General features: G+C 50.0%; 42 protein-coding genes and 1 tRNA gene. 25 read left to right on the top strand and 18 right to left on the bottom strand.

The window, feature by feature from the left end; all coding sequences use genetic code 11:
• The first annotated feature begins 23 nt into the window (after positions 1 to 23).
• Together rpoD and AB4875_RS15665 are read left to right on the top strand one after the other, a co-directional pair.
• A complete protein-coding gene (gene rpoD, locus AB4875_RS15660) occupies positions 24 to 1811 on the top strand; it encodes an RNA polymerase sigma factor RpoD (RefSeq protein ID WP_368376992.1) in 1788 nt (595 codons plus the stop codon).
• An 86-nt stretch (positions 1812 to 1897) separates the two neighbouring features.
• Entirely contained in the window at positions 1898 to 2446 is a 549-nt protein-coding gene (locus tag AB4875_RS15665; RefSeq protein ID WP_368376993.1) for a hypothetical protein, read from the top strand.
• Positions 2447 to 2459: 13 nt separating this feature from the next.
• On the opposite strand, the gene AB4875_RS15670 is transcribed toward AB4875_RS15665, so the two are convergent.
• The 3 genes from AB4875_RS15670 to AB4875_RS15680 are packed head-to-tail and all read right to left on the bottom strand — an operon-like array spanning position 2460 to position 6919.
• Positions 2460 to 4658, bottom strand: a complete 2199-nt coding sequence (locus AB4875_RS15670; protein WP_368376994.1) for an ATP-binding protein — start codon at positions 4656 to 4658, stop codon at positions 2460 to 2462.
• Positions 4655 to 5029, bottom strand: a complete 375-nt coding sequence (locus tag AB4875_RS15675) for a response regulator (RefSeq protein ID WP_368376995.1) — start codon at positions 5027 to 5029, stop codon at positions 4655 to 4657. The genes AB4875_RS15670 and AB4875_RS15675 overlap by 4 nt, the downstream gene beginning before the upstream one ends.
• A gap of 15 nt (positions 5030 to 5044) precedes the next feature.
• The gene (locus AB4875_RS15680) at positions 5045 to 6919 is read right to left on the bottom strand and encodes an adenylate/guanylate cyclase domain-containing protein (RefSeq protein WP_368376996.1); all 1875 of its coding nucleotides are present in this window, start codon (positions 6917 to 6919) and stop codon (positions 5045 to 5047) included.
• A 327-nt stretch (positions 6920 to 7246) separates the two neighbouring features.
• Between AB4875_RS15680 and AB4875_RS15685 the strand changes: the two genes are divergently transcribed.
• From AB4875_RS15685 to hflX, 3 genes are all read left to right on the top strand, one after another.
• Positions 7247 to 7323 (top strand) — tRNA-Ile (locus tag AB4875_RS15685).
• A gap of 598 nt (positions 7324 to 7921) precedes the next feature.
• Complete coding sequence (locus tag AB4875_RS15690; protein WP_368376997.1) at positions 7922 to 9613, top strand: AMP-binding protein; 1692 nt, start codon at positions 7922 to 7924, stop codon at positions 9611 to 9613.
• Positions 9614 to 10095: 482 nt separating this feature from the next.
• Positions 10096 to 11400 (top strand): GTPase HflX, encoded by a 1305-nt coding sequence (gene hflX / locus AB4875_RS15695; RefSeq protein WP_368376998.1) that lies wholly within the window; start codon positions 10096 to 10098, stop codon positions 11398 to 11400.
• A 139-nt stretch (positions 11401 to 11539) separates the two neighbouring features.
• On the opposite strand, the gene AB4875_RS15700 is transcribed toward hflX, so the two are convergent.
• The 3 genes from AB4875_RS15700 to AB4875_RS15710 all read right to left on the bottom strand — a co-directional run bounded on the left by AB4875_RS15700 (position 11540) and on the right by AB4875_RS15710 (position 13514).
• Positions 11540 to 12169: a class I SAM-dependent methyltransferase gene (locus tag AB4875_RS15700; protein ID WP_368376999.1), complete on the bottom strand. Its 630-nt coding sequence runs from the start codon at positions 12167 to 12169 to the stop codon at positions 11540 to 11542.
• A 5-nt stretch (positions 12170 to 12174) separates the two neighbouring features.
• Positions 12175 to 12345, bottom strand: coding sequence for a hypothetical protein (locus AB4875_RS15705; RefSeq protein ID WP_368377000.1), 171 nt, complete (start codon positions 12343 to 12345; stop codon positions 12175 to 12177).
• 242 nt (positions 12346 to 12587) lie between these two features.
• Positions 12588 to 13514, bottom strand: a complete 927-nt coding sequence (locus tag AB4875_RS15710; RefSeq protein ID WP_368377001.1) for a LysR family transcriptional regulator — start codon at positions 13512 to 13514, stop codon at positions 12588 to 12590.
• A 202-nt stretch (positions 13515 to 13716) separates the two neighbouring features.
• On the opposite strand from AB4875_RS15710, the gene AB4875_RS15715 reads away from it, so the two are divergent.
• The 5 genes from AB4875_RS15715 (at position 13717) to AB4875_RS15735 (ending at position 21008) form a co-directional block, all read left to right on the top strand.
• The gene (locus AB4875_RS15715) at positions 13717 to 15159 is read left to right on the top strand and encodes an NADP-dependent isocitrate dehydrogenase (protein ID WP_368377002.1); all 1443 of its coding nucleotides are present in this window, start codon (positions 13717 to 13719) and stop codon (positions 15157 to 15159) included.
• A 581-nt stretch (positions 15160 to 15740) separates the two neighbouring features.
• On the top strand, positions 15741 to 16316 hold the full coding sequence (locus AB4875_RS15720; protein WP_368377003.1) for an HD domain-containing protein: 576 nt from the start codon (positions 15741 to 15743) through the stop codon (positions 16314 to 16316).
• Positions 16317 to 16436: 120 nt separating this feature from the next.
• Complete coding sequence (locus AB4875_RS15725) at positions 16437 to 19052, top strand: flavin-containing monooxygenase (protein WP_368377004.1); 2616 nt, start codon at positions 16437 to 16439, stop codon at positions 19050 to 19052.
• 151 nt (positions 19053 to 19203) lie between these two features.
• Positions 19204 to 19626, top strand: coding sequence for a PaaI family thioesterase (locus AB4875_RS15730; protein ID WP_368377005.1), 423 nt, complete (start codon positions 19204 to 19206; stop codon positions 19624 to 19626).
• A gap of 152 nt (positions 19627 to 19778) precedes the next feature.
• On the top strand, positions 19779 to 21008 hold the full coding sequence (locus AB4875_RS15735) for an NAD(P)/FAD-dependent oxidoreductase (protein WP_368377006.1): 1230 nt from the start codon (positions 19779 to 19781) through the stop codon (positions 21006 to 21008).
• 8 nt (positions 21009 to 21016) lie between these two features.
• Here AB4875_RS15735 and AB4875_RS15740 read toward each other — a convergent pair whose 3' ends face one another.
• From AB4875_RS15740 to gabT, 7 genes are all read right to left on the bottom strand, one after another.
• Entirely contained in the window at positions 21017 to 21811 is a 795-nt protein-coding gene (locus AB4875_RS15740) for a 1-acyl-sn-glycerol-3-phosphate acyltransferase (RefSeq protein WP_368377007.1), read from the bottom strand.
• 320 nt (positions 21812 to 22131) lie between these two features.
• Positions 22132 to 24096: a pyrroloquinoline quinone-dependent dehydrogenase gene (locus tag AB4875_RS15745; RefSeq protein ID WP_368377008.1), complete on the bottom strand. Its 1965-nt coding sequence runs from the start codon at positions 24094 to 24096 to the stop codon at positions 22132 to 22134.
• Positions 24093 to 25862, bottom strand: coding sequence for a Vgb family protein (locus AB4875_RS15750; protein ID WP_368377009.1), 1770 nt, complete (start codon positions 25860 to 25862; stop codon positions 24093 to 24095). The genes AB4875_RS15745 and AB4875_RS15750 overlap by 4 nt, the downstream gene beginning before the upstream one ends.
• Before the next feature lie 19 nt (positions 25863 to 25881).
• Complete coding sequence (locus AB4875_RS15755; RefSeq protein ID WP_368377010.1) at positions 25882 to 26985, bottom strand: TonB-dependent receptor; 1104 nt, start codon at positions 26983 to 26985, stop codon at positions 25882 to 25884.
• On the bottom strand, positions 26954 to 28192 hold the full coding sequence (locus AB4875_RS15760; RefSeq protein ID WP_368377011.1) for a TonB-dependent receptor: 1239 nt from the start codon (positions 28190 to 28192) through the stop codon (positions 26954 to 26956). Before AB4875_RS15760 ends, AB4875_RS15755 begins: the two co-directional genes overlap by 32 nt.
• Before the next feature lie 62 nt (positions 28193 to 28254).
• On the bottom strand, positions 28255 to 30207 hold the full coding sequence (locus AB4875_RS15765) for an outer membrane protein assembly factor BamB family protein (protein WP_368377012.1): 1953 nt from the start codon (positions 30205 to 30207) through the stop codon (positions 28255 to 28257).
• 244 nt (positions 30208 to 30451) lie between these two features.
• Entirely contained in the window at positions 30452 to 31729 is a 1278-nt protein-coding gene (gene gabT, locus AB4875_RS15770) for a 4-aminobutyrate--2-oxoglutarate transaminase (protein WP_368377013.1), read from the bottom strand.
• Positions 31730 to 32328: 599 nt separating this feature from the next.
• Between gabT and AB4875_RS15775 the strand changes: the two genes are divergently transcribed.
• Positions 32329 to 33240 carry a histone deacetylase family protein gene (locus AB4875_RS15775; protein ID WP_368377014.1) on the top strand — a complete coding sequence of 304 codons (912 nt, stop codon included), beginning with the start codon at positions 32329 to 32331 and terminating at the stop codon, positions 33238 to 33240.
• Between the two features lie 275 nt (positions 33241 to 33515).
• Here the strand turns inward: AB4875_RS15775 and AB4875_RS15780 are convergent, their stop codons facing one another.
• The 4 genes from AB4875_RS15780 to AB4875_RS15795 all read right to left on the bottom strand — a co-directional run bounded on the left by AB4875_RS15780 (position 33516) and on the right by AB4875_RS15795 (position 39450).
• Positions 33516 to 35306, bottom strand: coding sequence for a metallophosphoesterase family protein (locus AB4875_RS15780; protein ID WP_368377015.1), 1791 nt, complete (start codon positions 35304 to 35306; stop codon positions 33516 to 33518).
• A gap of 134 nt (positions 35307 to 35440) precedes the next feature.
• Complete coding sequence (locus tag AB4875_RS15785; protein ID WP_368377016.1) at positions 35441 to 37930, bottom strand: TonB-dependent receptor; 2490 nt, start codon at positions 37928 to 37930, stop codon at positions 35441 to 35443.
• A 75-nt stretch (positions 37931 to 38005) separates the two neighbouring features.
• The gene (locus AB4875_RS15790) at positions 38006 to 38689 is read right to left on the bottom strand and encodes a sterol desaturase family protein (RefSeq protein ID WP_368377017.1); all 684 of its coding nucleotides are present in this window, start codon (positions 38687 to 38689) and stop codon (positions 38006 to 38008) included.
• A 14-nt stretch (positions 38690 to 38703) separates the two neighbouring features.
• On the bottom strand, positions 38704 to 39450 hold the full coding sequence (locus tag AB4875_RS15795; protein ID WP_368377018.1) for a FadR/GntR family transcriptional regulator: 747 nt from the start codon (positions 39448 to 39450) through the stop codon (positions 38704 to 38706).
• 279 nt (positions 39451 to 39729) lie between these two features.
• Between AB4875_RS15795 and AB4875_RS15800 the strand changes: the two genes are divergently transcribed.
• From AB4875_RS15800 to AB4875_RS15815, 4 genes are all read left to right on the top strand, one after another.
• Positions 39730 to 40584, top strand: coding sequence for a phytanoyl-CoA dioxygenase family protein (locus tag AB4875_RS15800; RefSeq protein ID WP_368377019.1), 855 nt, complete (start codon positions 39730 to 39732; stop codon positions 40582 to 40584).
• Positions 40585 to 40594: 10 nt separating this feature from the next.
• Complete coding sequence (locus AB4875_RS15805) at positions 40595 to 41437, top strand: FkbM family methyltransferase (RefSeq protein WP_368377020.1); 843 nt, start codon at positions 40595 to 40597, stop codon at positions 41435 to 41437.
• Positions 41438 to 41953: 516 nt separating this feature from the next.
• Positions 41954 to 43954, top strand: a complete 2001-nt coding sequence (locus AB4875_RS15810) for a sensor histidine kinase (RefSeq protein WP_368377021.1) — start codon at positions 41954 to 41956, stop codon at positions 43952 to 43954.
• Positions 43955 to 44318: 364 nt separating this feature from the next.
• Positions 44319 to 44813, top strand: a complete 495-nt coding sequence (locus AB4875_RS15815; RefSeq protein WP_368377022.1) for an AAA family ATPase — start codon at positions 44319 to 44321, stop codon at positions 44811 to 44813.
• Between the two features lie 284 nt (positions 44814 to 45097).
• Here AB4875_RS15815 and AB4875_RS15820 read toward each other — a convergent pair whose 3' ends face one another.
• Complete coding sequence (locus AB4875_RS15820) at positions 45098 to 46426, bottom strand: MFS transporter (protein ID WP_368377023.1); 1329 nt, start codon at positions 46424 to 46426, stop codon at positions 45098 to 45100.
• Between the two features lie 146 nt (positions 46427 to 46572).
• On the opposite strand from AB4875_RS15820, the gene cyoA reads away from it, so the two are divergent.
• From cyoA to AB4875_RS15870, 10 genes are all read left to right on the top strand, one after another.
• Positions 46573 to 47535, top strand: coding sequence for a ubiquinol oxidase subunit II (cyoA, locus tag AB4875_RS15825; RefSeq protein WP_368377024.1), 963 nt, complete (start codon positions 46573 to 46575; stop codon positions 47533 to 47535).
• A gap of 77 nt (positions 47536 to 47612) precedes the next feature.
• Complete coding sequence (cyoB, locus tag AB4875_RS15830) at positions 47613 to 49619, top strand: cytochrome o ubiquinol oxidase subunit I (RefSeq protein WP_368377025.1); 2007 nt, start codon at positions 47613 to 47615, stop codon at positions 49617 to 49619.
• Between the two features lies 1 nt (position 49620).
• Entirely contained in the window at positions 49621 to 50250 is a 630-nt protein-coding gene (cyoC, locus tag AB4875_RS15835; protein ID WP_368377026.1) for a cytochrome o ubiquinol oxidase subunit III, read from the top strand.
• Positions 50247 to 50615 carry a cytochrome o ubiquinol oxidase subunit IV gene (cyoD, locus tag AB4875_RS15840; RefSeq protein ID WP_368377027.1) on the top strand — a complete coding sequence of 123 codons (369 nt, stop codon included), beginning with the start codon at positions 50247 to 50249 and terminating at the stop codon, positions 50613 to 50615. The genes cyoC and cyoD overlap by 4 nt, the downstream gene beginning before the upstream one ends.
• A 34-nt stretch (positions 50616 to 50649) precedes the next feature.
• Positions 50650 to 51390 carry an SURF1 family protein gene (locus AB4875_RS15845; RefSeq protein ID WP_368377028.1) on the top strand — a complete coding sequence of 247 codons (741 nt, stop codon included), beginning with the start codon at positions 50650 to 50652 and terminating at the stop codon, positions 51388 to 51390.
• Between the two features lie 76 nt (positions 51391 to 51466).
• The gene (locus AB4875_RS15850; RefSeq protein ID WP_368377029.1) at positions 51467 to 52771 is read left to right on the top strand and encodes an ATP-binding protein; all 1305 of its coding nucleotides are present in this window, start codon (positions 51467 to 51469) and stop codon (positions 52769 to 52771) included.
• Positions 52772 to 52775: 4 nt separating this feature from the next.
• Positions 52776 to 53327: a response regulator transcription factor gene (locus tag AB4875_RS15855; RefSeq protein WP_368377030.1), complete on the top strand. Its 552-nt coding sequence runs from the start codon at positions 52776 to 52778 to the stop codon at positions 53325 to 53327.
• Positions 53328 to 53485: 158 nt separating this feature from the next.
• Complete coding sequence (locus tag AB4875_RS15860) at positions 53486 to 54634, top strand: PAS domain S-box protein (protein ID WP_368377031.1); 1149 nt, start codon at positions 53486 to 53488, stop codon at positions 54632 to 54634.
• Positions 54627 to 55031: a response regulator gene (locus AB4875_RS15865; protein WP_368377032.1), complete on the top strand. Its 405-nt coding sequence runs from the start codon at positions 54627 to 54629 to the stop codon at positions 55029 to 55031. The genes AB4875_RS15860 and AB4875_RS15865 overlap by 8 nt, the downstream gene beginning before the upstream one ends.
• Positions 55015 to 55398 (top strand): Hpt domain-containing protein, encoded by a 384-nt coding sequence (locus AB4875_RS15870; RefSeq protein ID WP_368377033.1) that lies wholly within the window; start codon positions 55015 to 55017, stop codon positions 55396 to 55398. The genes AB4875_RS15865 and AB4875_RS15870 overlap by 17 nt, the downstream gene beginning before the upstream one ends.
• Positions 55399 to 56241: the final 843 nt, after the last annotated feature.

The following is a 56241-nucleotide window of genomic DNA, read 5'->3' on the forward strand; positions in this document are numbered from 1 at the left end:
TACCTAACGAGTAATTTGAAAGAATGAGTGACTCAAAGCATCAATCGCGCCTCAAGCAACTCATTGCCAAAGGCAAGGAACAGGGTTACCTAACGTACTCTGAGGTCAACGACCATTTACCGGAAGATATATCTGATCCGGATCAGGTCGAAGAAATCATCCAAATGATCAATGATATGGGCATTCAGGTGTTTGAACACGCACCTGATGAAGACACATTGATCATGGCCGGCAGCGACTCTCCAGATGACATCGCTGCGGCCGAAGCGGCTGCCGCCCTCGCCGCCGTAGAAACCGAAACCGGCCGCACCACCGACCCCGTGCGTATGTATATGCGCGAAATGGGTACGGTTGAGCTATTAACCCGCGAAGGCGAAATCGTCATTGCGAAGCGGATAGAAGAAGGCATCCGCGAAGTAATGGCCGCACTGGCTTACTACCCAGGCGTTGTTGCTGGCGTATTGGCTCAATACGACCGAGTTGTTGCTGAAGAGCGCCGCCTAGGCGATATCATGAGCGGCTATTTAGACCCTGCCGACAATGTACCGTCGCCACAGGCCCAAGCCGCCGCTGCCGCAGAAGCCAGCGATGATGATGACGATGCTGTGTCTGGCCCAGATCCAGAAGAAGCCCGCATCCGCTTTACCGCCCTGCAGAAGCAATCTAACAAAGTTGAGAAGTCTATTGCTGAACACGGTCGCTACAGCAAGCAAACGGCTAAAGAATTAAACGCCTTGGGCGAGCTATTCAAATTCTTCAAGCTCACGCCAAGCATGTACGACCCATTGATTGAAGAAGTTCGCACCACCCTAAGCTCTATTCGCTCTATGGAACGCGAAGTAATGACAATCTGTGTCAAGAAAGTTGGCATTGATCGCAAGGAATTTATTCGCAGCTTCCAAGGTAATGAAGCGAACCTGAAATGGGGCGACGAGCTACTCAAAAAGCACCCTAGGCTAGCCGACTTCAGCGATGTCATTCGTCGTCTTCAAAACAAGATTGCCTATATCGAAGAACGCCAAGACCTAACGATTTCTGATATTAAAGAAATCAACCGTCGCGTTTCTATCGGTGAAGCCCGCGCCCGTCGCGCCAAGAAAGAAATGGTCGAGGCCAACCTGCGTTTGGTTATCTCGATTGCGAAAAAATATACCAACCGCGGCCTGCAGTTCCTCGATCTAATCCAGGAAGGCAATATCGGTCTCATGAAAGCGGTAGACAAGTTTGAATACCGTCGCGGCTACAAGTTCTCCACCTACGCAACCTGGTGGATACGTCAGGCAATTACCCGCTCTATTGCTGACCAAGCGCGCACTATTCGTATTCCGGTACACATGATTGAAACGATTAATAAACTCAATCGTATCTCTCGGCAAATGCTTCAGGAAATGGGTCGCGAACCCACCCCTGAAGAACTTGGCGAGCGCATGGAAATGCCTGAAGACAAAGTGCGTAAAGTACTTAAAATCGCAAAAGAGCCTATCTCGATGGAAACACCCATCGGCGACGATGAAGATTCACATTTGGGTGACTTTATTGAAGATGGCACCATCTCTTCACCGATTGAGTCTGCCACTGGCGAAGGTTTGCGTGAAGCCACTAAAGACGTACTTTCCGGCCTTACCGCACGCGAAGCAAAAGTATTGCGGATGCGTTTTGGTATCGATATGAACACCGACCACACCCTTGAAGAGGTTGGTAAACAGTTTGACGTTACCCGCGAGCGTATTCGTCAGATCGAAGCCAAGGCATTGCGCAAATTGCGTCATCCAACACGCTCAGATCATCTGCGCAGCTTCCTGGACGAGTAGAGCACAGCAGAGACAAACCGAGCTTGCCACCGGCCTTTTAGGCCGGTGGCAAGCTCGGCTCACAATATTTAGACGGAAATTTTACGATGCTAGCGAACACTGCACGCCAGCTATGCAACGCACGTTTTGTTATTGTTTTACTGGGCCTAATCGCCGGCTGCCAATCTCCACCACCTCCGCAGCATCCAAATCCTACTGCACAAGCAATCTTAACTACCCAAGCCAAAACCATCAGTGTTTCGCATGCACAGCAATTACTGCACTCTCAGCAATTCGAAGCAGCTGAAATTGATTTCAAAGCCATACTCAAAACCAGCAGCGATCGCAATGTCATTCAGCAAGCCCTGGCTGGACTTACGCTGACCTATCTACACCCAGATAGCCCGCTCCTAGATATCACCTTGGCAACCGCCACTATGGACCGCCTCTACCAGCAGATGATGCGCTGGCCACAAAGCCAGCCCAACCTAGATCTACTGTTCTTCAGCGTGAAACTCTACCTAGAGCAAAGACTGACCTTAAACCGAGAGGTTGCCCTACGAGAAAAGGCCGAGGCCAAGCAACAGCAACTTTTAAACGAAGCGCTTACCCTGCAACGGACTATTGAAAAACTACGCCAATTAACACTGCAGTAGCGCCCGCCAATACTCAGACACTGCGCTCAAGATAGGCGCCCAACAAACCCCGCAAATTGGCAATATCTTCCTCTGATTGAGCCATCAACACCGGCACTGTACGCCAATGTTCGGTGCGTAAATGCGCCACCAAACGGCCGACCTGACCACTATCGCTATGGGGGCCCATTACAATTAATTGCCACGGCAGCTCGGTTAGTAACTCAGCGACCCGCGTTAAATCACCACTATGATAAGTGTTCCAATGTTCGGCACCGGGAAGCCGCTCAATAACTTGAGCCAGGGTATCGCCCTCCTCGATAAGCAGCATATTGCCCACCGCCGTTGCCGGCAGTAAATCTCGCACTACCGCAGTCAGCTCATCACTTGCCACCGGCTTCACTAAATAGCCGCTGGCACCCAGCAACAAGCCCAGATCATGCTCATTCAACATCGACAACATCAGCACCGGCACACTTCCCAGCACCGCATCACCGCGCAAGCTGTGCAACACCTGCCAGCCATCTAAACCCGGCATCATCACATCTAGCACCACCAAATCAGGCCGATGCTCTCTAGCCATGACCAAGCCTTCCGCGCCCGACGACGCGGTGCGAACTCGGTAACCTTCGCGACTCAAGACTCGGTGACTTAAATCTAAGGCCGCCAAGTCATCATCAATCACTAAAATATCGCCGCTGGCATTTTTCTTCAAAGCCGCCAAACTGCCATCACCAGCACCCAGCGGCAGCGTGAGCCTAAATGAAGACCCCGCACCCAGCTCACTGCTGGCAGTAATATTGCCGCCCATAAGCTCTGCAAATTTCCGTGAGATCGTTAATCCCAAACCCGAGCCACCATACTGTTTGGTGGTCGACAGATCGGCCTGAACAAAGGCGTCAAACACACGCCCCAGCTGATCTTCACTCATACCTATGCCAGTGTCTTTCACCTCTGCAACTAGATAATCACCGTCCTCTTCGGTCTGCTCAGACACCGTAAGATAAATATCCCCAGACCGCGTAAATTTGGCCGCATTACTTAGCAGATTCAATAAAATCTGTCGCAGACGAGTGACATCAGTACGAATACGGGCATTCTGCAATTCAAAGTGGCAGTGCAGAGTATTGCCATTTTTTGCCATTAAGGGCGCGACGGTCCCCTCTACGTCACCCAGCACCGTCTCTATAGCAACATCTTCCCAAAACACCGCCATATGCCCGGATTCAATTTTAGAAATATCCAAGACATCATTAATCAAGGTCAGCAGATGCTTGCCCGCCAATTGAATTTTCTCAAGATCCGGCTGTAAATCGCCTACTGAGAGCTGCTCTTCTTCGGCAATTTCCTCCAATAACATTTCTGAATACCCAATAATGGCATTCATTGGGGTACGCAACTCGTGGCTCATATTCGCCAGAAAGCCGCTCTTCGCCTGATTGGCCGCATCCGCTCGTCGACTGGCTTCACGCACCCGACCCATCGCTTGGCGCAGACTGGATGCCATATCATTAAAGGAGTTCGCCAGCTGACCAAATTCATCGTGGCCCATGTCGGCAATGCTGTAATCAAAATTACCACGGCTCCATTCAGAGGTACCCTTTTGCAACTGTCGAATCGCACGTCGGGTATACCGGGTCATGTAATACCCAAGTACAAAGGTGGTAATTAGCGCTAATAAGAACACCCCCAATGCGACCTTGTTAGTCATGCTAACAACCTCGCGGAGTCTCACGTTTATTTCATCTGAACGCGTTAGCAAATACCATTCGTTGGCACTAATACGCGAACTTAAAGCTTCGTACTCTCGCTGTAATTCTTCGCCACGCGGCCCATCATTAGATTGCAGAAAATCACGCCAATGCTGCAGCAATAGCGCCGCCTCTAGCGGCTCGTAACGCCCCGCCTCCAAATACTCTTGTAGGTCGCCATTCAACTCCTGCTCCAGCGCCACCAAAGCATCAATGCCGCGCAACAACTCCTTGCGCTCCTGCCCCGTGATACCACTTTGCGAGCCCGAATCCGCCAAGGCATCAACCACCAGTATTTTCCGCTGGGAGCTATACATGCGTTGACTAAAATCATTCAACTCAGATTGAGTGCGAATAACATGTTGCAGTAGCCACACATTGCGCCGCCTAGTGTCATTCCCCCACACCTGAATCAATACACTGCCGAGTGACAGCACCAGAATGGCGACAAACGAGAAAGTTAAGCGACGGGTAAAACTCATTCAGGAGTACCAAGCAGATGTTCAATTTTCCCTAATAACCTCGGCAAATCGACCGGCTTAGTATCGTAATCATCGCAACCCGCCAAGAGCGCCCGCTGACGATCATCAGCCATGGCATGTGCGGTTAAAGCGATAATAGGAATCGTCTGCAGTACATCATGGCTCTTCATTTCTCTTGCAACCTGCCAGCCATCCTTAACCGGCAAACTCATATCTAATAGCATCAAATCAGGTTTAGCCTGCAGCAAGCACATGTCGATCCCCTGCTGACCATCCACCGCCAGCAATACGTCGTAGCCTTTACGCATTAAGCGCCGGCTCAACATATCGCGGTTCATTTCATTGTCTTCGACCAGCAATATTGTTGGCATTACAGCACCCATACCTTATTGACTAAATGCACTTTTCAGCACCTGCTCTAGCTCTGAACTTGTCGATGTTAGGGTCAAAATATACTGGTACTCTAGGTCTGGGCTCTGCGCCGTAATTTTTGCATAGCAAGCCACATCAAAGCCGTCGATACTCACATCCGCCAACATCGGCAGTGCCTCGCTGCTAGTAATTCGCAATTGCTCGCCGGCGCGCGCATGTAGCTCTACTGAGTACTGCTTAGACGCCGTTTGCTTACCTGCCATTAAGGTGAGATTTAAATGCATTTTAGTACTGCACAACTGCCACTGATCCGCGCTAGGCGTCAGCAGTAAATCGTAGGGAATCCCCACCCCTAAAATCTCTATCAGCTCTAAGGCATCACCCATGCCTTTTAGCGATACCGGCACACTGTCGCCAGACAGTATCTCAATAGAGGCTGCCGCCACTGTGGCCGGTGCTGCCAATATCTGGCCGCCTACCGTGCAAGACTCAATACGGCCAGCAAGATTAACATTGTGTCCAACCACGCCGTACTTAGAGCGCAGGTCTGAGCCCACATTCCCAGCGACGACATCGCCGGTATTCAAACCAATACCCATGGAAATTTCTGGTAGGCCATCAGCTAGATTACGAGCGTTAACGTCTTTTATGGCAAGCTGCATCGCCACCGCGCAGGCCAAAGCGCGATCACAATCATCTTTATCACTTAGCGGGGCGCCAAAAATCACTAGAATACCGTCGCCCACAAACTCATCGACGGTCCCTCTAAAGCGCTGAATAACCTCAGTCATCTCACCAAAATAATTATTCAACAACTTCACGCACTGCTGGGGACCTAACTGCTGACTCAATGCTGAAAACCCGCGGATATCTGCCATTAAAATGGTGACCTGGCGCAGCTCGCCACCCAGTTCCAAACCGTCGCTATCATCTAAAAGGCGCTGAACAATTTCATCTGACAAATAGCGGCCAAATATCTTGCGAATAAAGCGCTGACTTTTTTCTAACTCCGCAAGATACTCACGCTCCCGGTCTCGCCAGCCCTTAGCCTCTAACAAGGCGCTGATTCTGGCTCGCAACAAGGTCCCATTTACCGGCTTGAGCAAGTAGTCGCTGGCGCCAGCATCAATACACCTTACAGCGCCCTCCTCATCCTGCATTCCACTCACAACCACCACAGGTATACGGCGCAAAGCCTCGTCACCGCGAATAACCTGCAGAACCTCATAACCGTTCATATCCGGCATCACCAGATCAAGCAAGACTAAATCTGGCTCGGCGCTGCGCATAATCTCTAAACAGCGCTCGCCGCTCGCGGCTTCTATCACCATATAATTTTGACGCTGTAACTGATGTGCCAATAAATCACGGCTACTGTCATTGTCATCTACCACCAAAATACTAGCGGCCATATGCTCTTGATCATCGCGGATAATACCGCGCTTAAAGCTTTTGAAAATCTCTGCTATCGGGTCTGAAGCCGCCTTGTCATCATCACTTAAATCAAAGTGTTCCAAACGGCCCTGAAACAACCTCGATTGGTGGCGAATTTGGCGAATATAGTCGCAGGCTTGCTCATCGTCACAATCCTCAAGCAAGATATCGCCAAAACCATCCACCAGCCCGATAGCATTGCGCAAATCATGTCGCAATCGGGACAACTCGGTTTGAGAGTCTGCTGACAACGTGGAGACAGAGCCCAACATCTCGATCATCGTCGATGCCGCCTTAGCGATTTTCTTTACATCGGCTGTTAATTCAGCCGAATGTGAAATCACCGCCAACTCTAGCAATGCCTCAGTAAAGGCAAATACCGAGGCGAGTGGCGCCTGCAAGGACTGACGTTGATCATCCAAATACGCTTTAAAAATACGATCGCGATTACTCAAGCACGGCCTCCAACATTAAAAATGACAGCCCAGATTATTGCACTTCAACGGCAAAATAGCATACGCACAGCGATTTCTGTTAACACAGCGAGTCCAAGCACTGGCCAACCCCGCCACTGCACTCTATAATGCGCGCACGTTTTAAGGTGCGTAGATCTTCTACCGATCCCTCGCCCACAGCAATCTTATCCAGTTGCAAGAAGCACCCAACTAAATAAGAGAGCTGAAAACAGGGTAATCACTAAAAAGAACAAACACGCGCAGCGTGTGAAAGGCTGATTTATCAGCAACACGCTAGCGGTACATTGCGGCAGCGTTTAAAAATAAGGGCCTTTAGCTCAGTTGGTTAGAGCATCCGACTCATAATCGGCAGGTCCCCAGTTCAAGTCTGGGAAGGCCCACCATTTTTACTTTATTTTCAAAAGAGCGTGCTCTTGAAAGCATAGATTGGCCGGAATGGCCACGCTATGATTACAGCGAAACCACAGCTTGATCACGCACGGCCAGCCCACCTAAAACATATTCCCTTTAGAGGCGCTCCTGGCGGTTGCGGCCACTCATCACCCATTAAACTTCTGCTTACTTTGATCCAGCACTTCCAGGTGACGATAACGCCGCGAAAGTCCCATTTTCAATCATGCGTTTACTGCAACATAATTGGGTCAATCTGTTTTACAAATATTTAACTCCAATGAATATAAATCAATCGCAATTCAACACCAGTCTATCGCTCAGTAATTGCATGCCGAGTTTTCACTAAGCCCAGCATTCAACCCTGTTTGTGCCGCAGGTTATTGTAAAAATAACCATTCGGTAGATATTCGCCTTTAGCTCATAGCTATGACCGTTGTAAACAGGCGCTTTGAAAGCGGTATTGGCAATACCCCATCAAAGAACAGTCTGATAAAGTACCTATCCAATAATTGTATCTGTCGGCTCTACTTATTCAGTAGGTAGACATCACTTAAACAGGATCTGCTACGCAGAAGGTAAGGAGAAAACATGGCTCTTACTAACACATCCACCGGCCTTGATGGCCTATATCATTGGGAAAAAAACCTTCCTAACAAGGTATACCTGACCCAACCCTATGATGGCGGACAGACCATTGACTACACTTGGGCAGAAGTTGGTAAGGAAGCACGCCGCATGGCGACTTATCTCAAATCCCTCAACTACCCTGCCGGCAGCAACATCGCGCTGATATCCAAAAATTGCGCGCACTGGATTATTGCGGATCTGGCCATCTGGCTTGCAGGCCATGTCAGCGTGCCGCTCTACCCCACCTTGAATTCTGAAACGGTAAAATACATCCTCGATCATAGTGAAGCCAAACTGCTGTTTATCGGCAAGTTGGACGACTGGGATATGATGAAGGCCGGTATTCCAGCCGATATACCCAAGATCAACCTCCCGCTTTCACCCGCTCAGGAAGAACTGCCCGCAGATTGCATGAAATGGTATGACGCCATCCAGGGCGTTGAGCCCATGAGCGAAAACCCTGTACGCGGCCAAGACGAGATGGCAACCATCGTCTACACCTCGGGTAGTACCGGCCTCCCCAAAGGGGTGATGACCAGTTTCGGCGCCATTGCTGCGTCGGCCAGCTTCCTTGCCAACATAACTGACGTGAGTCCTGAATCCCGGGTTATCTCTTACCTGCCACTCGCACACGTATATGAGCGTGTGGCGATTGAGGCCAATACGCTACGTTACGGCTCACATGTATTCTTTGCAGAAGAGCTGAACACCTTTCCGGCCGACCTGCGCCGAGCACGTCCCACCTTCTTCCATTCCGTGCCTCGCCTCTGGGTAAAATTCCAGCTGGGCGTTATGGCTAAGATTGGCGAGAAAAAGTTTAACCGCCTTATGAAGCTGCCTATTATTCGCGGGATCATCAAGAAAAAGATTCTTACCCAGCTTGGGCTTGAGAACGTAAAGATTGCCGCAACAGGATCAGCACCTCTGCCTCCAAACGTCATCGCCTGGTATCGCAACCTTGGTCTTGAACTGCTTGAAGGCTATGGCATGACCGAAAACTTCGCCTATTCACATTGTTCACTGCCTGGCCGCAGTCGTGTCGGCTATGTAGGTCATTCGCAGGAAGGCGTGACCACCGAAATCGCCGATAACGGCGAGATTCTGATAAAGAGTCCCGCTAATATGATGGGCTACTATAAGAATCCTGAAAAAACCGCCGAAGACCTTACCGAAGATGGCTTCTTAAAAACCGGAGACATGGGCGAGCTTGATGAAGATGGTCGTCTGAAAATTACCGGTCGTGTAAAGGAGCTGTTCAAAACCAGCAAGGGTAAATACGTTGCTCCTGTGCCAATCGAGAACAAGCTTTGCGCCCACCGCAATATCGAAGTGGTCTGTATAGCCGGTGCCAACCAAACGCAACCCTATGGACTGGTGCTGCTCTCTGAAGATGATCTTGCCGCCCGCGCTAAAGGTAATCTTGATGAAGCAGCCCTAACCGAGGAATTCACCAAGCTACTTACGGAAGTAAATGCCACCCTCGACCCACATGAGCATGTGAAATTCCTCCTTGTCGTCAAGGATACTTGGTCTATCGAAAATGGCTTCCTGACCCCAACCATGAAGATCAAGCGCAATATTATTGAAGACCACTACGCACCCAATATCGACGCGTGGTACGGCGCTAAGAAAAAGGTCATCTGGGAAAGTTAACTTTAGAGATACCTAAAAAGTGATCTCGCCCGGATTTAAGGGACATCAAAAGCTACGCCAATAAAGGTTTCCTATATGGAGTACACATATAGGAAACCTCGCAATCAAACTTACACCCTGCAAGACGATCTCGCCGCCAGCTCAGTCTGAACTGGCGCATGAGATCAGCGTCACCCCTTATGAAAAACCTTTCAAGTGCGCATCACCGCTATACCCAGTAGCGAGACCTTGTCGGTGACCCTCTTCAAATCTCTATTAGGACGCTAACGCTAAACCTGCGCCGACTATAGCTTTATAGGCCCTCTTTAAGGCCAGTGGCTATCTGGAGCCACCATTATCAGAGCAACTCGGCCTGTTATGGCGTGGACGCAAAAGCGCGTGTTCCGCCTATACTTAAGAAGTCGCTCACGCTTATGTGTACACTCCCCCGCTTGCGACGCTATTTTTAAGGTCCGCGCCCCCACGCCACGAGAAGTAAACCAATGCTAAACCCCGAAAAACCAAGCCTGCCGCGCGCGCTAATCGTTGCCGTGCAATTAGACAATGTTAGCGACGTTGAATTTGAGTCTTCATTGGCTGAATTGGGTGATCTGGCAAAGACCTTAGGACTGCAGGTGGTGGGTAAATTTACCCAAAAGCGTTCGTCTTTCGACTCCACGGCGTATATGGGTGTGGGTAAGCGTGAGGAAATACGCCAATTCTTGGAAGACCAGCAAGATGGTGAGGTGGAGTATATTCTTGTCGACCATGAAATCTCGCCATCGCAGGCACTCAACCTAGAAAATGAGGTTGCTTGTGAGGTGATGGATCGCACGGTGGTCATACTCGAGATTTTTCATCGCAATGCCCGCTCACACGCCGCGCGGGTGCAGGTGGAGATTGCGCGCTTGACCTATATGGCACCGCGCCTGCGTGAGGCGGCCAAGCGCGCCGGCCCACTTGGCAGGCAGCGCAGTGGCACCGGCGGTCGCGGCACCGGGCAGTCGCGCAGCCAAATGGATAGTCGCAAGGTTCGCGACCGGATTGCCGAGCTCCAAAAAGAGATTGATGCCATGGAAGCGAGACGCGACACCCAGCGGTCTCGGCGTCAAGAACAATCAGGGCTAGAGCAGGTGGCGCTGGTTGGTTATACCAACGCCGGCAAATCTACCTTGATGCGCGCATTGACCGGCAGTGACGAGTTAGTGGCCAACCAATTATTTGCTACCCTAGACACCAAGGTACGCACCTTGTACCCAGAAAGTGTACCGCGGGTATTAGTGAGCGACACCGTTGGTTTTATCAAGAATTTACCCCACGGCTTGGTTGCCTCATTCAAGTCAACTTTGGACGAAGCCCTTAGCGCATCACTGCTGCTGCATATTATTGACGCCGGCGACCCCGGCTTTGAGATGCAAATTGAAGTGACCGACAAAGTATTGGCCGAAATTGGCGCCGATAGCGTGCCGCGCATTCGGGTGTTTAATAAAATTGACTATCTGCAAGATGAAGCCGCACAAGCACAGCGCAGCGAAGAGCTGCAAGCCAAGTATCCCGGCTGCATTGTTCTTAGCGCGCACCGCAAGGACGATATAACAGCGCTGCATCAGGCCGTTGTGCATGTTTTCCAACAGCAGCTAATTGAATCGGAAATCTTTTTACCCTGGTCGGCTCAGGAATTACGCGGCGAAATCTTTGCCTCTAGCGAAGTACTTGAAGAGCGCGCCGACAGCGATGGTGCTTTTTTCCGCTTCCGCGCTGCACCTGATGTGGTCGCAAGACTATCTGAGCTTGCCGCAGACGCCTAATGAAGTCGCACCACTGCCGCCAGAACCAAGCCTTAATTCAAGTTGAGCTGGGGCTTCTAGTGGTATTTGGTCAGCTATTTTATCGCCGTATATCTTCCCACTTAAAAGCGTAAGCCCCGCCAGAAGATCTGGAGCTTACTCAACCCTTTTTAGACACTATCGCTAGCCAAGGTTGCTGCTCTCTAGGCAGTCCTTTGGGCCGGTAGTAATGAGACAGCAGCTCAAAACCCGCATCTTGCAAATACCTGCTCGCGACATCAAGTTCCATAAAGTGGCCATATCGCTCGCCAGACCAGCCTTCATCCCTACCCCGCGGATTAGAGCTAAACAAGATACCACCAACTCTCAAGCTTGCATGTAATTCAGCAAGGACACGAGGCAGTTCCTGACTGGGTATATGGAACAGCGATGCATTGGCAAATACGGCGTCAAAAGCCAGTGGCGGTAAATCTAGGGATAGGAAGTCCTGACAGAGAATTTCACAGCCACTGTGCTGTCTGGCCATATCACAGAACTGTGCGCTGCCATCTAGCCCCACGGGACGATGGCCTAGGGATTTAAAATAGCCAACATCACGACCGGGGCCGCAGCCAAAATCCAAAACATCCAGACGCTCATCCGGTTCAAACTGGGATAACAAAGCACGGTAATTTTGCGACACATCGTGATCTTTAGTGCCCTCCCAAAACGATTGGGCCCTGGTATCGTAATGACCCACAGTAGTCTTTTCGATATGCTCAAGCTGCTCAGTAGACAATTGATTTGGCATTAGACTTAGTCTTTCTTTTCAATGGTGATTGAGAGATTCTTCGTGGAACCGGCATACCATTTTTGCACATATAGCGAGCCGACTATCGGTGCCTGGCCATCAACTGGAACTTCCTTATAACGCACGCTGTTTTTGGTTTCTTTTTCAAACTCAAAATTGACGGTAATAGACGACATAAAAATTCCTGCAAAACGAAGTGGGTATATGGAGACCGCTATTGTGGGGGCTCAGCAGCGGCTTAACAACAAGGTCCTCACAGTGCGCGGGACAGCACAGCATGCAAAGCTAAGCAGGCACATTTAAGTTTTGAGTACGCTAAAGTCGAGAAGCCCTAATTGGGTCAGCGCTATTGGCCAGCAGCTCACACGATATCCATGAGCTGGCAGAAGAGGCAAAGCTTAGGTTTTGTACCAAGCCATCATTTGGCTATTTGTGAAGACAGACCTTTTGTCACATGTTCGCGAAAAGCCATCGCTGCATTTGAAACGTGCTTTCCTTTGGGTAATACCCAATACCAGCTATTGGGTATTGGGAAGTCTTTTACTGGTAGCTCGATAAGATTACCCAGAGCCATATGACTTAGGGCATGCTGACTAATAATGGAGATACCCAAACCCGCCATCACCGATTCTTTTATCGCTTCGTTGCTAGCAATGGTAATTGGGCTTTGCATTTCCATCCCATTTTGTCTGAAAAAAGCTTCAATGGCATATCGGGTGCCCGAGCCTTTTTCGCGCATCAGTAAACGCTCACCATGGAGCTCACTCCATAAGATAGATTGTTTATCTTTTAGGCGGTGATCTTGCTTTGCTATTACCACTAGAGGGTTTTTGGTTATGAAATCAGTGGTGATATCTAACTCTCTCGGCGGGTTACTAAATACATACAAGTCATCTAGATTCTGCTTTAAGCGCTGAATGATTTCGGCGCGATTACCTACTTGAAATTCAGGCTCAATATTAGGATATGCCTGGCAAAACTCCCCAAGTAAATTTGGAATCAGATACTTAGCCGTCGTCACAACGCTAATTTTTAAACGCCCTACAGATAAGCCGGCCCTTGCTGCCAGAGCCATCTCCAAGTTATCCATAACATCAAACATAGAGCGTGTTGCGTCAAGCACCTCACGACCGGTATCGGTTAAATAGAGTTTTTTGGAGACCAGTTCGAATAATTGACAATCCAATGCCTGAGCTAACTTTGCGATTTGCGTCGACACGGTTGGCTGAGCGAGATGCAATGCCTGCGCCGCCAAGGTAACACTGGAGTATTCGGCCACCGCCATAAAAATCTCAAGCTGGCGAAAGGTAGTTTGCCTCGTATGTAAACGACGGGTCCAAGTCATATATCTACTAAAGCCTATGCATAAAAACAATGTAATCTATTATTAACTATGGAATATATCATTACAATCTTATCTGACTTAACTAAGCCCTTAAGTGCTAGCCATCGCTAGGCTCGGCTCGCCTTCAGGATCTTAGCTCAGTGCGCAAGGCCGCATTAGATGACTACATGCTCTTGCTACAAACATTAATGATGGAGTTTTTATGACGCACCCTATTGTTCCTATCACAGTCGCTTTTGGTGACGGTATTGGCCCTGAGATTATGGAAGCAACCCTGAAGGTCTTAGACGCCGCCGGGGCGAAAATCGCACCTGAAGCTATAGAAATAGGCGAAAAAGTCTATTTGAGCGGACAAACAAACGGCATTCAAGCGAGCTCGTGGGAGTCGCTGAGGAGAACTAAGGTTTTCCTAAAAGCGCCCATCACCACCCCGCAAGGTGGCGGCTATAAAAGCCTAAACGTCAGCATGCGCAAAGCGCTGGGTCTATACGCCAATATTCGCCCATGCATCTCCTACGCGCCCTTTGTAAAAACCAAGCACCCGATTATGGATTTGGTGATAGTGCGAGAAAACGAAGAAGATTTGTATGCCGGTATTGAACATAGACAGACTGAGGACGTTTATCAGTGCCTAAAGCTCATTACGCGACCTGGTTGTGAGCGCATTGTCCGCTATGCCTTCGAATACGCAAAGCAGCAAAACCGTAAGCGAGTAACCTGCTTTGTTAAAGACAATATCATGAAGCTGACCGACGGCCTGTTTCATCAAATCTTTAACGATATCGCCGCAGAGTACCCCGACATTCAGCATGACAGCATGATTGTCGACATTGGCGCTGCCAGAATCGCCGATACGCCAGAGGATTTCGATGTTCTCGTTATGCCAAATCTCTATGGTGACATCATTTCTGACATCGCAGCTCAAATTGCAGGGTCAGTAGGCATGGCTGGTTCAGCAAATATTGGCGACCAATGTGCCATGTTTGAGGCAATTCATGGCTCAGCGCCTGATATTTCCGGAAAAAATATCGCCAACCCGTCGGCCTTATTGCACGGCGCCATTCAGATGCTGGTGCATATCGGCCAAAATGATATTGCTGAAAAAATTCACCACGCTTGGCTAGCCACACTTGAGCAGGGCTTTCATACCGCCGATATTTATGAGGAAGGTAGGAGCAAAGTGTTATTGGGCACCGCCGAGTTTGCCAATGCCGTCATTGCCAATTTAGGTCAATCACCAAAGCAACTTAAAGCCCCTTCATATGAGGGCAGCAAACCCCTCAAATTACCGGTAGTTGGATACAAGAAACCCTGCGAAAAAGAGTTAGTTGGAATTGATATCTTTCTGCAATGGCAGGACGGCATACCCAAGACGCTCGGCGATAAACTCGTGAGGCATGGCACATCGGAACTGGAGTTAAAGTTAATTACTAATCGCGGCGTGAAGGTATGGCCCGACGGCTTCCCTGAAACCTATTGTGTGGACCATTGGCGCTGCCGCTTTATGTCCCCCACCATGCAATTAAGCTTTGATGAAATACTTAATGTCCAATCGCGTCTTCATGAAGCGGGGTTTGACGTCGTCAAAACCGAGAATCTCTATAACTTTAATGGTCAACCGGGGTATGCCGCAGTGCATGGTTAAGTTGCTCAGTAGACCATTTCAACAGAAAAACTTTTTATAGAAGAGCCTCTATAAGAAATCAACAGGCTCTCAAGTCACTGCATATGCAAGATTTGAGAGCTTTAACATCATTAGCCTCAATAATTACACCTACTTTGAGTTAACTACAAACCCAGCCCAGACGCCTGGATAAGACGCCTAGACCGCAAAGTAAATATGTTGCTTTACGCAGCCCATGGAAGTAACGTGTATTTCAAATAAAAATGCTTAAGCTAGGCTTCCAAGTTGTCATCACAGGCTTTCCACACACATTATAAAAATGACGTGAGATCATACTCATAGAGAGTTGTGAAATTAGCCAAGGGTGAACTCCAAATGCTAAAAACCAGAAAATTAAGTATTTATTTTCTGCTTATAAACGATCTCACCCGATAGAAATTTATATCTGTAAATATTAGCCCGCACAGAATATAAATATCATGAGTCAAATAATAATATAAAAATATCTTAAATTAAAGACGAGATTATTAGTAAACGAGTATTAGCATCGCCCGACACCACTAATCTTGCGTTAATTCAAACAGCCAAATAACGAGCATGCAATGAAGACATCATTTTCAAGAATATCGGAAAGTTCAGCCGACGACTGGAAGCTGATCATGAACGAACAGCTAAGGTATATCTCAAAATTACCCGATCGCATTTTAACTCACTTAGAACTATTGAGGGGCGACTACGGCGGCTTCCCTATAGATCGATTAGAGCACTGCTTACAAACTGCGAACCTGGCAGCAGAAGCAGGTGAGGACGAGGAATATATTGTTTGCGCCTTGCTGCACGATATCGGGGACACACTGGGCAGTGCCAATCACGCAGATGTGTCGGCGGCTATTTTACAGCCCTTTGTAAGTGAGGCGAATCATTGGATGATAAAGCATCACGCCATATTCCAAGGCTATAATTTCTTTCACCTACTAGGTATGGATCGCAATATGCGCGACCAATACCGAGACTGCGAACACTTTGACCGCACCGCCAAATTTATTGAAATGTATGATAATCCGGCCTTTGACAACAAGGCCCCTAAAATCCCCTTGGCGTCATTTGAACCTATGATAAGAAGAGTATTCTGCGAGCCAAAGAACAGCATGTACAAAAAAGCTTTTGGTTTTGAATAGCAAAAAAGAATAACAATACGTTGACAAACTCAGTATTTAAATAACTTAGACCGCGTCTCAGGCGGCAGGAAATCGCTTTTACACTGCTTATTATTTTGCAACGACCAACAGGGGAATGTGATGAGGGATATCAATACCATCGATGTTGACGTGGTCATCGTCGGCGCCGGATTCGCGGGCATGTATCAATTAGTGCAAATGCGACGCGCTGGGCTATCTGCGGTGGTGCTCGAGACAGCCGATGACGTTGGCGGCACTTGGTACTGGAATCGCTACCCCGGCGCCCGCTGCGACATTCTGACGGTCGACTATTCCTACAGCTGGGACCCCGAACTTGAGAAAGATTGGATCTGGTCAGAACGCTATGCGACCCAGCCGGAGATTCTCCGTTACGCACAATTCGTCGCCGACAAGCACGACCTCCGCCGCGACATTCGCTTCAACACCAAGGTGACCTCGGCGCAGTGGAATAGCGATGCCAAACGCTGGCGCATTCATACTGACAGCGGCAATGATGTCACCGCGCAGTTCTACGTGATGGCGACCGGCTGCCTGTCGATGCCCAAGGTTCCCGATATTGAGGGCACTGACCGCTTCAATGGCGAGGTCTACTTCACCAATAGCTGGCCCCACGACGGCGTCGACTTTAGCGGCAAGCGCGTCGCCGTGATTGGCACTGGTTCGTCTGGTATTCAATCAATCCCGATTATCGCATCACAGGCCGATCAGCTCACGGTATTCCAGCGGACGCCCAACTTCTCGGTCCCTGCACATAACGGCCCGATAGCCGACGAGCGACTCGTCGCGTATCGCCAAGATCCTGCGGCCTACCGCGAGGAAGCCCGTCACTCCGGCATAGGCGTGCCCACCACGCCGGCTGATGTCAGCGCCCTTGAAGTATCACCGCAAGAACGTGAGGCGACCTACGAAGAGGTCTGGCAACGCGGTGAGCTCGCTCACCTACTAGAGCCTTATAACGACTTAAGAATCAGCGCCGAATCGAACGACACGATACGCTGCTTTATCCACAATAAGATCCGCGAGATCGTAAAAGACCCCGAGGTCGCCGAGCTGCTGTGCCCCACCAACCATTACTTTGCCACCAAGCGCCCCTGCCTAGACTCTGGCTACTACGCCACCTACAACTTGCCGCAGGTTCGCCTCGTGGATTTGCAGAAGCAGCCTATTGAGACCATCACCGAGTCCGGCATCAACATTGTGAACCCCGCAATTAGCGCCAAGGAAAAGACCGAGTCGATGGCCTTCGATGCCATTGTCTTTGCCACCGGCTTTGATGCAATGACCGGCGCAATCGTCGGTGTCGACATCACCGGTCGCAACGGTGAATCACTTCGGGACGCTTGGGCGCATGGCCCGCAGACCTATCTCGGGCTAATGACCGTCGGCTTCCCTAATCTGTTTATGATCACCGGTCCGGGCAGCCCGTCGGTGCTGTCCAATATGATGGTATCGATAGAGCAGCACGTCGATCTGATCACTGACACCATCAAGCACCTTCGCGCCAACGGTGTCGACACTATCGAGCCGACGGAGCTAGCGCAAAGACGGTGGGTGCAGCACAGCAACGAGATCGCCGATTTGACCCTGCTACCCACGGCAAACTCCTGGTATATGGGTGCCAATGTGCCGGGTAAGCCGCAGGTCTTCCTGCCCTACCCCGGCGGCGTCGGCGAATACCGCAAGATTTGTGAAGAGATGGTGACGCGGGGCTACCTGGGGTTTGCGCTCACCGGTGCAGATGGAACGCAAAGCAACGATGGTGTCATCCGGCCCTTGAAGCCTGACGTGCAAGAGCTGCTATCAATCATGGCGGAGATGGCACTCCCGCCACTAGAAACCATGGGCGTGGAGGGTGCTCGGGCATTTATGGAAGCCTCCGGAGCGAATATGCCACCCGGCCCCGATGTCGGGGAGATCATCGACGGCACGCTGCCGGGCGCTGACGGCACACCGCTGGCCTACCGCCTATATCGGCCGGCAACTGCCGGACCGCACCCAATGGTCGCCTATTATCACGGTGGTGGCTGGGTAGTGGGCAGCGCCACCTCAGACGATCCCCTGTGTCGCTACCTGTGTGTTAAATCCGACTCGATCATTATATCGGTAAACTACCGCCACGCCCCTGAGGCGCGTTTCCCAGCCGCAGCCGATGACGGCCTGGCCGCGGCAAACTGGATTAGCGACCACGCCGAAGAACTCGGTGGTAAGCCCGGGCAACTATCCGTCGCCGGATGGAGCGCCGGTGCAAATATCGCGGCAGTGACCACGCAGCAGGCAAAGTTGGCTGGGGCGCCCGTAATTACCGGCCAGGTACTCTTAAACCCAGCCACCGACGCGAGTACCGTGCGCCAGTCGCATATCGACAACGCCGAGGGCTATGTACTGACGACGTCCCTTATGAACTGGTTCTGTGATCAGTACTGCGACCCAGCTGACCGTATCAATCCAAAGGCATCTCCACTGCTTGCCGACACCCTGTCAGGCCTGCCGCCGACACTGGTAATCACCTGTGAGTTCGATCCGCTGCGTGATGAGGGTGACGCCTACGCCGAGGCTCTGGCCGCCGCCGGCGTTCAGGTACAACACCTGCAGTGTCCCGGCCAGACCCACACCGCAATCCCCGCTGTCGATGCCATGGTGACATCAGAGTATGCCCGAGTGGCGATGGCCGATGCACTGCGCAGGTTTTCTAGCGCAGTAGTCGTTCATCACTAAGACTGGTATTACAACCGCGACGGAGATCACTAGCGTTAAAAAGGGCCGCGGGAGTTGTGGAGACTCCCGCTGTTTTTAACCGTTAATCAGCGATGTAAAGCGTAGCTATAACTTGCCACCTTATGTGTTCATAGATACGGAGATCAAATACATGGAAGAAGAATGCGGCCTTAACTCTGTCACGACTACAAGTCTAGCCGAGACTGAGGAAACTTCATTTTCGCCATGGGTAAAAGCTATGGGACTGACAGAGCTAACTCTTGGAGAGAACAGCGCATCAGGCCTGCTTCCTCAAGATAGCAGTTTACAGCGAGCTAATGGCGCCATTTGCGGCCAGGCAATAATGGCAGCCATAGACACAATAGTGGCACTGGCTATTTCAACTGGAGAGAAAGTATCAAAAGGTACAGCACGCCAGAATACGCAATTCCTCAGGCCTGCAATAGGCGAAGACCTCCGCATTGAGTCGAACGTCATAAAATTCGGACGGACGATAGCTTACGCCGAAACCCACGTATATTTTGCCAAGTCAGGCAAACTAGTAGCACACTCTACAAATGAGTTCGTTTATTGACCGCGTAATAAGACGGCTATCAATACTATTATTGTAAGTAAACTGCTGCGCCGCTATATAATGGTCTCGATCTAAACTTACTTGAAACACGTATTGCGTCATAGTCTTGGCCATCACACCGCCATCCACGTCACTTGCTCAGGAAATCTCTTTTGATACTCAATAAAACCAAGCCTCACATCATCATTGTCGGCGCCAATTTCTCTGGCCTTACTGCCGCCAGCAAACTGAGTAAATCTTATGAGGTGACCGTTATTGACCCCACTGAGAATTTTCAATGGACTCCCAATATCCACGAAATTTTGTCAGACGTGAAAAAGCAGACCAGTCTGAGTTTAAGCCTAGAAACCATGATATCAAGACTGGGACATCGCTTTGTTAATAGGGCCGTAAGCGCCATTGACGGCAAAATGCAAACCGTCACCCTCGATGACCAGCAAACCCTAAACTACGATGTACTGTTGATTGCATCTGGTCATGCGCGGTCTAACTATGGCATTAAAGGCGCCGACGAATACGCCCGCGGATTTCGCACTGCTGATAATGTTATACAAGTACATCGCGATATTACTGCGGCGATAGACAGCGGAAAACGCGCTATTAACATCAATATTATTGGCGGTGGATTTACCGGTGTAGAAGTATTGGGCGAGCTATTACGCAAATATTCTGGTGACAAACGCCTGCATATAAACGTCATCGACAGCGCGCCAAGATTGATACAAGCGCTGCCAGAAAAACTATCATCCGATATTGTAGAGCGATGTAAAAACCATCAGATTAGTTTTCACTTTAATAAAAAAATTACGGAAGTGAAAAAAGATAGCATTGCCTTCAGCGACCACGAATCCCTTGATTCAGATATCACCATTTGGTCAGCAGGCACCAAGCTGCCTGACTATCTTGACAAGATTGATACCGAGAAAAGTGCCAATGGCCTAGCAGTGAATACCTATTTGCAAGCCAAAAGCTTCAGTAATATTTTTGTTGCCGGTGATTCTGCGACGTATCCAAAACCACTTCCCAAGCAAGCAAGCATTGCCATGGACATGGGTGGCCATGCCGCCGCTAACATTGTGAGATTTTGTGCAGGCAAAGCCTTAAAACCGTTTAAAGTCAGCGCAACACCCGTGCTGCTATCACTAGGTGATATCAATACTTACTTTATTCAAGGCAAGCTAGTGTTAGCAAGCCCCATGCTTGCTGCAGCCAAAGAAGCGGTATATCAGGTTTATATGGCAAGGCTGTCGACCCTATTGCCCTTGGAGCAAAGCTGTTCAAGTCTGGCTAGCAGAGTCACCCTATCCGCTGAAAAACTGTTACTTGCGGAAGTTTTTAAGTTGAGACCTAAGGTGCTACTACAGCGCAGTAAAATTTTATAGGGTTTCACTCAGCTCATATCAACTACAGCCAAGTTCATTTTATCCCACTGGGCTAATAGCAAGGCGCGACGGCCTTCGTCATCTGCCGGTATATCCGCCGCAGCTACTCGCCAAAAGCGCAGCCGCACCGTGGTATCCATCCAAGCGCCATTAAAGAGTTTGGCAAAGCTGGCAGAACCTTCAAAACCTGTGTGCGCACAAAATAATAGGTCTTTCTGTGGCGCACCGCGCATCAACGCTAAGGCTCCCGCAGGCCTAGGGGGCAAAATACTCGTCAAGCGCTCGGCGCGCTGCAAAGCGTCACTATTTCCGCTTGTCGCCAATGAGCGAATAATGCGCTGACGCTTTTGCGGCGAAAAGCGCGTGCCCTCAATATAAATCACCAAGCTTTCACGCTCGCTAGCCTCCGCTGCCAAGCGCTCTAAAGAACGCAATTCAGCGCTCATATCTTCGGCAACACGATCTAGGAAAACATTCGGCAAACGGTTACCGACAATATCTAAACAAGGATCTAAGAGCAGCTCTTTCTTCAGGACATAGCGAACTTGAAAACCGCGGGGAATGGCGTAAAACGACATAGGTAGAACGGTGTCGCCAATACTGCTGTGGCGGGGCAAAAGAATCGCGCCGGGGCCGGCTAGCGACGCCTGTCCTTCAATCACAAAGTTAAGACGAAATAGCTTTTCTGCCGCAAACTTAAGTGTATCGGCCCACCAAAACTGTAAACGGCTATTGGCATTTAAGTAATCTTTACCACCCCCGCTAGGGAGATGGCATTTTAGCCACAAGTAAAAACTGGCCACAACTCCTGCACATTCACAGGCCAAGTACACCGTGATAAAACACAAGCAGCGCGTGGCCGACTGCGCACTCTTAAAAAGGAGACCTAATAAAAAACTGATGGGCAGCCATAAAAAGGCTGAAGCCACCATAAACATCGAAGCAGTGAAAAGCAGCGGTATCGATACCAGCCTGCGCCACAAAGGATTATTCATTTTCATAACAATGCTTGATCCGAAATCCCACAACAAGGAAAGTAAAGCCTTCAATTGGCCGCTTTCTTTTTGTTCGAATAATAAGTCAAAGCCAAGTATACGAAAAGCTGTCGGATTAGATTTATGCCTCAATCCGCGGAAGATTTCTCGCTCTCTGGTTCAGCTAGCGCAAAAGCAATCAGAGAATCACCCATCTCGCGCTGGTACATATGATGTCCACCTGCGGCGATGACGACGTACTGCCGACCACCGCGTCGATAGGTCATTGGCGAGGCGACCGCGTCGGCCGGTAAGTCGTGTTGCCATAAGACCTTGCCACTGTCTGCGGAGAATGCGCGAAAGCGTCTATCCATGGTCGCGCCAATAAATACCAGCTTGCCTGCCGTCATCAGAGCGCCACCAAGATTCGGCGTTCCCCAGTTGATATCGAAAGGCAGCTGCACTGGCGCCATTTGGTGCACAGAACCTAGCGGACTTTGCCACTTCATTTCACCCGAAGCCAAATCTATGGCCAACAGTTTCCCCCATGGCGGAGCGCTGCAGGGAATACCCAGTGGCGACAATAAACTTTCCACCACCACGGTATAAGGTGTGCCCGCCATACTAATACGCATGGTGCGGCCAGCGGGGGGAATATGCTCGCCCTTCTCTTCACGAACCGTTGGTTTTAAATAACCCATAAAGGGCGTGGCATTCACGTTTACTACTAACTGCTGACGCTCAGGCCAGAATACCCCACCGCCCCAGTTGGCGCCGCCAAGACTGCCGGGCATCATTAACGTGGGCTGCTCCTGCAGTGCCGTAAATAGTCCATCATTATGTAAGCCCGCAATTTTTTTCCGGCAAGCGCCGCGATCCAAGGGCGTGAGACCCCAGGCATCCTCGGCGTGCAGTTGCTGCACCATAAGACGCGGCAAGGCCGGTGACGAGGGCTGAGTAGCGGACAGCTGCTCGCCAGCGACCGAACGCTGCGACACCGCGGTCTCAACAATGGGGAATAGTGGTTTGCCGGTCTCGCGATGGAAAACAAACACAAAACCCTGCTTGGTCAGTTGCACAACCGCTGGAATCATTTTGCCATCGCGACGCAGGTCAATCAGCATTGGCTGGGCCGGCGTGTCGTAATCCCAGACATCGTGATGCACAAACTGGAAATGCCAAACCATTTCACCTGTGCTGCCGCGCAGTACCACCAGAGAATTTGCATAGCGATTATCGCCCGGCCGCAGTGCGCCGTAATAATCTGGCGAGGGCGCACCAGTGGGTATAAATACGAGATCGCGCGCTTCGTCGACAGAGAGCGGCGCCCAAGCATTGGCCCCGCCCGACACCGCCACCGCGTCCTCCGGCCACTGATCCGCATTCGCCGCCTCGGCATCGACGGGTATGGGTTCGAACTGCCAACGCGGCGCGCCACTGCGCACATCGAAGGCTTTTATAGTACCGCGCGGAGTGTGGGCACGCACAAAATCCACCACCGCCGAACCGACCACAATGGTGTCATTTACAATGACCGGCGGCGACACACTACCGATATCACCGGGCACAAAACCTTCGTCGGAACTGTACAGTTTGACGGTTCCGCCATTACCAAAATCTTTACACAGGCTGCCATCTTTAGCGTTTAAAGCAATGAGGCGACGGTCGTGAGTCGCGGTTAAAATACGATGGGCGCACTGATCGGCCGGGTTTTTATGATCTGACCACCACGCTACGCCTCGACACTTAAACGGTCTTTCACCCGCAAGCGAAATACGCGGATTATAACGCCACTGCTCAACACCGGTTTCTGGGTTCAGGGCAATAACTTGATTAAATGCCGTGCAAAAAACCAAATACCCACCGGCCGCCTCGGGCAATAAAATCGGCGTGGTCTCCATTGCACTGCGAGGTAACTGTTCAGCAAATTCTTGCGCCTCACCGCTGCGATATTGCCAGGCCATCTGTAGATCCGACACATTATCGCTATTAATTTGCTGCAGCGCGGAGAAACCACTGCCGCCCTGATCGCCTCGGTAGTAGGGCCAGTCCTGCGCCGCCGCGCCCTGCGCAATTCCGGCACAAACAATCAGTAGCTGCCGCCAATACCTCATTGCGAATAAGGTTGTATATGAATGAGTGTTGGCTGGGCATCCTCAATCTGCCAACTCGGGAAGTGGGAATTACTGGTGAATACCGATCCATCCTCGGCAATTTCAATATCACGGGTAAACGTGCGCTGACGCGACATGGGATAGACCTGCCAAGTCTCGGTATCGATATCAAAACGCAAAATGGTATCTGACTGGTTGCCATTCACCCAAACTGCGCGACGCTCACGATCAACATTTAGCGCGTAGGGAATTTCACTGCGCAATGGCAATGGGTACTTGCTCAACACGCCCGAGTCGGGATCGTATTTCGCCACCAAACCATCTTGAAAGGCGACCATCCACACCTTGTTGTCAGCATCTACCCGCAGGCGGCGCGGACCATTGACCGTCACATCAATCATGGCCAATTCGCCGCTCTGGGGATCGATATAGCCGATGTCATTGGCGTACAAGCGTGCAAACCAAACTCGTCCATCAGGAGCGACGTCGATTCCATAGGGCATAGGCAAACCACTGGATTTCCGATCCACTGACGGCATGGGCCGATACTCTGGGTTGATAAAAAAGATCACTGGCAACAATTTAATCGTTAGCCACTCTTTAAAAGAGCGCGCCGGAATATCGTAGTAAGTGAAGACATTAGTCACGCGATCAAACATGGCAATCTGCGACGACAATGCCAGCGTGAACCACACTCGATCTTGGGCATCGGTGCGAATGGTATGGGGGTAAAAGCCCTTCTTCATCGGATGACGAGTAAAGGTTTTACTGTGGGGATCAAACTCCAATAATGCCCGCTGCATAGAGGGCGTAATAAATATATGGCCATCTTTTGGCGACACCGCAAAAGAGTGCACACCCACATAATTATTGACCTTGCCATAGCTTTTAAATCGATTCCCCAAAAAACCACCGAGCTCATCATTCTCGTCATGAGGCACTTTATAGACCGTGTATTCACCAGTTATTGGATTCACCTCATAAATCCGATCTTGCAGATTATCGCCGACATAAACCATGCCATTGGGGTGCAAAATAAAATCATGCATCTGCGAAAAGCCATCGCCTATCGGCCACTCGCGATAGCTCGCTGCAGCCAATTCAGCATCCCATTCACGTGGTGCGGGCAATGTGTCAAAGCTGGCGTTCAATTTAGCAAAGCCAGACGCCAAGCCTTCGGCCAAGGGTTGTTTTAAGTCGTCGGCAATACGCGCGCCGTACCCACCCATACGCTCGATAACGTCCAGCCACTCAGCGGGTGAGCGCTCAACGCGCATAAAAGGGGATGCCTGCTGATGACAGAAGGCGCAATTCAGAAAAAAGTGTTTGCGCAACTCAGGGCCACCGCCAATATCCAACTGGGAAAGCCAAACGTTGGACGGCTTTTGAGCCGCGAGTACAAGGGGATCAAACTCCCGCGCCATTTGCAGCTCGGCGAGATTATCAGCACCCGGTGAATGCAAATCTTTATAACCGGGTTTGCGCAAGCGATAACGATACATATCGCCGCCATCGGGAAAGGACACCAAACCCTGTTCATTGCTAAAGCGGGTACTTTCCAGCGCCGCGACATTGCCGACGCCATTGGGCGGGTAGCCATCATCGCTTAAATCCAGAACCGGCGCAGTGACTAGTCGCTGGGTCACCATCACGGTTGCCAGTGGCTTGCTGTCTTCACCCGTGACCAACAAGTCCATGGCCACCAGCTGGCCCGCTGGCAATAACAAGAGCCACAGGCATAGCGATTTGTTTACTAGCTTTTGCATAATGTCATCCAGCCCTAAATCAATAGTTCAAACGCAAGCTAATGCCAACGCTGCGCGGATCACCCAGAAAGGTCTGATAAGAGCCTTCACTGGAACCGACATTGGCATCAAATACCGCATGAAAGGTTGCCGGCCCAATCGCCGACGCGTACTGCTCATCGCTAAGGTTTTTTCCCCACACAGCAACATCGACACTACTGCCGCGCCAGCCGAGACGGGCATCGATAATGCCGTAGGCCGGCTCGTAATGCCGAGGATCAAGATCTGGAATATAGGCTGTAGAACCTTGGTAGCGATAAGCTAGACGGCTGTAAAGATCACCATCGAATAAAGGCTGGGTATAGCGCAGCGAGGCATTGGCCGCCAAGCTAGGCGTAAAGGGCAGCTTCTCACCGCTGAGATCACACTGGCCGAACTCATTATCAGGATCGCGACCGTAATAGCATTGGCCACCGTCATAGCTCTCATACACCACATCCAAGACCGTGGCACTGATGCTGGCGGTAAACCGATCTGACAATAACAACAGCGCTTCTATTTCTGCGCCGTCCATAATCACCTGCTCAGCGCTATTCACCACAAAACTCAAACCAATAAACGACGCGTTTTGCTGACCGTCGTAAACGGTGTGAAATATTGCCCCGTTGAGACGAGCGCGCTGATCCCAAAATTCGGCCTTCCAACCCAACTCAAAGTTTTGCACGTCTTCCGGCTCAAAGGTACGCAGCTCCGGCGGCACCGTGCCAGACTCCAAATTATAGCCACCGGCCTTAAACCCCGTTGAGTACGTTAGGTACAACATAATATCTGGGGTTGGAAAATAACTTAAACTGGCCTTGCCGGTGGTGGCCGACCAACTATCATCCGCGCTATAGGGATCGACATTGGGCGCCACAGAGCAAACCGGATTGGTATCAAAGGGCGCAGAGCAACCATTTTGCGCGGTATTGTAGGTGGCAATATAGCCCTGTTTTTCCTCATCTGAATAACGCAGACCAAGACTCAGATTCCACTTTTCACTAAGATCAAAGTCGACCTGAGCAAAGATGCCGTAGCTCGTGGTTTGTTGATCGGCGCGATAATAGCCCTCGTCACCCTCTACCCCTAATATGGGTATTTGCACAGGGAGAGGTACTGGTAGCGCCAACAAAATATTGCGCAACAATAGTGCCGTATTCCTCAACCTGATCTTCCATACGCAAAAACGGTTTATCCGAATCACCGCGCTGAAAATCATTGTAGTAATAATAAACCCCAGTCATCCATCGCAGGCTGTCACTACCTTCTGAGGCAATGCGGAACTCCTGGGAAATGGATTCACCCGCGTGCTTATCAAAATTACTGGCAATATTGATCGGCATAAGTTCGACGTTATACATATACTTTTCGGAGTCGTAGATATCATAGCTACTAATGGAGGTAAAACTGTAAGACTCGCCGCTGTATTGCACATTGAGTATCGCATCACTGGAATCTTGCTTAATAATGGGTTTTAAATTGTGCTCAACCACGTGATCAAGAGGATCATTATTACTAATATCATAGCCAGCCTGACTGATCATTTCGCGGGTGCGCTCACTGTAGTAAACGTCAGCCCCCATGGCGTTCATATCACGTTCCAACCAACCGGCTATCAAGCGTGCCGTCCATCTATCAGAAAAATCGTATTGCAGCTGGCCGCGCAGCGCGATGTCATCTAAATCTCCGCTATCAGGACCACTGAGATTTTTCGTTAAGTTTCCGCGACGGCTAGTGCTGCCACTTAATCTACCTGCCAACTTTTCGCTTAAAGGTCCGCTAATATAGCCTTTGACTTGATGGAGATCATCACTGGCATAGGTGAATTCCAGCATCGTCTCAAGTTCGCGGCTGGGTCTTGCCGAGGACACCGCAATCAATCCCGCCGAGGCATTCTTACCGTATAGGGTGCTCTGCGGCCCCTTCAATACTTCAATGGATTGCACGTCAACAATATCGCCTAAACCAATACCCGAGCGCGAGCGAAAGGCACCGTCAATATAGAGCGCAACCGCCGGCTCAAAGGTCGGCACATTAGCCGCGTTACCAATGCCGCGAATGCGCACTGCTGTGCTCATGGGTTGATCGGTGGTGAGGATATATAGGGATGGCACTAAGGCCGAGACATCACTGATATCTCTAAATCCCGACTCCTGTAAATCGTCAGCTGATAACGCAGATACGGCGACTGGCACATCCTGCAAACTCTCGCTGCGTTTCTGCGCAGTAACAAGCACTTCTTCTAGCACTGGCGCGGCAATAGCCGGGGAAATAAAGCAACACGTGAGTAACAACGGCGGTATTCTTTTCATATTGTGCTCCTTGCGACCACCAATTATTCATGGTCATTATTTTTATTATTAAAGGGCTATATTTATCGAAGAATTTTATACGCTAGCAATACATTGCCGGGCAGCTGCCCGAACATACTGTAGCCGGAGCTAACATAGAGCCAATCCCCCACAATAATCTGGCCGCCGACATCTATTGCGCCACCATGCCCGTCTATGCCATTGCTCGCAGAAATAGGCTGGGCGGTATTTCTTGACCACAGCAGCTCACCATTAAAGCGATCAAAAGCCCGAATTTCACCATCTAGTCCTGCACTGAACACTAACTCGGCTGTCGCCGTTACCGCTGCCGAAAGACCGTAGTAAAAACTGCAGCGATACAAATCGGTGAGATCTACTTTGCCCCCAGCGCGATTATTTTCTAAACCAACTAAGGGCCGTTTACTGTAATCAAAATCGCAATTACGGGTGGCCGTATACCGCCATAGCAACTCACCGCTATCACCATTTAGAGCGTATAAACCTGGTCGTGGTGTATACCCTGCTTGCTCTCGCTCAGGGTCGGACACCGGCACATACAAGCTATCACCGGCCAAGGCCATTCCCCAGTGAATACCGCCATTGCTGGTGCCCTGACTTAAACGCTGACGCCATAACACCCGGTTGGCACCATCAGCGTCTGGGTCCAGCGCAAACACTTCACCGGATTTTTGGCCGGCGAATAGCACTTGCTTACCACTGCTTAATGTCGCCAAGATCACCGAGGCGCCAAAGTCGAAGTCCTCACCGGGATCACTCGGGCAATTGGCGCCACCGTTCAAGCAGCCGGCATTCCAAACATCGCCGCTGATGGCCTGAAACTTCCACACCACTTCACCGCTGTCTAAATCTAAGGCAATGATGGCATCACTGGTGTCGGTCGCTGGTCGGGTGAGGTTTTCACCAGTGCCAACGTAGAGCCGGTTGCGCTTGGTATCAATGGTGGGGCTTGACCAAACTGCCGCACCCGACGGCCCATAGCGATCTTGGCCGGCGCGATTGCTTCCTTGCAGAGTAGCTTCATCGGTCGCATGCCAGGTCCATACTTTATTGCCAGTCTCGGCATTTAAGGCCATAACACCGCCGTGAGACGTGCAACAAACATGACTTTCACTACCTGCAGCGGCAACTTCAAATAAGGATACCGGCACATATAATTTATTATTGTGAAAACTAATAGAACCGGAGATAAGCGAGAAATCATTTAGTCTTGCCGACTGCTGCCATACGATATCTAAGGTATTGGGGTCCACTGCATAAATGGTGGCCAGCGAGTCTGCAAAAATGAGTAATTGTCTCGAGTCACCCAAGGTCGCCACGGTGATCGCAGAACGTATGCCGCTAAGCATTTTCCGATGCGCGATAACGCAGCCGCTGCGGCGATCGAGCACAAACAACTTGCCCGCCTTATCGCCGATAAAAATCCGCTCGCCGATCACAGCCGGTTGCGAGCGCATATCACTGACGCGTGGAAAGGCAAAACTCCACGCTAGGCTTAAACTCCCGACGTTATCTTTACGTATCGCGGTTTGTTGATCTGAGACAAAACGACGATTCTCAAGCCCAACACCCCAGCTACCCACAACGGGGCTGCGACTGCGCGCTGGCTCGGGGTCACACATCGCACTAGCTAACCAGTCGTATTGGCCGCTGGCACTGCCCGCCAGATAGTGTGCAATCAAACCGCGCTGTTGTTTGCTGAGATGAGCAGCCATAGGCTGCATTTTGCCAAACTCTAAGGCAATCATCAGATCTTCTTTGGCTAGCAGTGATAAAGCCTGCCGTGTGGGTGAATTCATCGCAGGATTGTCGTGGCAGTCAGCACAGTGTTGATCAAACAAATACTCGCCGGCACGGGCCAAAGGAAGATGGTCGGCATTGCGCAGCACCCAGGCTTCGCCATGTTGCATAAGCCAAGCTTTTATCTCGTGACGATTAAGCGCGCCAGCGATGACAAGCACCACCAGCATGACGCCAAGGACAAATCGTTTTTTCATTGCAGTCTCTTATTATTATTTGAGCAGCGCTGTCACTAATCACTGATGGCGCGCAGCTTCCATATTTATCTTCTTCGCTTAAACTCGCACGGCCTATCAAGACCTAGGTATTGGGGTGATCCCTACCATCGCTGGCCATAATAGTAGCCAACCGCAGACTAACTCCATACTCCTAATGGCATTATGCATATCAACGCTCCCGAGAGCGACTGAAGGCTCCCGGCAGGCGGCGATTGGCGGGGCCTCAGACTGTCAGCTCACTGAGCGCTTTATCGATGATAGCCAGACCTTCTTCTAGCACTTCGTCCTCAATGGTGACTGGCATCAAGAAGCGAATTGAATTTCCATGCATGCCGCAAGCCAGCAGTATCAGACCATTTTCCTTGGCCTTGGCGGTGATCGCTGCGGCCAGATCGGCACGAGGTTCACGGCTGGCTTTGTCGGTCACCAACTCGAATGCGGCCATCGCGCCAACGCTCCGCGAGTTATCGACAAACTCGAACTTTTCCTGCCAGATCGCGAATCGCGTGGCGAGCTTGTCACCAAGACGATTAGCCGCGCCCAGGATGTCCTCAGTCTCGAAGATGTCCATCACTGCCAGCACCGCGGCGCAGGACACGGGGCTACCGGTGTAGGTACCACCGAGTGAATTCGGCCCCGAGCTGTCCATTAGTTTGTCAGTACCCACTATCGCAGAAATAGGCATGCCATCACCCATACTCTTGGCCATAGTCATCATATCGGGCTCGACGCCGCTGTGCTCAATCGCGAACATTTTGCCGCTGCGGCCAAAGCCACTCTGGACTTCATCAACAATCATTAGAATGCCGTGCTCATCGCAAATCTCACGAATGGCCTTGAGGAAGGCAGGCGAAGCAGCATAGAAACCACCCTCGCCCAGTATGGGCTCAATAAATATTGCAGCGGTGTTGGCAGGATCAGCGTCGGTACGCAGGGTCATTTGCAGCCCCCGCAATGCTTCTTCTTCACTCACCCCATGGTAGTCCACCGGATAAGGGGCGCGAAATACCGTGCCCGGCATGGGACCGAAATCACCCTGATAGGGCTTTACCTTGCCGTTCATCGCCATGGTCATAAAGGTACGGCCGTGATAGCCACCGTCAAAGCAAATAATATTAGTTCGACCGGTTGCCGCCCGGGCAATTTTCACCGCATTTTCCAACGCTTCAGCACCAGAGTTGGCCAGCATGACCTTGGCATGACCGCGCACTGGGCTGATTTCGCTCAGCTTCTGCGCCACTCTAACGTAGCCCTCATAGGGCATAACGGTCTGACAGGTGTGCATAAGCTGGTCAAGCTGGGCTTTTACCGCAGCAACCACCTTGGGATGGCGATGACCGACGTTTAATACGCCAATACCCCCAGCAAAGTCGATCATTCGCTTGCCATCTGCGTCCCAGACTTCGGCATTGCTCGCGTAAGCGGCAAATTGTTCATTGGGGCTGGCCGCGCCAGCGGCTACATAACGTTCTTTTAATGCTTGCAGTTCTGAATTATTCACGTTTTCGTTTCCATATATTGAAACTATTCGAGCGGGATCGAAGCCGATCCATCGGGGGATACGCCAGCCTAGCGCTGGACGCGGGTGACTCTAAACCAAACTTGTGTCTTAAAAAGACCGCAACAGTTAATATTCTGACAGACTGGCACAGAGCATGGCTCGCCAGAAGAAGGGGTTATCGCTAGTCGGCAATCGCCTTTTGAAAAGCTATGATAAACGAAGCGAAGCCGAAGAACAAAATTTTAGCCTATCAAAAATTATGTAACCATAAAAAAATTACAAGAAGAAAGGTAGCCTGAAAATGCTTACCAACTAAATGTAGACCCAGTATTTTACATTTACAAATATTATTCATTTTTCACTAAAAATAATAAAATCTAAAAATCAAATTCCTTCGTAAGACATGAGCTAATGAAAAAAATAATCAAGCTTACAAACCTACACGCCATCCGTCTGAAACCAAAGAATCCGGGGAGACATACCGACTTGCCAAGTATATTTTTAGCCAATGTATCTATGAATCTACGCAGTCTGGCCTTTTACTCACCGGCACTCTAAAATCAACTCACCCCCACCACAACGCGGCACGCCATTCCTCTATGCTTCCCTTGGTTTATCACCAAAACTACTCATGTGACTTTGCGGAAGATCATCGCTTTGTGATGAGCAAGTTCCGTCGTCTGTATGACACACTACTAAAACGCGGTTTGATTGACGCTAATCAAGCTAATGTCTTCACACCAGCCATGGGCAGCTTAGAAGACTATGCTATTGCACATAGCGCTAACTATTTACAAAATTTGCTGGGCAACCACATTTGCCCAAAGGAGTGGCGACGCGTCGGCTTGCCCTGGAGCCAAGGTCTCGTTGATCGAACCTTGACCGCGCCCAACGGCACATTGTTAACCGCACGTTTGGCATTGCAACATGGCATAGCCTGCCATTTAGCGGGTGGCACTCATCACGCTCATCGTGATTTTGGCAGCGGATTTTGCATGATCAACGATCTTGCTTACACGGCTCTTAAAATTCTTGAAACCAAGGAGCTTAGTCGTGTTCTCATATTCGATTGCGACGTGCATCAAGGTGATGGCAGCGCCACTATTCTTTCAGGCAAGCCCGGTGTGTTCACCTGCTCCATTCATTGTGAAAAGAATTTTCCATTTAGAAAAGCACAGAGTGATCTAGACGTAGGCTTAGCTTTTAATATGGAAGACGATGACTATATAGACATTGTAGATAGCACCCTGAAAAAGCTATTGCGTGAGTTTCAACCCGATCTTGTTCTTTACGACGCGGGCGTTGACGTTTGGGAACATGATGAGTTGGGCAAACTCAATATTAGCTGGAAAGGCATCGAAGACCGCGATCGCCTAGTGATTGAAACCTGCCTAAAGCAAGGCATTCCAATTGCTACCGTAATCGGTGGGGGCTACGACAAAGACCACGAGCGTCTGGCGCAGCGACACGCCATTGTGATTGAACAAGCGCATGCGCTTATTAATAAATAATCGACACAATATATTCAGTATTTATTTCAGCCTTCCATTAATAGAAGCTCGACGCCACCCCAGGGAAGGTGGGGCTTGCCCGCCACATATCACTTCACTAATTCCCGAGCCTCAGGCAAAGGTCCCAGCTGGGGCAGTTCCGCAACGAGTTGTTCTGTGCGCCGGTAAAGACGTGCAACTACTTGCCGCCACAGGAGGCAAGTAGCACCCCACATAAGATCAAACTTGTATTACGGTATTTCATTAAATATTCCAGCTGGATCAAGAGTAAAAAATTAAAACTGCGGCATGGTGAAAATCAGTTCCACATTGCGATCCTCCGGACGGCCTTCCCGCTGTCCACCTTGGGTACACAGCGCGTCTAGATTTGCCTCGCTAATGGCCGCCTGCACTGCGGCCGGATCGGTAAGATAAAGCGCGCAGCGGTCGTCCGCCGCCGCCAAACGTTGAGGATTTTCTAGACTGTGGCTTAACACCGGCCCGCGAATAGTGCCGCTGCCATCGCCATTATCAAATACTTCAATCAGGCGCTGCTGTTGGGGGTGATCGATAAGTGAGGCGGTTTCAATTTGCCAAAAACCACCGCAGTGTTGGCCGTGGCAATCACTCACCGGCGTCGAAATTTCGCCATTGCTACCTACTCCATCGTCCACCGCAAAAGCGCGAACACGATGCACATGAGTGTGGCCTGCCACCCAAGCAATCATATTGGGCCAAGATGCCAATTCCGCATTCAATTCAACAGCACTCACTTCTAGCGTTAGTAAGTCCGCAAACATCCCGTACTCGGCAAACGTTAGATCAGGATGATGAGAGAACACCATCACCAGCTGCTGCCTTGCATGGGCTGCAGCCAACTCAGTTTTTAACCAATCGAACTGCGCCCGGTCCAGACTGCCATCTGAGAGTGCAAAGGGGTTGCGCAACATAGCGGTGGGAACACGTGGGTCACGACCATCGATAATAGTGTTGAGAACAATCATGCGAAAACGCTGCTCGCCAGCGTCAAAGGCGTAGTAGCCATCGTTGCGATCATCTTCATCCTCGAGACGCGCGGCATCGACAAGGCCGAAGCCGTGACCAAGAGGTTGCGACGAAGACTTAAAAAATTCCTGAATAAAATCACGCTGGCCGAGCATATAACGACGACCGGTAAGCTGAGATACTTCGTTCAAGGGGACATCGGCGGCGACCGTGCCACGGATATAACCATCGTGATTACCAAATGCCACAAACCACGGCATGGCGATGGCCTGATTAATACAACCCTCGGCACCGTCGTCACAGCGCAAAACCTCTGGCAAGCCCGCCGAGCGCGTCACCGTTTGTCGAGCCGGATCAACGGAGCCGTCAGCAGCGCGGCCACTAATAGCTGCTTGCTGGGTATTTTGTGCTTGCAGCACTGTGCGCGTGGGTAAAAACTGATATGCCGGATCGTCAATATCCGGATCAATAGTTTGGGTATCAGCCGTGCCCCTACCGCTAAAGCGAGTACAGAACAGGTCGATCTGCTCGGCGGGAGCATCAGCGCCCAGGGCGAGTGTGCAGGCTTCTTCAAAGGCGCTCATCTGATCGACGCGGCCGTCAAGATTATCAATAAAGCGCCGGGTCTCTGCGACTGTCGTCAGATCCGCAGAATCACCGGTGACTATTGCGAATTCTGCTGGGTATTGGCTATGACAATTGTTCAGCGCCGAAATCAAATCGTTTAGTACTTCGTCTGAATATTCTTCCTGAAATCGCTGCGCGGACTCAAAGCTAGTGTAAAGCGGATCTAGCGCGCTGGCGCCGTTTAACAACTGACCGTCATCGTCAATAATGTGGTCGTCGGTCAGGTGCACAAATCGCAGTAATAAGGCCGCGCTTGCAGGTCGACTTCCCGCCGCCAGCTCATTGCGAGTCACAAAGGCCTCGTCGCTCATATTATCGCAGGCAGCTGGGCCAAGCTTCTGGCTCGACGCGACATCATTCTCCACTGCTCCGACCGTATTGCTTGAATCAGAGTTATTACAGGCAAGTAAGGTCAGCGTGCTGATCAATAGCAGGGCTTTGGAAATGTAATTCATTCTTATGTCCAGATGCGTATTATTGTTAGATGGCGCAGTAACGACACATGGTACATCTTACGTGACATAACACCTAACCATGCCCACTGTTACGCGCCCAACTTTGTTAAGCCTACAATGGCAGCCTGTGATCGCTAAAAGCGGTAACCCAGCTCCAGTTCATAGCTAGCCGCAGGATAGGCACCACCAAAGTGGGTACCGCGAAAGGCGGGTGCATCTTGTGCACCAGCCAAAGACCCGCGATCAGTAACGTTGTCGCCAAACACCATCACATGCCAGCTATCATTCAATGACTTCAGTCCCAGTTGCACACCGTAGGTCGTCTCTGGCTGGCGAACGTCGATAGGGTCTAGGTCGGTGGCCAAGGCTACCTCGCTGGAATAGCTGGCGGTCATGCCGAAAACGCTGATAAACGGCAGCTCGAAAAGTTGCCCCTGATAGCCAGCGGTGAAGGTGGTTTTGACTTCGGGCACCAGACGTAAACGCTTGCCACTCAGGTCACATGACGGCGTATCCGTCACTTCTGCTCCGCAGGGTGCATTTTGAAATTGATCGTACTTAGCATCGGTAAACGCGCCATTAAGACCTAATAACACCCCCATTGGAGTAATGAGCATGGCCTCGTATTCCACACCTTGAATGCTAGCCGACGCCGCATTGCCCACCACATAACTTACACCGTTAAACGTGGCGACCTGCAGTCCGTCGAAATCAGTTAGAAAGGCAGACACATTAAAACGCGCAGCACCGCCCAGCCATTCAGACTTCAGACCTAGCTCGTAGGTCATGGCGTCCTCTTCATCAAACTCCAGCTGCTGATCATTGACGGGCTGGGCATTAAAGCCACCTGACTTGTAGCCCCGCGCTACAGTTAAGTAACTCATTACGTCGTCATTGAACACATACTGTAAAGCGGCCTTGGGAATAATATTAAAATCATCGCGCTCACGATGCGCAGAGAACTGAGTGTCACCGGCAATAATAATTGGGAAGATCGCCGAGCCAGCAGGGTTAGGTCCGGGGCCATAATTTATTAAAGGAAAAGCTCCACCGCTGAGTACCGCATTACCCTCTTGGCCGCTGCGGTTATTAATCAAACGATGACTGACATCCAATACTTTTTCTTCGTAGTTAAAACGACTACCCAGGGTGACGGACAGCTGGTCGGTAAAATGCCAGGTCGCCTGACCGAATAAGGCGCCACTCTTGCTCATTTGCGCAAAACGCGTCAGCGAGCTTTCGACCACATTTGCTCCGCCCTCAAGACCGATCCGGGTTTGGATTTGCTGTGCGGCGAGCTGACCGCTGTTCGCGTCATCAAGCACTGCGTCCTGACAGGCTTGGGGGTCATTGCTGGCCTGCAAGCACGCGATGCGCTCGCCCTCGCCGGTCACCAATAAAATTTCGCTCAATAGTAAAAAATCGGCGATGTCATAGGTCGCCTGCAAATCGGTCTGCAAATAATACAAGCCGCCAACATATTCGAATTTACCCGGCGCCGAGGTGATGCGCAGCTCCTGGCTAAACTGCCGCAGATCTTCATCATTATTGAGTACTAGAAAAGGGATAGGAGAGAAATCCGCATCAAAACTCAGGTCTTCATCCATCCAGGAATAATTACTGATACTGGTGACAATACTGCCATTATCCAAAGACCAGTCAGCCTTTACAGTTGCGTCCCAGGTTTCTCTACTAGAGCTACCGGCGTGATCGAGCGCACTTTTTTCATCGAATGGGTTTTCATTTACCTGATCGTCAAACACCAGCATTGCTGCTCTGGCGCGCTCGCGCAGTGCGATAAGCTGGGTGCCGCCGCCGGCTTGATTTACCACCCCACCACTCAGAGTAAAACCCAGGGTAAAGTCATCACTAACATCCCACATTACTCGCATTCGCGCAGACTGAGTATCGCGATTTTCTTCCTTAATATTTAATGTGGTGTTATGGATAGAGCCGTCGCGCTGCTCATCAAGCAGAGCAATACGCCAACTTATCTTGTCATTTGCCAAGGGCCCCGTCGCGGCGACGCGAACCCGCCGTAAATCTCGATCGCCGAGCAAAACATCACCTTTAAGGCCAAACTCTTGCTCTGGCTGCGCGCTGCGAAAATGAATGGCGCCAGCCGAGGAGTTTTTGCCAAACAGCGTTCCCTGTGGCCCGCGCAACACTTCGATTGCGGCTAGATCAAGAAGTCCCTGAGTAATATACGACGCGCGCCCGTAGAACACCTCGTCAATCAATATCGCCACTGATTGTTCAAAACCACGATTATAGCTAGAGCCAAGGCCACGCATATAAATGCTGGGAAAGGAGGGCACGGCTAGAATATCGAGGTTAGGCACGTAGTTGGCAACCTCGTTCATATCCCCCATATTTTTACCGACGATATCATCACCACCAATGGCGGTAACCGATAGCGGCACCGTTTGCATATTCTCTTCGCGCTTTTGCGCGACTACCACCACTTCCTCTAGCCTCAGGCGCGACTTTTCCGCTGCGCTAGCGTCGCTCGCGATGGAAAAAACACCCACAACAGCCAGTATAGGCATCGCCGCCAGTAAGGACCTAGAGCGCCACCGGCTGAGTAATTTTAATATCAGCATTCCCACAATGAGAAACAGCATATGACAAACCTTTATTATTGTTATTTATATCGGCCAAAAAATGACGTCGATGTTTTTATTAAAAATACTTGCGAACTAAGACGGCTGTTTATTCAAACCATGAACATTGTCTGCTGTTGGCGAACGCTCGACTGACTTCGCATCCGGCGCGGTCCCCATCATTAGATCGCCAATACCCGTCGACACGCCCCACCACAATTGTTCGTTGCGAAAATGATGCAGGCGGTGCATACGCTGCCGACGGCGATAGTATTCAAGTGGCGGGCTCCAATTTACGTGCCCAATAAAGTGATTCCACTCATAGTGTAGGGCCAATGTAAAAAACATTGCCAGTGCACCTACTGCCAGCTCTACCGAGGGAAACAACCAAAACACCAAGCCCGCTAATAGCGGCACAACCACCGGGTAGACTTCAAGATTAATGGTGATATCTGTTAAATCAGTGGGCTTGGAGTGGTGTTCTCGGTGTGAGCGCGACACCGATAAATCAATGGTTTTACCAAAAATCGTTTGCGGCCGTAGATGTAAAATATAAACATGGATCAGCCATTCTAAAATCGGCCAGATTAGTAGCAGCACTATTGGCGCAACCAAATCTGCAGCACTCCAGTTCCCCAGCACCACTCGCGCAGAAACAAAGCCAACTGCCAATACTGTGAGTATCATCGGGCTAGCGTGACTGTATAAGTCCCTGACGGTTTCAGCAAACGTTGTTGGTATTTTGGCATCGGCAGTGCCGCGCTCCATTGTGGCAGTCATTATTATTTTTCCTATTATTTTATTGGCTGGACGGTGTCTTGCATATGCAGCTCATAGGCATCAAGAAATGCACACATATCCGCGCTGCTGCGGTCGATATATTCTTTGGCACAGGAAAACGCCCCGTCTCTGTCACCCTCACGTACCAACTTTGCTAATTGACGGAAACAGGCGAGATCAGTGAAGCCGCCCTCTAAGACCTGGGTGAGTAATTCCCAAATTGGCTGATAGGCCTTGCGCAAGGAATTAAACGCCAGCTGGTAGGCAATATTGCTACTGCCTTGCACCAAGACACCCCAAAATTCAAAGGCCAATAGCTGGCCTTCGGCGGCTTGCTGACTGGATGCCATCTTCTCGACAATGCTATCAAGCTGATCCGCAAGGTCATCGCCGGCGTGCTGCGCCGCATCGCCAGCAATCTCTGGAGACAGTACTTGGCGCATACGAACAATACTGCGGGCCACCGCAACGTCGACCTGCCCTTCAGCCGTCACCAACAAGCTGGCTAGCAGCTCCGGCCCAGCCTCCTCGCGATAATCCAACACCTTTGTGCCACCGCCATGACGCACATGAATCAAGCCGGCTTGCTGTAAGCGCTTCATCGCCTCGCGCACAGCGCCACGATTCACACCCAACAACTCACACAATATGCGCTCGGACGGCAGTTCATCCCCGGCCTTGAGGTCGTGATTAACGATACGACTGCGCAATTGGTCAAACACCACATCCGATAATGATTTCTTGCTCACGACTTCAAACACAGACACCCCCGCAACTCATTAACTCATCATACCAGTTGGCCGCTAAAGCACAATATAATGATTCTGATACTTAATTGGCAATACCTTACACGGGAGAAATCCGCTAACTTGGCTATATAGCCACACTTGCACTGAGCTGCCGACCTATCGAAGCCCACGTGGTGTCTGATCAAATCTGCACTGCTCAGATAAATATTGGCGTTCCAATTCTGTCTTGCGTAAAATCCATGCGATTGATTTTTCGAACTATTCCCTTACTCTAATTTGGCATCCCCCTCCATGCCCAGTGATCAAGCACTTATCGCCTCAGACGCTAATGAAGCACCTGACATTCTTCGCAGCCGTTTTCAGGAGTGGGGTTATCTCTATTTCAAGCAATATGTGGCTCCCACAAAATGCGCTAGCTTACTAGGGGATATCCTCTCCCGCTTGTCGCCTTATGTAGCGCTGGATGAATCTCGGCAATTACCCGCAATAACAGGGGAAGCCTTCGTAGAAACCGATGCGATTTGGGACGAGGTATATCCAAAAATTCAAGCCCTTGAATCCTTTCACGGCTTCTTCCATGACCCTGATCTACTTCAACTCATGCGCACCGTCAGTAACAGTGAGGTATTTGTATACCCCATGAAGATGGCGCGAATATCAACGCCAAAGATGATCGGCTATGAAACGCCACCCCATCAGGACGCCCGCTCCCATGTCGCGCCTAGTACTATGGCGGGTATCTGGGTTGCCCTGCATGATATTTCAAGCGAGATGGGACGCCTCAAAATACTGCCCGCATCGCATAAGCGCGGCATGCGGGAGGTAATACAATCCCCCGGTGTCGGGAATGTCCAGTGCGAGATCCATCCCGACGAAACCACTTGGCACGTCTCTGATGTAGCCCAGGGCGACGTGATTATATTCAACGCTTTTACCGTCCACGCAGCACAGCCAAACATCAGCGACTCGGTGGTGAGAATGAGTGTCGATACCCGCTTTTGCGACTACGGCGCACCGGTATTCTCCAGTAATTTAGAACCGCATCACGGCTGGCGTATCGATGAATTGAGCTGGCCACAAATATATGCAGACTGGCAGCAGACCGAGCTGCAATACTATTGGGCTGACTACCCGAACTTCACTTAGGTTAGGGGATATGACTCAAATCAAACAGGCCAACTCTATTGACCCCACCCAGCTCGTTGAACTCAATACAAAGGGTTTGACTAAGCGGCTGAAAATGAATGTTCACGGTTCAAAAGACACCATTATTTCTGAAAAACTGCGTACCGAGCAGTGTTGGGAACCCTACGAAACTCAGCTAGTCATCACTCACTTTAAAGCCGGTGGCATATTCGTCGATGTCGGTGCCAATATTGGTTACTACACCCTGCTGGCAAGCGATATTGCAGGGCCGACAGGCAAGATTCTATCTTACGAGCCGGACGTAGAGAACTTCGCATTATTACAGGAGAATGTCAGGCTTAATGATCTGCAAAATGTAGCACTACATGCATTGGCACTAAGTGACCGCAACGAAGACGGCGAATTGTTTCTTTCAACTGACAACTTTGGTGACCACCGCATTTATTCAGACGGCGGTGAGCGCCATAGCCGCCCTATTAAATTGGTACACGGCGACCAACACCTTGAATCTCAAACCCAGCACATCGACTTCCTAAAAATAGACACACAGGGCGCCGAGTATTTTGTAGTAAATGGGTTGCGGAAACTTATTGCGGCCAATAGCGCGCACCTGTGTATGATTCTGGAATTTTGCCCCTACGGAATCCGTCATTCGGGAGCTGATGGCCATCAGCTTATCGAACTGCTCGAGAGTTTTGGCATGCAGTACCACATTATTGACCATATTGAGCATCGACTGATTCCAGCGCAAGTTCATCACTTAAGCGACTGGGTTCACGAGTTGGCACAAGAGCCAGATAACGAGGGCTTTATTAACTTGCTAGTGACACCACGAGCTTACGCGGCACTTTAAGCAAGCGCCACAGAGTCAAAAATGGATGCATTTAGAAGTATGGAATTTTCTGCACCCTATTGAAAGCAGGCTGTGTATTGTTCCAGCAATGGCCAAATATCCTGCCACCATGTTCAAGTTACTTTCTAAAAAGTCATCAGATCAATAGCTGGTCACTGAATTTGCATTTAATTATGACCAAGTTTAGCTAAATACTTGAAAAACAAATTGACCCAGCACATTCGTAGTAAGCGCTTAATCCCCTCACGAAAGTCCTGTGCCAACCAAGCCCTCTACACATCAAAATACAAAATAAATTTCATCTACAAGCCAAGTGCGTAAGTATTTGTACTTAACTCTCTGCGACAATTTCGCCTTGTGATTATTAGCTATATGTTAAATGATCCCACTTGGAAAAACACAGTACCCAGAAGGGATAATGATGTAATCAATAATTAGTGCATAACATTATATTCATACCGTGGGACCGTTTTATTTAACTTGCTAGCAAGCCCCTCACTATTGGCAAGGCAGTTTATGCCCATCCTAAAAGCGCCTAATCTTATTCGACGTTTAAGCTCTGCTTACGCTACTCTTATTATCGTCATATTGAGTTTAGTTCCGGCGTTTGGCACGGCCTATCTGTATTTTTTTCAAGACTCCCATCTGCGCTTTATTAGCCATACCGGTCACGAAGTGGCGATTGCGATTGCGCTACTTCAAAGCGGTTTTATTGCAGCAATAGCGTGGCGGTGTTTCCAGTATTCTGGTGAACAGTTTGTGCGCTGGCTGGCCCTTGGCTTCTTTGCTTTTACGCTTATCTATGCCTGCCACGGAATTTTCACCCGCATTGGCTCGGTAAACATTTGGCAGTTTGTGTTATATGGGCCGGTCAGCAGGCTAGCCATGGTTAGCTGCTTTTTTATTGGACTACTGACTTATGGTAAACCGGCGGTCGACGATAATAAAAGGCAGCGCCAAGGCAGTTGGTTGCTCTGGACCACCGGCCTGCTCATCATCAATGCGGCAGTTTTTGTCTTGGCGTCGACAAGTTGGGCGCCGCACGCACAAAAGATTCTTGAGCTTTGCGCTTTACTGCTTTCGCTATTGTGTATTGTGATCGTGCACTGGCGGGGCCTGAGTTCGCCACTGATGACCATATACTCCGTATCTTTGTTGTTTTTCGCTCAGTCATCGGCAACTTTTTTATTGAGCTCGGCGTGGAATCATCTGTGGTGGTTTGCTCATATTATTTTTGCCTCGGGTTTTATTTTACTGAGTTACGGCGTTATTAAAGTATTCCTCACTACCCAGTCCTTCGCACTGGTGTTTAGCCAGGAGGAGCTATTTGAGCAAGTTCGCGCCGAAAGGAATCGAGCAGAAAATGCCCTCGTAGAATTGCAGGATGCTTACACCGAACTAGGCAATACTCACGACTTATTGCACTCAGTACTGGCGTCGGCCTCAGAGTTTTCGATTATCGCCACGGATACCAGAGGCGTGATAACAATATTCAATGCAGGATCTGAGCGCATGTTGGGCTATCGTGCAGCGGACATGGTGGGTTTGCAAACCCCGTCAATATTGCATTGTAACGCTGAGATAGAGGCCCGTAGCAAAGAGCTTAGCGCGGAGTTTGATACCGAAATTACCGGTTTCCGAGTTCTGACTGAAAAGTCTGAGGTTGACGGCCAAGAAACCCGAGAATGGACGTATATTCACAAAGACGGCCATCGTTTTCCGGTGTCATTGGTGGTTACCACAATACGCTCTGCGACAGGCGAAATTACTGGATATTTGGGTATTGCCGAAAACATTACTGAGCAGAAGCGCCTCGCTAATTCGAAGAGCGAATTTATTTCAACAGTCAGTCACGAATTGCGAACGCCCTTAACCTCCATAATCGGCTGTCTTGATTTGATCGCTGGCGGGGCCTTTGGCCCGGTATCGGAATCGATGTCACAAATGGTCGATGTAGCTTCTAAAAACAGCCAGAGACTACGCATGCTAATAGACGATTTACTTGATACGGACAAGATGAATAACGGGAAGCTCAATTTTGAGCTTGTATGGCAACCCTTAGAGGCGATTGTAGAACAAGCAATTGAGGACATACGCCCCTACGGCAGTAAGCGACATATAAGTTTGATATTTAAGAGCACAATAGCAAGTGAGCTGCAGGTCCGAGTTGACGCCATGCGTCTCCAGCAAGTTTTAGGCAATCTAATATCCAATGCCATAAAGTTTTCGCCCGAGGACGACGTAGTTGAAATTATTATTAAACGTATCGATGGCAAAGCTCGTGTGGAAGTATCGGATCACGGTAGCGGCATTCCCTGGTCTTTTCGTGCGAGCATTTTTCAACGTTTTTCTCAAGCAGATAGCTCAGATACGCGGCAGCACGGCGGTTCCGGATTGGGGCTCGCGATTACGCATCAGCTGGTTGAGCATATGGGCGGCTCAATTGGTTTTGAATCTGAACCAGGGAATGGCACCGTATTTTGGTTTGAGCTACCACTACAGCAAAGCGCGGATTAAATTCAGTGGCCAGAGGAGCTTCTGGTGACTTGGCCAGCTATATTCGAACGGAGCCCAGGGCTTGTAGATAGATCGACTGACTTTCGGCCAGTTCGGAATTTTGCTACGACCGCTCCGTCAAACAATAGAGTCATTCCCATCGCCCGCTGGACGAGCTGCTTAACTCATTGAAATTAATGAGAAACGCGATATGATCATGGGAAATAATTTATAACAGAAATATAGGAAATTAGTCTTTGTGTATCCTGCGCGCCCCATAGCAATGCGGCCATCTTATAGAACTCCCTTATACTTTTTAATCCACATTGAGACCGAACTTGTCAAAGTTAAAAGCAACTAACAAGCCAAAGCAGCGGGGTTTATTTTGAAGCGAATCATCATTTTCGGAAATTCAGGCTCAGGGAAATCAACCTTGGCAAGGCAACGGTCTGAGGCTCTGGGCTGTGCTCATATGGATCTCGATACAGTCGCTTGGGAGGCTGAAGTGGAAACGCCGACGCGTCGATCTCTAGAGGCGAGTCGATTGGCAATCCTTGAGTTTATTGATTCAAACCAAAACTGGGTTTTAGAAGGCTGTTATGCCGATCTTCTTGAAGTTACCTTACCTTTTGCAACTGAAATGGTGTTCCTTAACCCCGGAACTCAAACTTGCATTGATAATGCTCGAAACCGCCCATGGGAAGCTCATAAATACAGCACTCCCGAAGCACAAGATGCCAATTTGGAAATGCTTTTGGATTGGATAAGAGATTACGATTATCGAAAAGATGAGTTTTCATATCTAGCTCACCGGAGGCTTTTCCAACTTTTTGGTGGGCAGAAGCAAGAATTTCACTCCAATGACCGAAGCGCAGATTAGATGCAAATCGAGGTGATTCACTGCTTCGTCTGCGTGTATTCCCGACTTTCTAAAGAGGATGTGAACACGACATACCCATCGTTCGGCCACTACACCGCGCCGCACTAAAATCCACTTTAGACTGCAGATTCAAATGGTCTGAGCAAGACTCTCATCTGTTGAAGTAACGTAAGCAAACCAGCACCCAAAAGCGCAGCACGCGATTTTCTCGGCTCCTTGCACTAACTTGCTCAACCTCATAGCAAGCTAGTGCAAGACCAACACTGCCGAGAAATTAGTTTTAGCTATTCGCTTGCCGCCAAATGTTTACTAATCCGCAGGGCCAGCAAGGTGCACACCGCGCCGGAAAGCAGGTAGAACGTCACGGCGATCAGACCAAAATGCATAGACAAGCCCAGCGCAATTAGCGGAGCAAATGCCGCACCAAACAACCACGCTAAATCTGAGGTCAAGGCAGCACCGGAATAGCGGAAGCGCCGCTCCAAATTTGCGGTGACGATGCCAGATGATTGACCGTAGGAAATACCCAACAGCGCAAAACCGATCAATATAAAGGCATCTTGCATGAGAGGCGTTCCGCTCATCAGCATGGGCGCAAACAAGGCAAAAACCCCTATCAATACCGCCATATACGAAATGGTAGTGCGCTTACCAATACGGTCAGCGATGACCCCAGAGGCAATGGTCGCCGCAATCCCTATACATGCACCAATGCATTGAACAATGAGCACGTTGCCGATCAGCTGCGATTCACCGAGCAAGATCCAAGACAGCGGGAAGATAGTGACAATGTGAAAGAGCGCGTAACTTGCCAATGCCGCAAACGCACCCAAGAAAATAGTTGGGCCTTGTTTGTCGAGCATTTCACGAGTGCTGATGGGTTCCAGTTCACTCTCTTCTAAGGCGAGGGTGTATTCCTCGGTCATCACTAGGCGCAGACGGGCAAATAGCGCCACCACGTTAATGGCAAAGGCGACGAAGAAGGGATAACGCCAAGCCCATGCCTGAAAGTCTTCGGCGCTGACACTGTTAATTAAATAGAAGAATAATAAGTTAGCAATTAAAAAGCCTATGGGCGCGCCAAGCTGACCAATCATGGCATACCAGCTGCGCTTAGCTTTTGGCGCATTCAAGACCAGCAAGGAGGGCAAGCCGTCCCATGAGCCGCCAAGGGCAAAGCCCTGTAAGGCGCGGAACATGGCAAGAAAGAAAATAGATGCGCCGCCCAGGGTGTTATAGCCCGGTAAAAATGCGATACCGGCGGTTGCCGTGCCGAGTAAAAAAAGTGATGTGGTTAGCTTTACACTGCGACCCCAGCGACGCTGGATAGTCATAAACAAGGCGGTGCCAAAGGGTCTGGCAATAAATGCCATAGAGAATATCGCAAAGCCGTAGAGCATCCCCTCAAGCGTGCTGACAAAAGGGAAAAAGACACTGGGGAATACCAGAACGCAGGCAATACCAAATACAAAGAAGTCGAAATGTTCCGATGCCCGACCAATAACCACACCGATAGCAATTTCTCCTGGAGCAACAGGAGAATGGCCCGCTGGGGTTTGCATTTCTATGGCCGTGGAGCCATTATCTATGTCAGACTTCGTTGTACTAGTCATAGCGCAATTGATATCCAAATTTAGTGATTAATGAAAGACTACTCTCATTGTGACGACCCAGCCATAGGACAAATTGTCCAATTCTCTCAGCCATGTATTTAGCTTAAAGTCACACCCTCTCCTTACACTTGAATTTGCGAGTGCCGATGTTGACACCTAGAACTTTACGCAAGATTTTCTTTACGGCCACCGTCGCACTGCTGTCGGGCTGCGATACCGTCGTGATGTCTCCGTCCGGTGATATTGCCGCTCAGCAAGCCAATCTCATTGTCTGGGCGACGGGCCTGATGCTAATTATCGTCGTGCCAGTCATTTTCTTCATATTTCTGTTTGCCTGGCGCTACCGGGCCAGCAACAAAGATGCGGTTTACAAACCCGACTGGGACCACTCGACCAGCCTGGAATTACTTATCTGGGCCGCGCCGCTGGCCATCGTCATCGCCTTGGGTGCGCTGACGTGGGTAAGCACTCACCAGCTCGATCCATATCGTTCTCTAGATCGTATCAGTGAAGGCAAGCCAATACCTGAGGGAGAAGAGCCCCTGATCGTTGAAGTAGTGGCGATGGATTGGAAATGGCTATTCTTTTATCCAGAACAGGGCATTGCGGTGGTTAACCAATTAGCAGCACCAGTAGACCGTGAGATCAAGTTTAAGATTACCTCCACCACCATGATGAACTCATTTTTTATCCCCGCTCTAGCGGGTCAGATATATGCGATGGGCGGCATGGAAACCAAACTGCACGCCGTTATCAACGAGCCGGGAAGCTACGATGGCTTCTCTGCAAACTACTCTGGCGCCGGTTTTAACGGTATGCGCTTCAAGTTTTTGGGTATGGCTGAGGGGGACTTTGAACAGTGGGTCGCCAATGCAAAAACCGAGGGCGAAATACTTAGCCGCAGTGTCTATCAGGAGCTGGCCAAACCCAGCGAATACAATCCGGTGCAGTACTACAGCGAGGTTGAACCAGAGCTTTACGACTCTATTCTCAACCGCTGCGTAGAACCCGGCACCCCATGTATGAAGGACTGGATGGGGCCGCTTCATGGCGACCACAACACTCCGGCAAGTGTCGACACACACAGCAAGGCCAGCCATCAGCACTAATGTTTTACGCGTAGCTTAGATAAGTGCTTCGCGTTCATTCCATTCACTGACAATGCCCTAGGGCACTGGTAATTTTCATGACTGAACAGTTTGATCTAGGCAAGCTTATATTCGGCCGGCTCAGTTGGGAGTCCATACCCTTCCATGACCCTATCCTGATAGCGACTTTTGCGATGGTCGCTCTTGGCGGCGGCGCGGTACTAGGCGCACTGACCTACTACAAGGTCTGGGGCTATTTGTGGAGGGAATGGATTACCAGTATTGACCACAAACGCATCGGCGTGATGTACATGATCTTGGGTTTTGTGATGCTGATGCGGGGCTTTGCTGATGCCATCATGATGCGGATTCACCAGGCAATGGCCTTTGGCGATTCCACGGGCTTTTTACCGCCCGACCACTACGACCAAATCTTTACCGCGCATGGCGTTATCATGATTTTCTTCGTGGCAATGCCTTTCGTCGTTGGCCTAATGAACTATATCGTGCCGCTGCAAATTGGCGCCCGCGATGTGGCATTCCCATTCTTGAATAATTTAAGTTTCTGGATGACCGCGTCCGGTGCCGGTCTCATTATGGTATCGCTATTTATAGGGGAGTTCGCCAAGACCGGGTGGCTCGCTTATCCGCCATTATCAGGGGTATTACAAAGCCCCGGTGTCGGGGTGGATTATTATATATGGGCCTTGCAGATCGCCGGGGTAGGTACACTGTTATCGGGCATTAACCTCGTGGTGACCATCGTCAAAATGCGCGCGCCCGGCATGAACTTGATGAAAATGCCGGTCTTTGTGTGGACGTCATTGTGCGCCAACATTTTGATTGTCGCCGCCTTCCCCATTTTGACCGCCGTAATGGGCATGTTGACGCTAGACCGCTACTTGGGAATGAGTTTTTTCACCAACGATCTCGGCGGTAACGCCATGATGTACGTGAATTTAATTTGGATCTGGGGTCACCCAGAAGTATACATTCTCATTCTGCCGCTCTTTGGTGTGTTCTCTGAAATAGTGGCTACCTACAGCCGTAAACGTCTATTCGGATACTCGTCGATGATTTACGCCACCGTCGTGATTACCGTGCTGGCTTATATGGTATGGCTACATCACTTCTTTACAATGGGCTCTGGGGCGACGGTGAATAGCTTCTTCGGCATCGCCACCATGATTATTTCCATACCAACCGGTGCAAAATTATTTAACTGGTTATTCACCATGTACCGCGGCCGTATTCAGTTTGATGTGCCCATGTTGTGGACCATCGGCTTTATGGTGACATTTGTGATTGGCGGCATGACTGGCGTGTTATTGGCAGTGCCACCTGCAGACTTTGTACTGCATAACAGCCTTTTTCTAGTCGCCCACTTCCACAACGTCATTATCGGTGGCGTGGTATTTGGGACCTTTGCCGCCGTTGCCTACTGGTACCCCAAAGTTACCGGCTACAAACTTGATCCATTTTGGGGTAAGACCTCGTTTTGGTGCTGGCTTGTCGGTTTCTACCTAGCATTCATGCCGCTCTATCTACTGGGTTTCATGGGCGTAACGCGACGCATGAGCCGCTTCGATGATCCGTCATTGCAGATATGGTTCCAAGTTGCATTAGTTGGTGCAGTGTTAATTGCGATGGGTATTCTTGCCTTCATTATCCAACTTTACGTCAGTTACAAAAACCGCGACTCGCTCCGCGATGAAACTGGCGACCCTTGGGATGGCCGCACACTGGAGTGGTCAACCTCGTCACCACCGCCGCAGTACAACTTTGCCTTCACTCCGCGAGTTCATGACATAGATGCTTGGTGGCAGATGAAAGCCAATGGCTTTGTGCGGCCCACAGACGGCTTTGTGCCAATACATATGCCCAAGAACACCGCCGCGGGTGTTGTGATCTCAGGTATTAGCGGCGTGCTCGGTTTTGCACTGATATGGCATATGTGGCTGATTGGTGGCATCGCCTTTATCGCTCTAATGACCGCTATTATTGTTCACACCTTCAACTACAAGCGCGATTACTACATACCTGTAGAAGAAGTGGAGAAGGCCGAAGCAGAATTTGCGGCTAAACAAACCGAGGTGCTTGCTTAAGATGTCTAACTCAACAGCAGTGCCGGCCGCACAGCCGGGTAAATTAGAATTTTTAGTGCGCGAAGAAGATCACGTAGCCAACGGCACCTTATTAGGTTTTTGGATCTACCTAATGAGCGATTGTCTGATCTTTGCCGCGCTATTCGCAACCTACGGTGTATTGAGCCAAAGCTATGCCGGCGGGCCAACAGGCGCCGATCTATTCGATCTAAACCTCGTGGCAATAAACACTGGCTTTCTGTTGTTTTCGTCGATTACCTACGGCTTCGCCATGCTCCAAATGCAGCAAGGCAAGTTGAACGGAACAATGATTTGGCTGGCCATCACCGGCTTATTAGGTGCAGGTTTCTTGGGCTTAGAATTGTATGAGTTTAATCACCTCATTCATGAAGGCGCGGGTCCGCAACGCAGCGCTTATTGGTCGGCATTCTTTGCACTGGTAGGTACCCATGGCCTGCACGTTGCCTTTGGCATAATTTGGTTAGTGACGCTGCTGGTACAACTTCGCAAGCACGGTATTAACGTCGCCAACCGTCGCCGCCTATTTTGCCTATCAATGTTCTGGCATTTCCTTGATGTAGTTTGGATCGGCGTATTTACCATTGTTTACTTGATGGGGTCACTATCATGAGCGAACACAATCAACACAGCCTTGATCACCACGAGGAAGAAGGCCCACACAGCACATTTAGTGGCTATATGATCGGCTTTATGGCTTCGGTTATTCTAACCGCCATTCCTTTCTGGTTAGTCATGGCCGATGTATTTACCTCTAGAAATGCAACCGTTATCGTCATTCTGGGCTTTGCATTGGTGCAAATTCTTGTGCATATGGTTTACTTTTTACACATGAATTTCCACTCAGAAGGGGGATGGAATATGCTCTCGCTGATGTTCACTCTGCTTCTAGTATTCATTACGTTGGCGGGTTCACTGTGGGTGATGTACCACATGAACGTTAATATGATGCCCGGCATGATCAGTGGTAGCAGTTGATTATGGTTGCCCATATAGCTGAGCAAAGTCGACAATGCAAAAACGTAGCGCACTAAGCAAATGGGCTATTACTGGCGTCGGCTTGTTTTCCTTCGTCAGCTTGATTCTACTCGGCAACTGGCAGCTAGACCGTCGCATTTGGAAGCTAGATCTTATTGAGCGAGTAGAAACGCGCGTTCACGCATCACCAGAAACAGCGCCAGCCGCTGATCTGGTTGTCAGTAAAGATGCCGATGAGTACCGGCGGGTTTCAGTGACAGGTAACTTCATCGGCGGCAAAGACACCCTTGTCGTCGCAGCCACTGAACTGGGCAGTGGCTACTGGGTCATGACTCCCTTCCAGCGCGCAGATCAGAGCATCGTTCTAATCAATCGAGGCTTCATCAATCAAGGGGTTCAAGCGGCGCCCCCGCTAACAGGCCCACAACAGGTGGTGGGCTTGTTGAGAATGACCGAACCTGACGGCAGCGTGGTGCGAGCAAACGATCCGGCTCTAGATCGTTGGTATTCGCGAGATGTGGGCGCTATTGCCGCTCGCCACGAGCTAACTGCCGCGTCCTACTTTATTGACGCTGAGAAGCGAGAGACTGCGCAAACCCGCCCGCCATTGGAGGCATCGCAGCATCCCGTGGCTGGGCTTACGGTGGTTACATTTTATAATAGCCACCTCGTTTATGCCCTCACATGGTACGGCTTAGCGTTTATGGTCATTATTGCCGCGGTCATCGTTATTCGAGAAGAGCGAAAGTCTAAATTAAACTCACAGTCGAGCTGAATCCGGCTGCGACTTAGCGGTGCACATAGGTATACTATCTAGCTTCCCGACAGTTAATGATAATACGCACCCTATTATGACCGCCGACCTTGCGCTACATACTCAAACAAGCAGTAATGATACCGACACCCTTGGTAAGCACATGCGCCAGCTTGTGCAACTGCGTTGGATGGCGGTGCTCGGTCAACTCCTAACTATTCTCGTTACACACTACGGCTTTGGCGTAGAGTTGCCAATGCAAGCAATGTTGATCGTGCTTGCTGGGCTGGCGGTATTTAATGCACTAAACGAGCTTGCCCTGCGGTTTAGACATCGAGTACGCACCGCCGAGCTTTTTATGGGCCTGCTGGTCGACATGGCCACATTGACCATGCAGCTATATCTCAGCGGCGGCGCAACAAACCCCTTTGTGTTCCTTTACCTATTACAAGTTGGGCTAGCCGCGGTACTCTTGGCGCAATCCTATGCATGGGTACTACTGGGCGTGGCGACACTGTGTTTTCTTTGGCTGGCCGAGGCTGGGCGACCACTTGATTTGCCCCATGATTATCACCTCGGCATACATAGTTACTATGTTGAGGGCATGCTAATTTGCCTCGTGCTAAATGCGGCTTTGCTGGTGGTTTTCATCAACCGTATAAACCGTACACATCGCGAACACGACGCCCGTTTAGCCGAATTACGTCAGCGCGCTGCAGAGGAAGAGCATATTCTGAGAATGGGCTTGCTGGCCTCGGGTGCTGCCCACGAGCTAGGTACACCACTCGCCACCATTGCGGTTATTCTCGGTGATTGGCAGCGGATGCCCTTTCTTAAATCAGACCCCGATCTTGGCGAGGAAGTGACCGAGATGGAGACCCAGGTACAACGCTGCAAAGCCATTGTTAGCGGTATACTCATGTCCGCGGGCGAAACCCGTGGGGAATCGTCGGGCGAGACCACCGTATGTGAGTTCTTTGATGAGCTGATCAACGATTGGCAAAGCACTCGCAAAGTTGGCGAATTCAGTTTTCAAAATTTATTTGGCGAAGACATCGATATTGCCTCCGACACCGTATTAAAGCAGACAATTTGCAATCTTTTGGATAATGCCTTGGAGGCATCCCCAGCTTGGGTTGGGCTGGCGGTCTTGCGAGAAAACGATGCGCTTCTTGTGCGAGTCATCGATCGCGGCCCAGGATTCTCAGACGATGTTTTTAGTCGCCTTGGGCAACCTTACCAATCTACCAAAGGTAGACCTGGCAGCGGCCTTGGCTTATTTCTGGTTTTTAACGTGGCGCGCATCCTAGGTGGCCAAGTAGGCGCCAGAAATCGTTTGGAAGGAGGCGCCGAAATAAACCTTCGGCTGCCACTGGATGCACTCCGACTAAAAGAGGCTTAAGGCGATGACAGACGACAGCAATAGCGCTCTCCGCTCCCTCATACTCATTGAGGACGATGCCGCTTTTGCTCGGACACTAGGGCGATCGTTAGAACGACGCCAATACACCGTACTAAGTACCAATAGCTTAGAAGGTGCTAAGAATATTTTAGAAAAACACTCCCCAGGCTACGCCGTAGTAGATCTGAAATTAGATGGCGAGGCCTCCGGGCTTGCCTGTGTACAGGCTTTGCACGAACACGACCCCGACATGCTCATTGTGGTGCTTACTGGTTACGCAAGTATTGCAACAGCGGTAGAAGCAGTAAAACTCGGGGCATGTCACTATCTTGCCAAACCTTCCAATACCGATGACATTGAAGCGGCCTTTAATAACGCTGAAGGTAATGTGGGAGTAGAGATTCGCGGCCGCGCCACCTCAATCAAAACCCTCGAGTGGGAACGTATCCATGAAACCCTTGCCGACACCGGCTTTAATATTTCAGAGACCGCAAGAAGACTGGGTATGCACCGTCGAACGCTTGCCAGGAAGCTTGCAAAGCAGCAGGTTAAGTAATTGATTTTAATTAATATTTAACAAATAGCAGACATTTTTTTATAAGTATATTCCCGAATAAACTTCCCCTTATTCCCGCCCTAAAATCTGAGGTCTGCTACCATCAAACCTTATGCAGTATAAGCATCATCAAAAGGTGGACATAATTAGGGCCAGAAATGAACGATAAAGATGCTGTCAATGACCTCCTATCGCGCACCAAAGCCATTCTACATACGATTGTAGATGGGGTGATCACGATAAGTGATAGAGGCCTTATTGAGACAGCGAATCCTGCCGCAGAAAAAATATTCGGCTACCCTATTGAGGAATTGACAGGGCACAATGTTTCTATGCTGATGCCTAATCCATACCAACATGGGCATGATCAATATTTAAAGAATTACTTGGATACCGGTGAGAAAAAAATCATCGGTATCGGCCGACAGGTCACTGGCCTGCGTAAAGATGGCAGTACCTTCCCTCTAGAACTCGCAATTAGTGAAATGGAAGTGAACGGCCAACGCATGTTTACGGGTATTGTACGTGACATATCTGAGCGTAAAGAGACCGAAGAGAAATTGCGCAGCGCCATGCGTAGAGTTCACGAACAACAGATTAAAGATGAGTTTATTACCACAGTAAGTCATGAGCTTCGCACGCCATTAACATCGATAAAGGCATCGCTCGATCTTATTATTAGCGGCGCTATCGACGCAAATCCCGGCCAAATAAAAATGTTGATCAATATTGCCCATAAAAATAGTGAGCGCCTGCTTCTACTCATAAATGATATTCTTGATATTTCAAAGATTGACTCAGATAAAATGTCATTGAACCAAGAGAGAATCAAGCTAAGGCCGTTTTTGGAAATAGCGATCTTTGACAATCAAGCTTACGCAGAAAAGCATCAAGTTAAATTCGTATTAACCCACTGCCCATTACCACTTTACATTAACGCCGACCCCGATCGACTGATGCAAGTCATGAGTAATTTAATGTCTAACGCCGCTAAGTTTTCTCATAAAAATTCAGTTGTCGAAATTAGTGCCCGCGTTGTAGACGACAAAATACGAATCGCGGTCTGTGACAAGGGGCGGGGAATTCCAATGGAGTTCCGAGACAAGGTCTTCGACAAGTTTACTCAAGCTGATAATTCGGACACACGCGAAATGAGTGGTACAGGTTTGGGCTTACATATATCTAAAGCCATTGTTGAACAGCACAATGGCTCACTATCATTCATCTCCGAGCTCGACCACGGCAGTACATTCTATATCGACCTAAAGCACGCCGAGCCCGCAACAACGGCTGAAAGCGATGAGTGAAATTACAGAACTTACCAAATTACTGTATGTAGAAGACGAGACAGACATACGAGTCGTCGCTGAAATTGCGCTTGCTCAGATCGCAGGCTTCACGGTGAAAACTTGCGCTAGCGGCAACGAAGGCCTAGGGTCTCTTGAAGATTTCAGGCCTCAACTCATTTTACTTGATGTCATGATGCCCGGTATGGACGGACCGCAAGTACTTAAAAAAATTCAAGAGCTCCCGGAATTTTGCGACACGCCCGTAGTATTTATCACCGCAAAAGCGCAGGTAGAAGAAATTGAAAAATTAAAAACCTTGGGCGCTATCGATGTCATTACCAAGCCATTTAATCCGATGACATTAGGCGACGAAATCAAAACTATTTGGCAGCGGCACTATGACGACTCAAAATGATAGTCCCAGCGCAGATTCCGTCGACGCTCAATTAGTTGATTTGCAAAACAGCTATATCGCTAAGCTCGATCAAAAACTGCAGGATATTATCGATCTTTGGATTAACTTCAAGAATCATGACCAGTCTAAGGAAGAGCTTCACCCACTGTACCGTGCCGTGCACTCTGTAGTAGGGACTTCCTCAACCTTGAACATCTCTGAAGTTAGCAGACTATGCTCGAGTCTAGAAAAAGTGTTATTGCCAATGTTAAAAGTCGATGTCCTCGACGCCAATGACATTTTAGCTATAGGGCCCCAGATCGCTGAGTTAAGCGCACTGCGTGAAAGCAAAGATTACAAGCCGAAGCCAATCAAATTAAATGGCTGATGAGCTGAGTTCTTAATGCAGATGCGGCATTCTACTTTCCTTTAACCCCCCAGCAGTCAGGCCTACTGGCGGTTTAGTTTTGTTTGCTACGAAGTCCGTTTATCTAAGTATGTTTGGGTCCATTTTTACAGCTCGGCCTGAGCTGCTATAGATGCGCCGTAACCCGAGCTATCCCTTTCTCAACCCCATAACCCCGCTTGTCGCATGAACCTCGTATTTCGTGAGTAACGCACTGTTCTTGGTGATTCCACTTCCCTTTGCCCATAAAAAAACCCGAGACTCTATTGAATCTCGGGGCAGTGTGGCCTTTATGCCCAGTGGGTAGGCGAGTAAAGCGAGTGCTTTGGCCATTTAAATGACAATAAAAAGCCCCAGCAGCGTTAGCTGTTGGGGCTAGTATTTAAAAGCCTGGCGAGGGCCGGCCCCGTGAACGAAGTGAACGCTTTGGGTGAGTCGGCCCCGCGAAGCGTTGTGGGTCCTGACCTACTTTGTGTTGCGAGCAGTTCTCGCAATCGCTGCGCGACGCCTGTCGGCGCACCAAACTCGTTCTTGCAGAACAAAGTTCGTCGCATGGGCCGTGTAGTGAGAGACGCTCCTCGCGTCCTAAATAAAAAAACCCCGCACAGCAAAGCTGAACGGGGTGTTTTATTTAGAAGCCTGGCGACAGTGTGGCCCGCGAGCGTGAGCGAGTGCTGTGGCCATGGCCGGTGTAGGGCATGGCCTAGTGGAACCCACTTCCAGCAGTCCATAAAAAAACCCGAGACTCTATTGAATCTCGGGTTCTAAATTAAAGCCTGGCGAAAGCTGGCCCCAGGAGCGCAGCGACTGTTTTGGGTCTGACCG

This window comes from Zhongshania sp. R06B22 (genome assembly GCF_040892595.1).
In the GTDB taxonomy this organism is placed as follows: Bacteria; Pseudomonadota; Gammaproteobacteria; order Pseudomonadales; family Spongiibacteraceae; genus Spongiibacter; species Spongiibacter arctica.

Excerpts from the sequence above, each read along its gene's own strand:
- rpoD (WP_368376992.1), top strand. The coding sequence starts at position 24 with ATGAGTGACTCAAAGCATCAATCGCGCCTCAAGCAACTCATTGCCAAA.
- AB4875_RS15665 (WP_368376993.1), top strand. The coding sequence starts at position 1,898 with ATGCTAGCGAACACTGCACGCCAGCTATGCAACGCACGTTTTGTTATT.
- AB4875_RS15670 (WP_368376994.1), bottom strand. The coding sequence starts at position 4,658 with ATGAGTTTTACCCGTCGCTTAACTTTCTCGTTTGTCGCCATTCTGGTG.
- AB4875_RS15675 (WP_368376995.1), bottom strand. The coding sequence starts at position 5,029 with ATGCCAACAATATTGCTGGTCGAAGACAATGAAATGAACCGCGATATG.
- AB4875_RS15690 (WP_368376997.1), top strand. The coding sequence starts at position 7,922 with ATGGCTCTTACTAACACATCCACCGGCCTTGATGGCCTATATCATTGG.
- hflX (WP_368376998.1), top strand. The coding sequence starts at position 10,096 with ATGCTAAACCCCGAAAAACCAAGCCTGCCGCGCGCGCTAATCGTTGCC.
- AB4875_RS15700 (WP_368376999.1), bottom strand. The coding sequence starts at position 12,169 with ATGCCAAATCAATTGTCTACTGAGCAGCTTGAGCATATCGAAAAGACT.
- AB4875_RS15705 (WP_368377000.1), bottom strand. The coding sequence starts at position 12,345 with ATGTCGTCTATTACCGTCAATTTTGAGTTTGAAAAAGAAACCAAAAAC.
- AB4875_RS15710 (WP_368377001.1), bottom strand. The coding sequence starts at position 13,514 with ATGACTTGGACCCGTCGTTTACATACGAGGCAAACTACCTTTCGCCAG.
- AB4875_RS15715 (WP_368377002.1), top strand. The coding sequence starts at position 13,717 with ATGACGCACCCTATTGTTCCTATCACAGTCGCTTTTGGTGACGGTATT.
- AB4875_RS15720 (WP_368377003.1), top strand. The coding sequence starts at position 15,741 with ATGAAGACATCATTTTCAAGAATATCGGAAAGTTCAGCCGACGACTGG.
- AB4875_RS15725 (WP_368377004.1), top strand. The coding sequence starts at position 16,437 with ATGAGGGATATCAATACCATCGATGTTGACGTGGTCATCGTCGGCGCC.
- AB4875_RS15730 (WP_368377005.1), top strand. The coding sequence starts at position 19,204 with ATGGAAGAAGAATGCGGCCTTAACTCTGTCACGACTACAAGTCTAGCC.
- AB4875_RS15745 (WP_368377008.1), bottom strand. The coding sequence starts at position 24,096 with ATGAGGTATTGGCGGCAGCTACTGATTGTTTGTGCCGGAATTGCGCAG.
- AB4875_RS15750 (WP_368377009.1), bottom strand. The coding sequence starts at position 25,862 with ATGCAAAAGCTAGTAAACAAATCGCTATGCCTGTGGCTCTTGTTATTG.
- AB4875_RS15760 (WP_368377011.1), bottom strand. The coding sequence starts at position 28,192 with ATGAAAAGAATACCGCCGTTGTTACTCACGTGTTGCTTTATTTCCCCG.
- AB4875_RS15765 (WP_368377012.1), bottom strand. The coding sequence starts at position 30,207 with ATGAAAAAACGATTTGTCCTTGGCGTCATGCTGGTGGTGCTTGTCATC.
- AB4875_RS15775 (WP_368377014.1), top strand. The coding sequence starts at position 32,329 with ATGCTTCCCTTGGTTTATCACCAAAACTACTCATGTGACTTTGCGGAA.
- AB4875_RS15780 (WP_368377015.1), bottom strand. The coding sequence starts at position 35,306 with ATGAATTACATTTCCAAAGCCCTGCTATTGATCAGCACGCTGACCTTA.
- AB4875_RS15785 (WP_368377016.1), bottom strand. The coding sequence starts at position 37,930 with ATGCTGTTTCTCATTGTGGGAATGCTGATATTAAAATTACTCAGCCGG.
- AB4875_RS15790 (WP_368377017.1), bottom strand. The coding sequence starts at position 38,689 with ATGACTGCCACAATGGAGCGCGGCACTGCCGATGCCAAAATACCAACA.
- AB4875_RS15800 (WP_368377019.1), top strand. The coding sequence starts at position 39,730 with ATGCCCAGTGATCAAGCACTTATCGCCTCAGACGCTAATGAAGCACCT.
- AB4875_RS15805 (WP_368377020.1), top strand. The coding sequence starts at position 40,595 with ATGACTCAAATCAAACAGGCCAACTCTATTGACCCCACCCAGCTCGTT.
- AB4875_RS15810 (WP_368377021.1), top strand. The coding sequence starts at position 41,954 with ATGCCCATCCTAAAAGCGCCTAATCTTATTCGACGTTTAAGCTCTGCT.
- AB4875_RS15820 (WP_368377023.1), bottom strand. The coding sequence starts at position 46,426 with ATGACTAGTACAACGAAGTCTGACATAGATAATGGCTCCACGGCCATA.
- cyoA (WP_368377024.1), top strand. The coding sequence starts at position 46,573 with ATGTTGACACCTAGAACTTTACGCAAGATTTTCTTTACGGCCACCGTC.
- cyoB (WP_368377025.1), top strand. The coding sequence starts at position 47,613 with ATGACTGAACAGTTTGATCTAGGCAAGCTTATATTCGGCCGGCTCAGT.
- cyoC (WP_368377026.1), top strand. The coding sequence starts at position 49,621 with ATGTCTAACTCAACAGCAGTGCCGGCCGCACAGCCGGGTAAATTAGAA.
- cyoD (WP_368377027.1), top strand. The coding sequence starts at position 50,247 with ATGAGCGAACACAATCAACACAGCCTTGATCACCACGAGGAAGAAGGC.
- AB4875_RS15845 (WP_368377028.1), top strand. The coding sequence starts at position 50,650 with ATGCAAAAACGTAGCGCACTAAGCAAATGGGCTATTACTGGCGTCGGC.
- AB4875_RS15850 (WP_368377029.1), top strand. The coding sequence starts at position 51,467 with ATGACCGCCGACCTTGCGCTACATACTCAAACAAGCAGTAATGATACC.
- AB4875_RS15855 (WP_368377030.1), top strand. The coding sequence starts at position 52,776 with ATGACAGACGACAGCAATAGCGCTCTCCGCTCCCTCATACTCATTGAG.
- AB4875_RS15860 (WP_368377031.1), top strand. The coding sequence starts at position 53,486 with ATGAACGATAAAGATGCTGTCAATGACCTCCTATCGCGCACCAAAGCC.
- AB4875_RS15865 (WP_368377032.1), top strand. The coding sequence starts at position 54,627 with ATGAGTGAAATTACAGAACTTACCAAATTACTGTATGTAGAAGACGAG.
- AB4875_RS15870 (WP_368377033.1), top strand. The coding sequence starts at position 55,015 with ATGACGACTCAAAATGATAGTCCCAGCGCAGATTCCGTCGACGCTCAA.